Genomic DNA, 56,348 nt, shown 5'->3' on the forward strand with positions numbered 1-56,348 from the left:
TGCGTGGTCACGCTCCGCTGCCGCCTCCGGGCCTGACCGTTCATGCCACGAACTCCACGTTGGACACCGACAGCCCCGAATCGCCGCGCGACACGGTGACCCGGAACCGGTAGTACCTGGTCTGCGGCTCGGCCTGGCCCGCGTTGGTCAGCGTCTGCTTGGCGGCGACCAGCACCCGTCCGGAGCGATCGTCGTCGCTTTCCAGCGCGGCCTCGACGATCTCGCCGCTGGAGACCACTTTGGCCTGCTGCACGATGCTGGTGAACGGGTCGACCCGGCCGTCGAACTCGGTCTTGAACTCCCCCGAGGCCAGCGAGAGGATCCGGTCGATGTCCTGCTTGGCCGTATCGGCGCGGATGGTGGTCAGGTTGACGATCGCCTGCCTGGCGGTTTCCACGTATTCGGCTCGGCGCTGGTCACGTTCGTGCGTCGCGTGCGCCGCGACAACCGACACGACCGCACCGGCCACGAGCGCCACGACCAGCAAGGCCGCGGCGGCCGCGGCGAGGACACGCGGGACTCCGCGCCGTTTGTTCCCTTCGGGCTCGGCCGGTGTTGCCTCGGAGTCGGGTTCGGCGTCGGTTTTCGTCACGGATACCTTCGCCGCATCGACGCTCGAGTCGTCCGTGACCGGCGCCGAAGCGGATGAGACCTCCGGCTCGGCCGCAACCGAACTCGTACCGCCGTCCGCGACGCCGGTTTCGGTCGCGGTGGCAGGGTCCTTCGCGACCACGGTCCGCACGCCACCGGTCGCGTTCTCCTCGACCGGCGGCCCGGCCGAGCGCACCGCACGCCGTCGCGCGCGGTGACCTTCTCCGTTGCTCTCACTCATCGTTGCTGCTCCTCGAGCATCGCCTGCCAGCTCGACGGTACCGCGCCCGAACCGCCCGGTCCGATATCGCCCTGTCGGTAGGTACGGCCGTCGGTGCCGATGTACACGCCGGTGGCCGGGTCGTACGACCGTGCGGCGGCTGGTGTGCCGCCACCGTAACTCGCGGGTGCGACGACCGGGGGCTCGCTCGCGGGCGCGGCGGCGGGCGCCACCGGACGCGGCGGCCCGAACGGCGGGTTGTCACCGATCGGAACGTACCCCGTGCGGCACAGTTCCGGCGTCGGGGCGCGCACACCGGGCACCTCGGCGCACGGCGTGTTGCGGATGCCGCGCACCGCTTCGGGTGCGTCCTGTGGAACCTTGCAGTACAGGCCCGGCGGTGTGTCCGGGGTGTCGAGCTCGCTCGGCGAGCGCCGCTGGTCGGGCGGGAGGAAGCCGGTCGTGCACGCGGGCGGGTCGTTGACCAGCGCCATGAAGTCGACCAGCGCGCCGTATTCCAGCGGACCGCGGACGGCGGTCAGCAGCGCGGCGACCAGCGGCGGATACACCACCAGGATCTGCTCCAGCCCCGCGTGATACGTGACGGCGACCTGACCGACGCTGACCAGATTCGACAGCAGCAGCGGCAGCGTCGGGCGCAGGTCCTCGAACAGGTTGGTCACCCGCTGCATCGACGACGGGCCCTCGCGCAGGATGCCACGCAGCGCGGGGTCGTGACCGCGTAACTGGTCGGTGACCGTCGCGAGATCGGCGGTCCAGGAACGGATCGCGGCGTCCGAGCGGGTCTGGGTGTCCAGCAGCGGCCCGATCCGGTCGAGCAGCTGTTTCGTCGGTTCCGCGTTGGCCTGCGCTTCCTGCACCAGCAACGACGCGGAATCGATGAACCGTTGCAGATCCGGTCCCGCGCCGTTGAACGCGAGGAACGCCTCGTCGATGACCTGTTTCAGCCGGGTGTCCGCGACGCTCGACAGCAGCCGGTCGGCCTGGTCGAGCAGCGCGCCGACGTCTTGCGGCAGCTTGGTGCGCTCCACCGGGATCACGCTGCCGTCGCGCAGGTTTCCGCCCGTGCGGTTCTGCGCGGGCACCAGGTCCACGTACTGCTCGCCGACCGCGGAGACGCTGCGCACCCACGCGTCGACATCCGAGGGAATCTTGTAGTCGCTGGCGATGGACAGCTTCGCGTCCACGCCGACCGGCGTCAGCCGGACCTCCTTCACCACACCGACGTTCGTGCCGCGATAGGCGACGTTGGCCGTCGGGTAGAGACCACCGGTCGCGGCCAGCTGCACGGTGACCTCGTAGCGCCCGATGCCGAACATCGCCGGCAGTTTGACGTAGGTGCCGCCCATGACCACCAGGCCGATCACCGTCAGCACGGAGAAGATGATCAGCTGGGTACGGACGAACCGGGTGAGTGTCACTGTCCCGGACCCCCTTGCGGCGCGGTGTTGCCCGGCATGGGCACGGTCAACCCGGGAATGGCGGGAATGCCGGGGATCGGCGGGAGTCCCGGGATCGTCGGGGCGGGCTGGCTCGCCGCGGGCGGCGGCGCCTGCAACGGGCCCGTGGCCGGGTCGCCGTTCTGCGCTGCCGTGCCGGGCGCGAAGCTGCCGAGCGCGCCTTCCACGCCGCCGAACCGTCCGCCCAGCGGCGTTCCGGTGAGGAAGTTCGAATCCAGCCGCTTGCCGGTGATGTCCACGGTCATGAACAGGTTGAGGTAGTCACCCTTGATCGCGTGGTCCAGGTTCTTCATCGGGAACGGGAAGGTGGCCAGGATCTTCAGCGCCTCGGTCAGATCGCTGCCGGTGTCCGACAGCGACTTCAGCACCGGCACGAGGCTGTGCAGGTTGGCCTTCAAGTCGTCGCCGCTCGCCGCGACGATGCGCCGCACGACGTCGCTCAGCTCGCCCAGCGCGGTGATCGCCCTGGTGATGTTCGCGCGGCGATCGGCCAGCACGGTCAACGCCGGATGGATCTGCTCGATCGCCTCCGCCACCACGTCGCGCTGCTCGGCGAGCTGACCGCCGAGCCGGTCCAGTCCGCTCATCGCGGCGATGATGTCGCCGGTCTGGCGGTCCAGGTTCGTGGTCAGCTCGTTCAGCTGCGGCAGCAGGTCCCTGATGGCGTCCTCCCGCCCGGTGAGCGCGGAATTCAGCTCGTGGGTGATGGTTTCCAATTGCGCGACGCCACCGCCGTTGAGCACCACCGACAGCGACGACAGCACCTGCTCGGTGGTCGGATAGGTTCCGGCACGCGCGAGCGGGATGACGTCGCCGGCCTTCAACTGGCCTTCGGGGGGCTGATCGGTCGGCTCGGAGAGCTCGAGATGGTTGGAGCCGAGCAGACTGGTCTGCCCGATCTTGGCGACGGCGTTCGCGGGCAGGTGCACGTCCGGGTTCAGCGAGACGGTGACCAGCGCGTGCCAGTCCTCCACCTCGATCTTCGAGACGGTGCCGACCGCGACGTCATGCACCCGCACCGGCGAATTCCTGGTCAGCGTGGTGACGTTCGGCATCTGGACGCGCACCTCGTAGGAGCCGGGCGCGGTCCCCTCGGTGCCGGGCATGGGCAGCGAATTCAGTCCGTCCCACTGACAGCCCGTGACGCCGAGCGCCACCGCCAGCCCCGCCGCGACGGCGGCGGTGCGGCGCATCCGCCGCCTCGGCATCATCGCCCTCCTCCTGTCAGGCCCGGGATGGCCAGCCCGGCGAGGCCGTCCGGGATGCTCACCGGAGCGGGCTGCGGCTGCGCCGGATTCTGGCTCGCCACCCGCCCGGCCAGGCTGGGATCGGAGTACACCAGCTGGTCGGGAAACGCGGTCACGCCGCTGGCCGGGTTCGTCATGATCGGCACGTAGTTCATGCTCAGGCTGTTGATCACGGGCGCGAGGTATTGCGCGCACAGGTCGGCGCTGCGATCGGAGTCGTTGGTCTCCAGCGCGCGGACCGAGCCGCACAGGAAGCCGAGCGGGTCGGCCGGGTTGTTCAGCGCGATCGCGCCGGTCAGGGTGCCTTGGGCCGGTTTGTAGATCTGGTAGAAGTTCACCAGCGCGGTCGGGCCGGAGTGCAGGACGCGTTCCAATTCCGGTCGCTTGTCGACCAGCACTTGGGTGGCGTCGGCCAGCCGCTGAACGCCCTCGGTGAGTTCCGCTCCGCTGCCCGCGATGAACCGGCGCACGTCGACGATCGCCGCGTCCAGGTTGTCCAGGCCCGCGCCGAGATCCGAGGAGACCCCGGCCAGCACCGAGGACACCGACGCGAGCCTGCCTTCGAACTGCACGATCTGCTCGTTGCTCGCCGACAGCACGTCGACGAACTTCTGCAGGTTGCGCACGGTGCCGAACAGGTCGGTGCGGCCGTCCGACAGCGTGTTCAAGGTGGCCGACAGCTCCCGCAGGGTGTCGCGGAACCGCTGTCCGTTGCCGTCGAGGTTGTTCGCGGCGGTGTCGACGAAGCGGCCGAACGACCCCTGTTTGTCGTCGCCGACCGGGCCGAGCGCGGTGGCCAGCTTGGACAGCTCGGCCTTGATGTCGTCCCATTCGACCGGCACCGCGGTGTGCTCGATCGGGATCACGCTGTTGTCCTTCAATTTCGGACCGCCGGTGTAGGCGGGCGCGATTTGGATGAAACGCGCCGAGACCAGCGAAGGCGAGATGATCACCGCTTTCGGGTCGGCGGGGACGTCGACTCCGCGATTCAGGGTCATGGACACCTTCACCCGATCCGCGCCGGGCTCTATCGCGTCGATGCGGCCGACCTTGACGCCGAGCACCCGCACGTCGTCGCCCGCGTACAGGCCGGATGTGGAGGTGAAATAGGCGGTGACCTTAGTGGTCCCGATCCGGGTTATGCCGTTCCACGCGACAGCGACCACGAGCGCCGCGACGACCACTCCGGCCAGCACCAACGCCCAGCGAGGTAGTTTCCGTACGATATTCACCGCGGCGGCTCCTGTATCGCGGGTTCGATCGATGGGGACGGCGTGAGGTAGCTCTGCAGATCACTCGGCAGGTGCTGCGGCCACACCAGCGCGTCCACCAGCGGTTGCAGCGTCTTGCTCGCCGCGTTGATCACGTAGGCCTGGAAGTAGGGACCGCTGCCGACCTGCTCACCCAGGGCCGCGGCGAACGGTCCGAGCCCGTCCAGCGCGTCCGCGAGATTCTGCTTGTTGCGCTGCAACAGCGCCAGCACCGAATTCAATTTGTCCAGGGCGGGTTTCAGCTGCGCCTCGTTGTCGGCGACCAGGCCGGAGAGCTGCTGGGCGAGTCCGTTGACGTAGACGATCAGCTGCCCGAGGGCGGTGCGCCGCCGGTCCAGTTCGCCGAGCAGTTCGTTGCCGTCCAGCAGCAGCGCGCTGATCTGGTTGCCCCGGTCGGCGAGGATCTTCGTCACGTTCTGCGCCCGCTTCAGCAAGTCCGTCAGCGCTTGATCGCGCGCGTTGATGCTGCGGGAGAGCGCGGTGACGCCGTCCAGCGCCGAGCGCAACGGCGCGGGCGTGTCGGCGAAGGTCGCCGAGAGCGCGTCGAGGGTCTGGTCGACCCGGTCCAGGTCCAGGTCGTGCACCGTGCCCGCCAGGTCGCTCAGCGCCTCGTTGAGCGAATACGGCGATGTGGTGCGCTCGAGCGGGATGGTGTCGTCGACGCGCAGCGCGCCGGTGCCCGACGGCGTCAGCTCCAGCGACTTGCGGCCGAGCACCGTGTTGGTCTTGATCGCCGCCGAAGTCTTCTCACCGAGCACGATCGACTCCGCGAGAGTGAACCGGACGAGCACTTTCGCGCCGTCCAGGCTGACGTCCTCCACGCGACCGGATCGAACGCCCGCCACTTGGACCGGGTCGCCGGGCAGCAGGCCGCCCGCGTCGGCGAAGTAGGCGGTGAACGTCGCGCCGGAACGGATGAACGGCAGCCGGTCGAATTGCAGGGCCGACAGCGCCACCGCCACGGCGAGCACGAGGCCGACGATGCCGATGGTGATGGCGGGTGATCGCTGCTCTTTCATCGGTTGTCCGCACACCTTCCGGTCGTCTGCGCCCCGGGCATGTTGATCTTCATCGTCTGGCCGTTCGGGCCGTCCACCAGGAAGTTCGTCGAGCAGACGTAGAGCTGGAGGAAGGAGCCGTATGAGCCGATGCGGATCAGCTGGCGATAGGTCGACGGCAGCCGGTCCAGCACCCACTGGACCGTGTCCGACCCGGCGTCGAGATTCGTGGCCAGGCGCCCGGTCTGCTCGATGGTGCCCCGCAGATCGGGGCGGGCTTGGGAGAGCAGATCGGTCAGATCGCCGGTGGCGCCTGCGATGCGCGGGATCGCGTCGCCGATCTGGTCCTTGTCGGCGGCCAATCCGCTGATCAAGCGTTGTAATTCGGCGATCGTGGTGGCGAACTGGTCGCCGCGCTCATCGATGGTCTGCAGGACCGCGTTGAGGTTGTTGATCACGCTGCCGATCAGGGCGTCCCGGTCGGCGAGCGTCTTGGCGAACGAGCCGCCGCTGTTGAGCAGCGACACCAGCGTGCCGCCTTGGCCCTGGAAGATCTGCAGCAGCGCGTTGGTCAGGTCGTTCACCTGGCCGGGGTCGAGTCCGCGCAGCAGCGGCCGGAAACCGCCGAGCAACATGTCCAGATCGAGGGCGGGCGCGGTCTGTTCCTTGGCGATGGTGCCGCCCGGCTGCAAGACGCGGTTGGAGCCGGGGCCCTCCGACAGCTCGAGATAGCGGTCGCCGACCAGGTTCTCGTATTTGATCGCCGCACGAGTGCTGGTGAGCAGCCGGTACTTGCGGTCGACATCGAACTCGACGTGCGCGAGATAGTCCTTGCCGACCTTCACCGACTTGACGGAGCCGACCGGCACGCCCGCGATGCGCACCTTCGCCCCGGGCAGCATGCCGGAGGAACTGGTGAACACGGCGTGGTAGCCGTTCTCCCGCGCGAAGCGCATCTGACTGAACACGACCGCCAGGCCTGCGAAGATCAGCGTCATCACCAGGGTGAAGATGGCCAGTTTGACGGTGGTCGCGGTGTTCTTCACGGGCGCGGCACCCCCGGTAGTCCGGCGAACAGGATCTGGAAGATCTTCGGCGGGTTGACACTCAGTGTCGTCGACGGTGTGTACACATGCCCCTCCGAGGTGTCGGTGACGACATAGTCCGAGTGGCTGCCCGGCACCCGGTCCAGGATGCCTCCGCACTGCGGGCCGCCGGTCGCGTTGACCTTGGGCAGATCCTCCGGGTAGGTGTACGGCTTCGCGCCGTACATGAAGCCGGTGTTCAGCGCGACGCCTTCCTGCAAGCCACCGAAGACCGCCTCACCCATCGGCAGCGCCTTGCCCAGGCCGCCGATCAAGCAGTACAGCGCGGGCGCGTACTCGTCGAGCAATCCGGTGGTCGGACGCAGCAGATCCAGCGCCGTGCCGAGCTGATTCTCGTTGTCGCGCAGAACCGATCCGGTGGTGTCGGCCAAGCCGGTGAGGTTCACCAGCACGTTGTCCAGGCTGTCCTGTTCCTGGGTCAGGGTCTTGCTGGTGACCGTGAAGTTGTCCACGGTGCGCAGCAGATCGTTCACCGAGTCCGCGTACAGGTCGGTGACCTGGCCGGTCTTCGCCAGATCCTGTTGCAGCGTCGGCAGATACGGGTTGATGTCGCGCAGGTAGGCGTCGCTCTGCTCGAGCAGTTCGCCCAGTTTCTCCCCGCGGCCCTGTAGCGCGGTGCCCAGCGCGGACAACGTCGCGTTCAGCTTCTCCGGCTCGATCTTGGCGAGCACGTCGGACAGGTGCTGGAACAGCGTGTTGAACTCGACGGTCACCCGCTGCGCGGTGACGACCGCGCCAGGTTGCAGCGAAGTGGTCGCAGGCTGCTGCGGGACGATGAAGTTGACGTACTTCGCGCCGAACACCGTGGTGGACCTGATGTCGACGTCCGCGTTGGACGGCACCAGCTTCAGCAGTTCCGGATCGAGGGCCAGCTTCAGCCTGGCGCCCTCGTCGGTGTGGTCGACCGAGGCCACCCGGCCGATCTCAACACCGCGCACCTTCACCTTGGCGTCCGGGTCCAGCACCAGGCCGCTGCGCGGCGCGTCCACCGTCACGGTGGCGGTGGGCGTGAACCCGCCGACGAACATGATCAGCGCGACCGCCATGATCGCGACCAGCGCCAGCACCATCGCCGCCCCGGCCAGTTTCAGGCCGAGCCCGCCGCGCAGCGCCCGCACCAGGCGGTTTTCCGTTTGCTTCGATTCCGCCATGTCGCTTATCCGGAGAGATGGAAGTTGCCGGAGGTGCCGTAGATGGCCAGCGAGATCAACAAGGTCACCGTGACCACCGCGACCAGCGAGGTGCGCACCGCGTTGCCCACCGCGACACCCACGCCGACCGGCCCGCCCGCGGCGTTGTAGCCGTAGTAGGTGTGGATCAGCATGACCGCCAGTGCCATGAAGATCGCCTGGGCGAAGGACCAGAGGATGTCGCTCGGGATGAGGAACGTGGAGAAGTAGTGGTCGTAGACGCCCGCCGACTGCCCGTAGATCACCACGGTGGCGAACCGGCTGGCCAGGAACGAGGCGATTACCGCCAGCGCGTAGAGCGGGACGATCGCGATCATCCCGGCCAATACGCGGGTGCCCACCAGGTAGGGCACCGGCCGGATCGCCATCGACTCCAGCGCGTCGATCTCCTCGGCGACCCGCATCGCGCCCAATTGCGCGGTCGAACCGGCCCCGATGGTGGCCGCCAGGCCGATGCCGGAGATCACCGGCGCCGCGATCCTGACATTGATGAACGCCGCGAAGAAGCCGGTCAGCGCCTCGACGCCGATATTGCCCAGCGAACTGTAGCCCTGCACGGCGATGGTGCCGCCCGCGAAGAGGGTCAGGAACCCGACGATCACCACCGTGCCGCCGATCACCGCCAGCGCGCCCGTGCCCATGCTGATCTCGGCGATCAGCCGGATGGTCTCGGTCCGGTAGTGCACCAGCGCCCGTGGAATGGCGCCGAGCGCCTGGGCATAGAAAACGGCATGCTTGCCCACCGAATCGAGCGAGTCCGACATCCGGCGCACCCGTCGAACGGTACGGGGAAAGCGGGATTCGATTACGAAGGCCATCGGATCACCGCGCCGTGAACTTGATGCCGACGGCGGTGACCACCACGTTCACGACGAACAAGGCCATAAAAGCGAAGACTACGGTCTGATTCACCGCATCACCGACACTCTTGGGTCCGCCTTTGACATTAAGGCCCAGATAGCAGGCGACCAGTCCGGCGATCAGCCCGAACAATCCGGCTTTCACCTCCGAAATGATCAGCTCGGGCAGATGGGTGAGCAGCGTGATGCCATTGACGAACGCGCCGGGGTTCACGTCCTGCAGAAACACCGAGAACAGAAATCCGCCGACGATGCCGATGGTGCACACCAGGCTGTTGAGCATCAGTGCGACGAACATCGATGCGAGCACTCGGGGCACCACCAAGCGGTGCACCGGATCGATGCCCAGCACCCGCATGGCGTCGATTTCCTCGCGGATGGTGCGTGCGCCGAGGTCGGCGCAGATCGCGGTCGCGCCAGCCCCCGCGACAATGAGCACGGTGACGATTGGCCCCACCTGGGTGACCGCACCGAACGCCGCACCCGCTCCGCTGAGGTCGGCCGCGCCGATCTCCCGCAACAGAATGTTCAGCGTGAAGCTCACCAGAACGGTGAACGGAATGGCCACCAGCAATGTCGGCACGATCGATACCCGCGCGATGAACCACGACTGATCGATGAACTCGCGCCATTGAAAGGGTCTGCGCACGCTGGCGCGTGCGACATCGGCGGTGAGTTCGAAGAATCCGCCGACGGCCCGCAACGGCACGGCAAGGACCTCGTTCATCCGCGATCCTCCTTGCTCACCGGCGACACAGCACACGGCGCGAATCTCACCGTGGCCGCACCGCCGGAACGATTAGAACATGTTCACCGTGTTGCCGGTAGCAGTTTTCACACATTTGAAGTGCAATTTTTCGAAAGATCGGCATATAAATTTGGAACCGGTGTCAGCGAGTGATGATCCCACCTTTGTGAGGTGAGACATAACCCGTCCCTATGTCTACCAAGCACCGATCCCATGATCAACAGTTGGACAGCTGATCAGTTGCGCGCTCGCGGCGAGCCGCCGCGGCTCACCCCAACTCGGTCAGCGAAGAGGCCGAGAAGGTCCGCCCATCGGGGCGATCGGCAAAATAGCCGCCCAGCGTGTCGGCCAGATCTTGCGGCGACCACTCCCCCGCGGCCGCGTCGAACCGGCGCTCGACGACGGGCGCCGCCATGAGCGCCACCATCCCCCCGTAGACGACGAACAGTTGCCCATTGACCGTATCGGCCGCGGGCGAGGCCAGATAGGCCACGAGCCGGGCCACGTGATCGGGCGACAGCGGATCGGGCTCCCCCTCCGGCGCGGGACTGAACACCGCCTCGGTCATCGCCGTGCGCGCCCGCGGCGCGATCGCGTTGGCGCGCACGCCGTAGCGCGCCAGCGCCCGCGCTGCCGAAAGGGTCAGCGCGGTGATGCCCGCCTTCGCGGCGCCGTAGTTGGCCTGCCCCTCCGGGCCCAGCAAGCCGGCCTCCGAGGAGGTGTTGACCAACCTGCCGTAGACCGGCGCGCCCGCCTGCTTCGACTTGCCGCGCCAGTAGGCGGCGGCATTGCGCGACAGCAGGAAATGGCCGCGCAGGTGCACCGCGAGCACCGCGTCGAAGTCCTCGTCGGACATGTTGAACAGCATCCGGTCGCGGGTGATGCCCGCGTTGTTGACCACGATGTCGACCGAGCCGAACGACTCCTCCGCGGCGCGGATCAGCGCGTCGGCGGTGGCGCGCTCGGCGATGCTGCCCGCGACGAACTCCGCCTTGGCGCCGAGCGCCCGGATCGCGCCGAGCGTGTCGGCGACCGCGTCGGACTCGGCGAGGTCGTTGACCACCACGGACGCGCCGGCTTCGGCCAGCGCGAGCGCTTCGGCCCGCCCAAGTCCGGCGCCGCCGCCGGTCACGATCGCTACTCGGCCCGCCAGGCTCAGATCATTGCTCACGCGGCCGACTCTAGAACGTGTTCCAACTTACGGCAAGAGTCCTTCACTGCAGCCGCAGCGCCGCCTTGGGGCACTGCGCGACGGCATCCTGGACATCGGCGAGCCGATCGGCGGGCACATCGGCGTTCGCGATGTGCAGCACGTCCTCGTCATCGAGTTCGAACACGTCGGGGGCGATTCCGACACATATTCCATTAGCTTCGCACTGGTCTGGATCGACACTGATCTTCATGGCAACTCCTTTACCACCACTCTGGCCGAAGCCTAACAAGCCGATCCGCTCCACCGGGGCGTCATCGGGAGGATTCAGTATCAATACTGGAACATGTTTCAGTCCATATGCAATGATCGGGGGAACCCGATCCAACGAAGCATGAGGTATAGCCATGCGCATTGCGTACACGCCGCAACAGGAGCAGCTGCGCGCGGAACTGCGCGACTACTTCGCGCGGCTCATCACCCCCGAGCGCCGGGAGGCCCTGAGCGCGCAGACCGGCGAGTACGGGCAGGGCAACGTCTACCGCGAGGTGGTCCAGCAGATGGGCCACGACGGCTGGCTGGCGCTGGGCTGGCCCAAGGAGTACGGCGGCCAGGATCGCCCCACCATGGATCAGCTGATCTTCACCGACGAGGCCGCGATCGCGGGCGCGCCGGTGCCGTTCCTGACCATCAACTCGGTGGCGCCCACGATCATGCACTACGGCAGTGCGGAACAGAAGAAGTTCTTCCTGCCCAAGATCGCGGCCGGTGAACTGCACTTCTCCATCGGCTACTCGGAGCCGGGCGCGGGCACCGATCTGGCCAGCCTGCGCACCACCGCGGTGCGCGACGGCGACGACTACGTGATCAACGGCCAGAAGATGTGGACCAGCCTGATCGCCTACGCCGACTACGTCTGGCTGGCGGTGCGCACCGACCCGACCGCCAAGAAGCACAAGGGCATCAGCATGCTCATCGTGCCGACCACCGCCGAGGGCTTCTCCTGGACGCCCGTGCACACCATGGCCGGGCCGGACACCAGCGCCACCTACTACCAGGACGTGCGGGTGCCCGCGAGCGCGCTGGTCGGCCAGGAGAACGGCGGCTGGGCGCTGATCACCAATCAGCTCAACCACGAGCGCGTCGCGCTCACCTCGGCCGCACCGCTCGCGCTGGCCCTGCGCCAGACCGTCGAGTGGGCGAGCAACACCAAGGCCGGTGACGGCTCCCGCGTGATCGATCGCGAATGGGTGCAGCTCAACCTGGCCAAGGTGCACGCCAAGGTCGAGTACCTCAAGCTGCTGAACTGGGAGATCGCCAGCCGGGCCGACGCGGGCGGCGACGCGGCTCCGCGCCCGTGGGACGCCTCCACCTGCAAGGTGTACGGCACCGAGCTGGCCACCGAGGCGTACCGGTTGCTCATGGAGGTGCTCGGGCCGCAGGCCTACCTGCGCCAGGACTCCCCCGGCGCGGAACTGCGCGGCCGTCTGGAGCGCATGCACCGCGCCGCGCTCATCCTGACCTTCGGCGGCGGCACCAACGAGGTGCAGCGCGACATCATCGCCATGACCGCCCTCAAGCAGCCTGCCGCGGCGCGCTGATCGAAAGCAGGTAGAACGCCATGGATTTCACCCCCACCGAAGCCCAACTCGATCTCGGCCGGCTGACCGGCGAGGTGTGCGGCAAGCTCGTCACCGCCGACCGGCTGCGCGAACTCGACACCGCAGACGAGCGATTCGATCAGCAGCTGTGGAACTCGCTCGCCGAGACCGGCGTGCTCGCGGCCGCGCTGCCCGAGGCGGTCGGCGGCAGCGACCTCGGCTCGCTCGAGCAGACCGCGATCCTGCGCGAGCTGGGCAAGCACCTCGCGGCCGTGCCGTACCTGTGGTCGATCGCGCTCGGCGCGGGCGCGCTGGCGCGGTTCGGTTCCGCGGCGCAACAGGAGCTGGCCACGCGGGCGGGCGCGGGCAGCGTCATCCTGACGGTCGCGCTGGCCGAGGAGCGCAACTGGGAACCCGCCGCACCCACCACCACCGCGGTGGAGACCGAGGACGGCTGGCGGCTGACCGGCGCGAAGACCACCGTGCCCTTCGCGAACCGGGCCGAGCGAATTCTGGTGCCCGCCACCGTCTCGGGGACCACCGCGGTGTTCCTGGTCGATCCCGCGGCGGCGACCGTGACCGCGCAGCAGGTGGTCGACCGTAGCCCTGAATTCGCGGTCGAACTCACCGATACCCCCGCCGAACTCGTCGGCACGGTGGACAGTGGCGCGGAGATCCTGGACTGGATCCTCACTCGCGCCTGGCTCGGTCTGAGCGCCCTACAGCTCGGCACTCTGGAACGGGCGCTCGAGCTGGTCGCCGACTACGCCAGGGAGCGTGAGCAGTTCGGCAAGGCGGTCGGCAGCTTCCAGGCCGTGGCGCAGCGGCTCGCCGACGCCTACATCGACGTCCAAGGCCTGCGCCTGGCGGTCACCCAAGCGGCATGGCTGCTGTCGGAGGACCTGCCCGCCGCCGAAGCGGTGCACACCGCCAAGTTCTGGGCCGCCGACGCGGGCCACCGCGTCGCGCACACCGTCGTCCACGTGCACGGCGGCGTCGGCATCGACCGCGAGCACATCGCGCACAACTACTTCACCGCCGCCAAACACAACGAGTTCGCCCTCGGCGCCGGCACCGACCACCTCCGCGCCCTCGGCGCGTTGCTGGCAGGCTGAGCGCGGCACGGCAGACCGATCGGCCCGCACGACAGCACGTCGTGCGGGCCGATTTCGTTGCGCGCTGATTTCACTCAGTCGGGATGGACGTCAGGTAGCGCTGGAGGGTGGGCGCGACCTCGGCGATGATCTGGTCGCGGGTCAAGGCTACGACCGGGGGCAGGCACAGGACATAGCGGCACAGGGCGAGGCCGAGCATCTGCGTGACGATCAGACCTCCCCTGCGTGGAGCGTCGGCGGGAGCCCCGAAACGCAGGACGGCGGGCAGTATCTGCTGGGTGAAGATGGCGCGGACGCGTTCGGCCACGGCCTCGTCGGTGATCGACGAGCGCAGCAGCGTCAGCAGCACCTCCCTGTTCGGCTGCTCTTCCCAGATCTCGAAGAAGCGGCGCACCAACTGCTCGCCCAGGGTGTCCGGGTCCGCGGAGCCGAGGTCGGGCAGATCGAGCCGGACGTCGACCGCCGCCGCGAAGAGGCCGTCTTTGCTGCCGAAGTACCGCATGACCATGGACGGGTCGATGTCCGCGTCCGCGGCGATGGCGCGGATGGTCGCCTTGCGGAAACCTTCGGCGGCGAATCGGGAACGGGCCGCTTCCAGAATCGCCGCACGCGTCGCGTCCGAGCGCCGAGCGGGGGCTTGATCAGGCTCTACGGTCATGCCAACAAGTGTAGGCCAACAACTGTTGACTTCCTAGCGCGGCCCGCGCTACGGTTATGTCAACAAACGTTGGCCTACAAACGTTGACCTGAGGAGTTCCGATGACCGCCACCCCGAACCCGCTGCCCGCCACCACCTCCGTCGTGATCGTCGGCGCGGGTCCCGCCGGACTGACCGCCGCCATCACCCTGGCCGACGCGGGGGTGGATTTCGTCCTGCTGGACCGGCTGAGCGAAGGCGCGAACACCTCGCGCGCCGCGGTCGTGCACGCCAGGACGCTGGAAGTGCTCGAGCAGATCGGCATCGCGGACGAACTGGTGGCGACCGGCGACATCGTCGCGCGCTTCACGGTCCACGACGGCGGGCGCACCCTGGCGACCATCGGGTTCGACGGGCTGCCGACCCGCTACCCCTACACCTTGATGACACCGCAGGACACCACCGAGGCGGTGCTGCTGAAGCGACTGCGGCAGGCGGGCGGGGAGGTCCAGCGCCCGTACCAGGTCACCCGGGTGGCGGAGGAGAACGACGGCGTCACGGTCGAATACACCGACGAGGCGGGCGCGCCGGGCAGCATCCGCGCGGACTACGTCATCGGAACCGACGGCATGCACAGCATCGTCCGCGAGCAGGCGGGCATCGGATTCACCGGCGCGACCTACCCGGAATCCTTCGTCCTCGCCGACGTGCGGATGGACTGGCCGATCGCGCGCGACGAAGTGGCCCTGCACCTTTCACCGGAGGGCGTCATGGTGGTCGCGCCGCTGCCCGACGAGAAGGAGCCGAACCGCTTCCGCGTGGTCGCCACCCTGGAAACGGCGCCCGAGCACTCGACCGCGGAGGACATCCAGAAGCTTCTGGACACCCGCGGCCCCGGCGGCACGGTGCGCGTGCACGAGGTGCTGTGGAGCTCGCGCTTCCGCGTGCACCACCGCGTCGCCGACCACTACCGCAGCGGCCGCATCCTGCTCGCGGGCGACGCCGCCCACGTGCACAGCCCGGCGGGCGGCCAGGGCATGAACACCGGAATCCAAGATGCCGCCACCCTCGGCCCGCTGCTGGTTCGCGTGCTGGCCGGCGAGCCGGACACCTTGCTGGATGACTACGAAACCACCCGCCGCCCTGTCGCCCTCGGCGTCGTCTCGTTCACCGACCGCATGACCAAGATGGCCACCCTGCGCGCACGCCCCGCCCGCACCGCCCGCAACCTGGTCCTCAGCACCCTGTCCCGTATCCCGGCCTTTCGCCACCGCCTCGCCTACCAACTGTCGGAACTCGCCAACCACTGAACTACTTCAGAAGTCGCGTAGGCTAGGAACATGACCGCGAGAAGTTTTCCCTTCAGCGACTTGATTCGTAAACAGACGTCGGTGTTTCCCGCCTTGGACGACGCCGACGTCATCCTGGAGCGCCGCGACGCGGAGAATCTCGTGCTGTCTCGCTCGGAGCGGTTCGAGGCCAAGGAGGCCGCGACGCGGCTGCTCGCCCGCACCCTCGCCATCATCGCCCGATCGAATCGGTCTTTGGCGGAAGACGTTTTCGCCGAAGAGCTGCCCTGGCTGAAATGGCTACCCGAGACCGGACGCACCGAAGCGGTGAGCGAACTGCTGGACCAGCTCATCGCCGGTGCGGACACCGGATTGTTCATTCCGTTCGCCCGCGATCTGGCCGCTTGGCGGAGCACCGCCGAGATCTACGCGCAACCAGAACTCGCCCGCCGACTGACCGGGCCGTTCGACCCGGCGGACTTCTCCGAGGTCACACGGCCGGGAACGGCGGAATGAAGCTGCACCGAGGTGATGGGGTACCGCGCCCCAATCCGTGGCGCGTTGTCGTGCACAGCTCGAATGCCGCGCGTGGTTGGGCCGAACTGTTGGCCCAGGCCCCGGGAAACCTCGATCGAGCATGGGTCGACATCACCAGCGATCCTCGAAGCATGGCGAATTCTCGCGGCAGCATCGACTGAAGTATGAGCTCAAATCGGTCAAACTCGGCGGCGCGGAATTGGAGCAATGGCAATACGAGATCACCGGAGGCGGCCGGATCTGGTACGCAATCGATGACGCCAACCGCACCCTCTACCTGACACTCGCCGGTACGGGGCATCCACGGCAGACCGATCGGCGGTGCTGATGCCGTAGTGGCCGGCCACCCCGCGAGGCGCGGTGGCCGGCCGTGCGGTCAGACTGCTACTTCGCGCTCGCCACGGCATTGTCGTCGGCGGGGCGGGATTGCGTTTGTTCCTTGGCCCAGCGGTAGTCGGGCTTGCCCGCGGGTGAGCGCTTGATCTCGTCGACGAACCACAGGCTGCGGGGGAGTTTGTAGGGCGCGATCTCCTGGGTGAGCATGGGGCGCAGCTCCTCGAGGGTGGGGCGGGACTCGCCGCGGCACTGCACGACCGCGACCACGCGCTGGCCCCAGCGCTCGTCCTCGATGCCGACCACGAGCGCGTCGAAGATCTCCGGGTGGGTCTTGAGCGCGCCCTCGACCTCCTCGGGGTAGATCTTCTCGCCGCCGCTGTTGATGCTGACCGAGCCGCGGCCGAGCATGGTGACCGTGCCGTCCTCCTCGACGCGAGCGAAGTCGCCGGGGATGGCGTAGCGGACGCCGTTGAACTCCTTGAAGGTCGCCGCGGTCTTGACCTCGTCCTTGTAGTAGCCGAGCGGGATGTGCCCGCGCCGGGCCAGGATGCCGACCGCACCGGAGCCGGGCTGCACGGGATTGCCGTCCTCGTCGAGCACCTCGGTGGACGCGTCGATCTTCACGCGCGGCCCTCCGGTGTGCGTCGCGCCCTTGGCGACGATGGCGATACCGCCGAAACCGGTCTCCGAGGAGCCGATGGAATCGGAGATCATCCGGTTGGGCAACAGCTCGAGGAACTGGTCCTTGAGCGCGGGCGAGAACAGCGCCGCACTGCTGGCCATCACGTACAGGCTCGAAAGATCGTAGGGCTGACCGGTTTCCGGATTGCCCTCGATCAGCGCGTCGAGCATCGGGCGGGCCATGGCGTCACCGGTGATGAAGATCAGATTGATCTTGTGCTGATCGATGGCCTGCCACACGCCGTGCCCCGAGAACTCCGGAAGCATCACGGCTTTGCCGCCGCCGAACAGGCTGTGGAACGTGGCCCACTGCGCTCCGCCGTGGATCATCGGCGGGATCGGGAACCGCACCATCGGCGGGCTGCCAGCACCGACCTTGGCCAGCTCCCACTCGTCCTGGACGTATTCGCCGGTGATGAAGTTGATGCCCGCGCCGAGTACGCGCCACACGTCCTCCTGGCGCCACATCACGCCCTTGGGCATGCCGGTGGTGCCGCCCGTGTAGACCATGTACAGGTCGTCCGGGGAACGCTCGCCGAAGTCGCGCTCGCCCGAGGACTGCGCGATCACCGCCTCGTATTCCACCGAATCCGCTGCGGTGGCGATCGTGCCGGTCGTATCGTCGTCGACGACGATGACGGTGCGCAGCTGCGGGGTCTTGGAACGAACGGCGGCGACCCGGTCGCTGTAGCGCCGCTCGTGAATCAGCGCGACCATGTCCGAGTTGTCGAAGATGTACTGCAACTCGTTCTCGACGTATCGGAAGTTCACGTTGATCATCACGGCCCGCGCCTTGAAGACCGCGACCATGGCCTCGACGGCCTCGATCGTGTTGCGTGAGTAGATACCCACCTTGTCGCCCGGCTGGACTCCCTGTTCTTGCAGGTAGTGAGCGAGACTGTTGGCCCGCTCCTCCAACTGGGCGTAGGTGACCTCGCGGCCGTCGTCGGCCAGCGCGACGCGGTCGGGCATCAGGTCGATGGCATGTTCGACAAGGTCCGCTATGTTGTAGCTCACAGCCATAAAAATAGAACGTGTTACTGTTTCTGACAAGGCTCGAAGTCAGGAGAATCAGCGATGCCGCACTGCCTCGTCGAGAAGCGCGACCACGTCCTCATCGTCACCATGAACCGGCCCGAGGCGCGCAACGCGCTGTCCGGCGAGATGATGGCGATCATGAAAGACGCCTGGAACCAGGTGGACGACGATCCGGACATCCGGGTCGCGATCCTGACCGGCGCGGGTGGCGCGTTCTGCGCGGGCGCCGATCTCAAGGGCATGACCTCCGAGCACCCCGGCGACACCATCGACGGCGGCGGCTGGAATCCGGCCAAGCTCGAGGCGCTGCTCAAGGGACGCAGGCTGACCAAGCCGCTGATCGCGGCGGTCGAGGGCCCCGCCATCGCGGGCGGCACCGAGATCCTGCAAGGCACCGACATCCGCGTGGCCGGGGAGAGCGCGAAATTCGGCGTGTCCGAGGCGCGTTGGGGCCTGTTCCCGCTGGGCGGCTCGGCAGTGCGGCTGGTCCGCCAGATCCCTTACACCGTCGCCGCCGAGATTCTGCTCACCGGACGGCACCTGACCGCCGCCGAGGCCAAGGAGATCGGCCTGATCGGGCACGTGGTGCCGGACGGCACGGCGCTGGACAAAGCGCTGGAGATCGCGGGGCAGATCGCCGCCAACGGCCCGCTGGCCGTGCAGGCCATCCTGCGCACCATCCGCGAGACAGAGGCCATGCCGGAGGAGGACGCCTTCCAGATCGACGCCAAGCTCGGCATGTCCGTATTCCGCTCGGCCGATGCCAAGGAAGGGCCGCGCGCGTTCGCGGAGAAGCGCAAGCCCTCTTTCACCGGAAACTGAGTTCCCGGATCGAGCCCTACGCCCCCGATGCGCGGCCAGTGCACGCGCATCGGGGGCGACCCCTCGCCGGGCTCAGTTCGCGCCCGGGTAATCCATCCAGAACGGCTCCCACTGGTGACCGTCCGGGTCGATGAAGGTGCGGCCGTGCATGCCGACCTGCGCCTCCTGCGCTCGCTTGTCCTCGTTCACCTCTTCGGTCGCGCCCGCGGCGAGCGCCGCGTCGGTCAGGCTGTCGACCTCCTCGGCGCTGCCGAGCGCGAGCGCGTACGCGGCATTGATCGCCGCTTTCGTGTCGGCCACCGGACGCTTGCTGAAGGTGGTGAAGAAATCCCTGATGAGCAGCATCAGGCAGATGTTGTCGTCCACCACGATGCAGGCGGCGTTGTCGTCGGTGAACTCCTGGTTGACCTTCCAGCCCAGCGCCTCGTAGAACGCCATCGATCGGTGCAGATCGGCGACCGGGAGATTGATGAAGATCATCTTGCTGCTCATGGCCTCTTCCTCTCGAGCAAATTCTTTTCGTGTCACCGGATATGACGGTCCGCGAGCGGTCGATTCATCGCCGCGACGACCGTGACACGTCCCACAGGCCGCACAGGTTTAATGATCTTGATCAGCGCGGTACTCGAGTTGAAGAGCCTGTTTCTTGTCGGTGGCCTGTGGCAGGGTGACACCCATGAACGACTCGCCAGCCTCCCCCGCGGGCCTCGCTCCCGATCTGCTCGCCGCGTTCGAGACCCATCGCAGGGAGCTGTGCGCGTACGCCTACCGCATGCTCGGCTCTTCCTTCGAAGCGGAGGACGCGGTGCAGGAGACCCTCACCCGGGCGTGGAAGTCCTACGACTCGTTCGAGGGCCGCGCCAGCCTCCGCTCCTGGCTGTACAAGATCACCACGAACGTCTGCCTGGACATGCTCGACGGTCCGCAGCGCCGCGCCAGGCCGATGGATCTGTCCGGTCCGTCGCGGCCGGATTCGCCGTTGCCCGCGCCCCAACCGGATTACGTCTGGATCGAGCCGATCCCGAACGCCCTGGCCTTCGGCGCCGATCCGGCCGAGCACGCCAGCGCCAAGGACACGCTGCGCCTGGCCTTCGTCGCCGCCTGCCAGCACCTGCCCGCCACCCAGCGCGCGATCCTGATCATGCGCGAGGTGCTGCGTTTCTCCGCCAACGAGACCGCCGAGGCGCTCACCATGTCGCCCGCGTCGGTCAACAGCGCGCTGCAACGAGCGCGCGCCACCATGTCGAAGGTCCAGCCCGCGGCCAACGACACCTACGACGAGACCGACGAGGACCAGCGCAAACTGGTCGACGGTTTCGTCAAGGCGTTCGAGGCCTACGACATGGACACACTCACCTCGCTGCTGAAAGCGGATGTGGCACTGTCCATGCCGCCGATCGAGCTGTGGATCTCCGGTCCGGAGAACGTGGCCGCGTTCATGCTCGGCCACGGAAGCGCCTGCCGCGATTCGCGACTGGTCCGGCTGGAAGGCGCCAACGGCCTGCCCGCCTTCGGCCACTACAAGCCGAGCGACGAGCCGGGCGTGTGGGTGCCGTGGTCGATCACGGTGCTGGAACTCGACGGCGACACCATCGCCGGACTGAACTTCTTCCTGGACACCGAGAAGCTGTTCCCGCTCTTCGGCCTCGCGCCTGAACTGCGCGAGAGCATCTGACCCGAGGCGCCCTTCGCGGCATAAGCGCCGTGGATGCGTCGTGTGAACAGCACCGCTTCGAGCCCTGCTGTTCGGGCGCGAGTAGGCGCCGCCGTCCTCTTGCACCGTGCGCGAAGATCGACGCGGAGAAGGTTCCCGAACCGCTGACCAGCGAATCCCCCTGCACGGTCACGGTCACGGTCGGGGCGTACGGGCGTCCAGCGCCTTACGGATCAGCTCCCGTGCTGCTTCGCCGGTCACGGACTGACCGGCCAGGACATCGAACGTCCGGTGATACACCGCTATCTCTCGCGGCTGAGTGATCGACAGCTCTGCTGTGATGTTTTCGACCAGGACACGGCTCGAATCGAACATCAGAAACGACGTGGTAGCCGTCTCGAACGGTGCCAGCATCGGCACGATACCGAGCGTCACACGTGGCATACCTTGGACAGCTAAGAGCCGGTCGAGCTGGCCGACCATCGTCTGAGCGTCGCCAACGGTGGTATACAACGCTTGTTCACCAAGGACGAAGTGGAACAAGTGATCCCGCTGATACAAGACTTGTTGCCGCTGCAACCGCTTGGATACACCCGCGTCCAGATCGTTCGGAATCTGCTGGAACTCGATCACCTTCCGCAGGATGCCCGCCGCGTAGTCGGCGGTCTGTAGAAGACCGGGAACCAAGACCGGTTCAAACGATCGGATGATCCGAGCTTCGGATTCCCACTTGATCGACGCTTGCTGTCTGCGCTTGGTTCCGGTACCGAGAATCTTCCGCCACTCGAGGTACGCGGTATCGATGCTCTGCCGCGCCGCGTGGAGGTCTGCTAGTTGGTCACCCGCGTTGCAGTGTCGGCAGTACACCGAGATGTCCTCTAGAGACGGGCGTATCCGGCCGTATTCGATCTTTGAGACCTTGCTTGGGTCCCATCCGCTACGGCGTGCCAACTCCGCACCGGACAACCCGGCGGCAACACGAATACCCCGGAGTTGCGCCCCGAGATACTCGCGCTGCTGGTCAACTGAACCGGTCACTGTGTGACGTACTCCGGAAACGGAGTGGCAAGAGGCCAGAACCGGGCTCGGAGCCCGCGACAGTACGCGGCAATGTGCGGGTCGGTAGTTGCCGCACCGGACCAACCTCCGGACTCCCCGAACGCTGAGAAGACCACTGTTTCGTCATCAAGTAGCCAGTAGTCATCCGAAGGGACTTCCCCGGCATGATGCCGGGGAAGATATCGAATGTCTTCGCCGGCCCGTACATTGAGCGCTGCCACGGCAAGCGCGAACCGGGTGTAGTCGGTGTGCGGTTCGGTGACGATTCGTACCCGTGTGACCGCTACACCCCGGCTGGTCGTCTCCTGTATCAGCTCGGTCCACGGCTGGAACCATGCGTAGTCATCCGGCTCGTCTGCCAGGAATCGCCGGAACGGTTCATGCTCGTTCGGTTCGGCGTAAGTGTCGAGCACTTCGAGATGAAACGCTTCCCGCTTGCAGGTCCGGAGTAGGTCCGGGAACCCTTCATCGGGCACTAGCAGCACCGTAGAATGTCCTTTCTAGCTTCGGAACCTCTATAGCGGTTTCGTCGTCCGCGATGTCGAGCTGGGCGAGTAGTTCCGGTTCAGTGACCGGCCGACCGGTGAGCCGGAATGTTCCCCGGCCGGTGTCGGTCAACGTCGCACCGATGAACGTATCCGGTTCCAAGAACCCGAGTAGCAGGTGTGGCAACCCGAACCGATTCGACCATCCCCCCACCGTTCCGGGGCGGTGGACACTCCTACGCGGTGTCGGCTGCGTGCTACGCCGGGAAGTGGCGTGTCAGCGTCGGTATACGCGGCAAGATTCAGGGGCACCAGTTCACCTACAACAACGCATCCAGCGCGGTGGAGGTCCCGACCTCCAAGTGCCCTAACCGGTTCTGACCAGAGGAGCGGTATGTCTACCACGGAACCCCCCGGCGCACTCGACGAGGAAACCTCGGTGCGGCTACGAGACCAGCTCCAACAGATCACAGAGGAAGCGGGCCGGTACCTCGGTCCGGAGCACCGGGCCATAGCTGCACTGATCCAAGCTGCGCGGGAGTTGGCATTAGCCACCTTCCCTAAGTCGTCGGGGCGGTACGCCGAGTACACGCCGGACGAGTGAGCCGGAGCGGAATCGAGACGACGGAGCTCCCAGAGTCCGACTGGGGGCACCGGTACATAGCCCGACTAAGGGTGTGCTCCTAAGCAGAGCAGGGCTTAGACCACGTCTCATGTCCGTTGGAAACGCGGACTCGCGCATTGTCACTGACGGAACTTCGCGAACTGGCGCGCTCCATCGTTCCCGGACCTGCGCGCGGTGCTCACGGCCCGGCTGAGCCCGCCACGGTCACCTTCGATTTCTCGGGGCCGCACGCAGAGGAGTTTCGGCAGGCGATATACGAGCACTCTTGATAGACATGTTCGATCCATACCGTGCTCGCAGATCCCAAATGCGGGGACGCGAATGCGCCCTTCACGGTAATCGTGAAGGGCGCATTCGGTTTTCGACGTCGTCGCGCGGCCGGGTCACAGCCCCAGCGGCCCGGCTGCCCGACGCGCCTCGCCTCCGCCGGACCCGAGCCGGGCAGTGCCCGACGCCGTCCGTCCGGCGGGGTGCCTCAGGAAGCGGGGATATACCGCTCCCGCAGCTTGCGCTTGTACAGCTTGCCGTTCGGATCGCGCGGCAGTTCGGGCAGATAGTCGATCGACTTGGGCATCTTGTACTTCGCCAATTGGGTGGCGGCGAAGGCGAGCAGTTCCTCGGTGAGCGCGTCGTCGCCCTCGGTTCCGTCGGCCGGCTGCACGACCGCCTTCACCTCCTGGCCCCAATCCGGGTGCGGGATGCCGAAGACCGCGACGTCGGCGACCTTCGGATGCGTGATCAGGACGTTCTCGACCTCCGCCGGGTAGATGTTCACCCCGCCGGACAGGATCAGATCCGAGCGCCGGTCGTGCAGGTAGAGGTAACCGTCCTCGTCGAGGTGGCCGATGTCGCCGACGGTGAACAGATCGCCGACGCGCGAGTCCTCGGTCTTTGCCTTGTCGTGGTGGTACTCGAAACTCGACGCGCCCATGCGCATGTAGACCAGGCCGGGCTCGCCGACCGGCACCTCGGAGCCATCCTCTTCGCTCAGCACCTTGATCACCGACCACGGCCACGCCTTGCCGACCGAGCCCGGCTTGCGCAGCCAGTCGGCGCCGTTGATCACCGTGCCGCCACCTTCGGTGGCCGCGTAGTACTCGGTGACCGTCGGGCCCCACCATTCGAGCATCTGCCGCTTGGTCTCCTGCGGGCAGGGCGCTGCGCCGTGCACCATGCTGCGCAGCGAGGACACGTCGTACTTGGCGCGCACCTCCTCCGGCAAGGCCAGCAGCCGGTGGAACTGGGTGGGCACCATGTGGCTGTGCGTCACCCGGTGCTTGTCGATCAGCCGCAGCATCTCCTCGGCGTCCCAGCGATCCATCAGAACCAGCTTGTGCCCCAGATTGATCGAGATGGTGGCGAAGTTCAGCACCGCCGTGTGGTACAGCGGCGAGCCGCAGATGTGCACGTGGTCGTCGTAGGGCGTGAGTTCGAACAGGCCGAAGAACGCGGTGGTGTGCGCCGGGACCACATCGGGGTCCGCGCCGGTGAGCGGCCGCCGGACGCCCTTGGGCCGTCCCGTGGTTCCCGAGGTGTAGAGCATCGGCGCGCCGGTGCTGCGGTCGGACGGACGGCCGGTGTCGGCGGCGCCGAGCCAGGCCACCGACTTGAAGCCCTCGATCTCGCCCACCGCGAAGCGCGCCGTCGCGGGCAACCCCGCCTCGTCGGCGGCGGCCTTGGCCGCGGCGGCGAAACGATCGCTGGCGATGAACGCCTTCGCCTCGCTGTCGGCCAGGATGTAGGCGACCTCCGGACCGGTGAGATGCCAGTTCACCGCGACGATGTACAACCCCGACTGGTAGGCCGCGAAGTACGCCGCGATCGCCTCCACGCAGTTGTGCACCATGCTCACCAGCACGTCACCGGTTTTCAGGCCGAGCCCGCGCAGGCCGGTGGCGTAACGATTGGCGAGCGTGGCCAATTCGCGATACGTCACCTCCCGGCCCCAGGGATCGACCATCGCGATCCGATCGGGTTCGGCTTCGGCGATGTTCCACAGACCGAGAATTTTCACTGGCTCCGGTGCGGGGGGATTGTGCGGAGCCGACGGGGCGGGTGAGGCAGTCACCCCATTGAATCTAGAACGTGTTCTACTGTTCGACAAGGGGTGCGAGCCGATGCAATTGCGCGACATCGGGAACCGACACCAGCATCATCGTGACGCCCGCGGCCTCCCAGACCCGCAGCTGTTTGCGGACATGCTCCTCGTCTCCGATGATCGCGGTGTCCAGAATCAGCTCGTCCGGCACCGCCGCCGCGGCCTCCGCCTTCTTGCCCGACTGGAACAACTTGCCGATCTCGTCGACCTCGCGGTCGTACCCCATGCGCCGGTACACCTGGGCGTGGAAGTTCAACTCCGGCGCGCCCATGCCGCCGATGTAGAGCGCCATGATCCAGCGCATCCGCTCCAGCTCGCCCGCCGGGTCGTCGGTGATCACCACCTGACAACTCGCGGCGATCTCGAAGTCCTCCCTACTGCGCCGCGCACCCGCCCGCGCGAAGCCCTCGTCGAGCCACTCGTCGTACATACCGGCCAGCCGGGGCGCGTAGTAGATGGCCAGCCAGCCATCGGCGATCTCGGCGGTGAGCGCCACGTTCTTCGGCCCCTCCGCGCCCAGCCAGATCGGCAAATCCGCACGTAGTGGATGGACGATCGGCTTCAGCGGCTTGCCGAGCCCGATCGAACCCGGCCCGGTGTAGGGCAGCGGGTAGTGCGGGCCGTCGCTGGTGACCGGCGCCTGCCTGGCCAGCACCTGGCGCACGATCCCGACGTACTCACGGGTGCGCTGCAACGGCTTGGCGAACGGCTGGCCATACCAGCCCTCCACCACCTGCGGACCCGAGACGCCCAAGCCGAGAATGGCGCGGCCACCGCTGAGATGGTCGAGGGTGAGCGCGTGCATGGCGGTCGCCGCAGGCGTGCGCGCCGACATCTGCACCACCGACGTACCCAGGCGCACCCGCCGTGTGGCCGAACCCCACCAGGTGAGCGGACCGAAGGCATCCGACCCCCATGACTCGGCGGCGAAGACGGCGTCGAACCCGGCTTCCTCGGCCGCCACCACCAGCTCCCCCGCGTTCGCGGGCGGCTGGGCCATCCAGTACCCGAGTTGCAATCCGAACTTCACGCCGGACCCCTTTCCGATCAACTGCTTGCCACCAGAGTTAGAACCTGTTCTACTCGATATCGTGACTCAGGGGAATACTGCATCCACGGCAATCGCTGGTGGTAGCGGCACGGCATTGAACACGGGCGCCGTGCCCGAGGTACTCAGCGCGCCCCTGCGGGTGCGTTTCGATTACACCCGCTCCGTCGGCACCACCATCGGAACCTTTCTGACCCGATTGCGCGACCACAAGATCGTCGGCGCGCGCGGGTCGGACGGCCGGGTGATCGTGCCGCCGCCGGAATACGATCCGATCACCGCCGAACCGCTGACCGAGTTCGTCGACGTCGCCGACACCGGCACCGTCGAATCCTGGACCTGGGTGCGCGAGCCGCTGCCGGGCCAGCCGTTCGACCGCCCGTTCGCCTGGGCGCTGATCCGGCTGGACGGCGCGGACACGACGCTGCTGCACGCCGTCGACGTCGCCGCACCCGAGGACATCCGCAAAGGCTTACGGGTGACCGCCCGCTGGGCCGAGCAGACCGAGGGCAGCATTCGCGACATCCTCTGCTTCGAGCCGGGCGAGCAGGCTTCGGCGCCGGTGGAGTCCGCCTCGGCCGATCCGGTCACCATGATCACGACGCCGGTCGACCTTTCCTACAAGCACACCGCCTCGCCGCAGGAGACCGTGTACCTGCGCGGACTCGCCGAAGGCAAGCTGATCGGCGCGCGCACCGACGCCGCGGGCAAGGTGTACTTCCCGCCGCGCGGCGCGAATCCGACCGACGGCAGGCCGACCGACGAGTTCATCGAACTGTCCGATCACGGCACCGTGACCACCTTCTGCATCGTCAATGTGCCGTTCATGGGCCAGCGGATCAAGCCGCCCTACGTCGCGGCCTACGTGCTGCTGGACGGCGCGGACATCCCGGTGCTGCACCTGGTGCTCGGCTGCGACGCGAGCGAGGTGCGGATGGGCATGCGGGTGCAGGCGGTGTGGAAGCCGCGCGAGGAGTGGGGCTACGGGCTGGAGAACGTGGACCACTTCCGCCCCTCCGGCGAGCCGGACGCCGACTACGAGACCTATAAGCACCACCTCTGAGAGAGGCGCACGTTGACTGACAACGCCACCGACATCGCGGTCGTGGGCTTCGCCCACGCGCCGCACGTGCCGGAGACCTTCGGCACCACCAACGGTGTCGAGATGCTGGTGCCCTGCTTCCAGCAGCTCTACGACCGACTCGGCATCACCAAGTCCGATATCGACTTCTGGTGCTCCGGCTCGTCCGATTACCTTGCCGGACGCGCCTTCTCGTTCATCTCGGCGATCGACGCCATCGGCGCGGTGCCGCCGATCAACGAATCGCACGTGGAGATGGACGCCGCATGGGCGCTGTACGAGGCGTGGGTGAAACTGCGCTCCGGGCAGGCGACGACGGCACTGGTGTACGGCTTCGGCAAGTCCTCCGCGGGCACGCAGCGCCAGGTGCTCACCATGCAGCTGGACCCCTACCTGGTCGCGCCGCTGTGGCCGGACGCCTGGTCCATCGCCGGCCTGCAGGCGCGCGCCGGTCTGGACGCGGGCCGCTGGACCGAGCGGGACATGGCGGCCGTCGTGGCAGGCGACGGTGACGCCGACAGCCTGCTCGACCAGCCCTACGTCGCGGATCCGCTGCGCGCGCACGACATCGCGCCGATCACCGACGGCGCGGCCGCCATCGTGCTCGCCGTGGGCGACCGCGCCCGCGAACTGTGCGAACGCCCCGCGTGGATCACCGGCATGGCGCATCGAATCGATACTCCCGTGCTCGGTGCGCGTGACCTCACCGTCTCGCCTTCGACGGCCGCCGCCGCCCACGCGGTCACCGGCGGCGACGTCAGCGGCTTCGACATCGCCGAGCTGCACGCGCCGTTCAGTCATCAGCAGCTGATCCTCGCCGAGGCGATCGGGCTGAAGAACGGCACGAAGGTGAATCCGTCCGGCGGCGCGCTCGCGGCCAACCCGATGTTCGCCGCGGGCCTGGAGCGCATCGGCTTCGCGGCCGAGGCGATCATCGCGGGCTCGGCGAATCGCGCCCTGGCCCACGCCACCAGCGGACCCGCGCTCCAGCAGAACCTTGTGACCGTCTTGGGATCGGAGAACCGATGAGCTTGCCAGCTGCGGTGCTCGGCACCGGACAGACCCATCACGTGACGAAACGGACCGACGTCTCCATGTCGGGGATGTGCCGCGAGGCCATCGATCGCGCCCTCGCCGACGCCGGTCTCACCATCGCCGATATTGACGCGGTCGTGGTCGGCAAGGCGCCCGACGGGTTCGAGGGCGTCATGATGCCCGAGCTGTTCATGGCGGACGCGCTCGGCGCCACCGGCAAGCCGCTGCTGCGGGTGCACACCGCCGGTTCCGTCGGCGGCTCCACCGGCATCGTCGCGACCAATCTGGTGCAGGCGGGTGTGCACAAGCGCGTGCTCGCGGTGGCGTGGGAGAAGCAGTCGGAGTCGAACGCCATGTGGGCGTTGTCGATTCCGGTGCCGTTCACCATGCCGGTCGGCGCGGGCGCGGGCGGCTACTTCGCACCGCACGTACGTTCCTACATCCGGCGCTCCAACGCCCCGGGTCACATCGGCGCCATGGTGGCGGTGAAGGATCGCCGCAACGGCGCCAAGAACCCGCTGGCCCACCTGAAGCAGCCCGACATCACGCTGGAATCGGTGCTCGCCTCGCAGATGCTGTGGGACCCGATCCGCTTCGACGAGACCTGCCCCTCTTCCGACGGCGCGTGCGCGATCGTGCTGGGCGACGCGGACGCCGCCGAGGCGGTCGAGGCCACCGGCCGCAAGGTCGCCTGGGTGCACGGCACCGCGATGCGTACCGAACCGACCACATTCTCCGGGCGCGACCAGGTCAACCCGCAGGCGGGCCGCGACGCGGCGGCGGCGCTGTGGCAGGCGGCCGGGATCACCAACCCGCTCGAGGAGATCGACGTAGCCGAGATCTACGTCCCGTTCTCCTGGTTCGAACCGATGTGGCTGGAGAACCTGGGCTTCGTGCCGCAGGGCGACGGGTGGAAACTCACCGACAAGGGCGAGACCGAGATCGGCGGCACTCTTCCGGTCAATCCGTCCGGCGGCGTGCTGTCGTCCAACCCGATCGGCGCCTCCGGGCTCATCCGGTTCGCCGAGGCCGCCAAGCAGGTCATGCAGCGGGCCGGGGACTACCAGGTCGAGGGCGCGCGCAAGGCGCTGGGACACGCGTACGGCGGCGGTTCGCAGTACTTCTCGATGTGGGTGGTCGGATCGGAGCGGCGGTGACCGCGCTGAAGTTCACCGTCGGCATCGCGCTGAGTCCGCTGGACCAGCTGACCGGACTCGCGAAAACCGCCGAAGAGTGCGGTTTCTCGTCGATCGCGCTGCCGGACTCGCTGTTCTACATGAAGTCGGCGGCGGCGAAGTACCCCTACACCGCCGACGGCAGCCGGTTCTGGGGGCCGGAGACCCCGTGGGTCGACCCGCTCATCGGCGCGACCGCCATGGCGGCCGTCACCAGCCGCATCCGCTTCTACACGAACGTGCTGAAGTTGGGTTCGCGCAATCCGCTGCTGCTGGCCCGGCAGGTCGGCTCGGTGGCCAACCTGTCGGGCAACCGCTTCGGTTTCGGCGTCGGAATCGGCTGGGCGCCGGAGGAATTCGAGTGGTGCGGCGTGCCCTTCGCGCGCCGCGGCGCGCGGGTGGACGAGATGATCGAAGTGATCAAGCTGGTGCTCGCTGGTGGCATGGTCGAGTACCACGGCGAGTTCTTCGATTTCGATCCGCTGCAGATCAGCCCGGCCCCGAGCGAGCCGGTGCCGTTCTATATCGGCGGGCACACCGACGCGGCATTGCGCCGCGCCGCACGGGTCGGCGACGGCTGGACCTCGGCCATGATGACCTACGACGAACTCCGGAGCACCATCGGCAAGCTCAGCACGCTGCGCGCCGAGTACGACCGGGCCGATGAGCCGTTCGAGATCCAGGCGGTGTGCATCGATCGCTTCGGACGGTCGGGCTATCAGGACCTCGCGGACGCGGGCGTCACCGACGCGATCGTGGTGCCCTGGCTGGCCGACGGCATCGGATTCGACGGTGAGCTCGCCGCCAAACAGGACTCGCTGCGCGAGTTCGCGCGACAGTACATAGCCGAACCCGTGCTCACCGCGCGGTGAGACCCATCAACCGGTCGAAGGAGGCCGTATGACCACCGCCGAGCATCCGGCCCGGGCCGCGGGCCTTGCGTCACAGGCCGCCGTGCGAGCACGGGACAAGCGGGCCTGGGTCGCGCTGTTCGCCGAGGACGGCATCGTGGAGGACCCCATCGGCCCGTCGGGCTTCGACCCGGAGGGCAAGGGCCACCGCGGCACGGAGGCCATCGCCGCGTTCTGGGACAAGGCGATCGCGAAGACCGATCTGATCGAGTTCCTGTTCGGCGACTCGTTCGCCTGCGGCAACGAGGTCGCCTTCACCGGCACGATCCGCAGCACCCTCGGCGGGCACCGGATCGACGCTGACGGCGTGTTCACCTACCGGGTGAACGAGGACGGCAAGATCGCCGCGCTGCGGGCGTTCTGGGAGGTCGATCGCGCCATGAAGACCGCGCGTCCGGTCGACTGACTCGGTACCGGACGAAAAGGCCCTCGCACCGAAGCGCGAGGGCCTTTTCCATGTCTCAGTGCGCGACCGGGCAAGTCTTGTAGTCGACCGGGAACTCCTTGATCCCGTTGAGCCAGCCCGAACGCAGCCGCTTGGCGTCGGCGACCTTGGTGATGTCGGGCAGGTGGTCGGCGATGGCGTTGAAGATCAGATCGATCTCCAGCCGGGCCAGGTTCGCCCCGATGCAGAAGTGCGCCCCGGTGCCGCCGAAGGCCAGGTGCGGGTTGTCCGCGCGCATGATGTCGAACTTCTCCGGCCGGTCGAAGACCTCTTCGTCGAAGTTGGCCGCGCGGTACAGCATGACCACCCGCTGGCCCTTCTTGATCTGCACGCCGCCGAGCTCCGTGTCCTCCAGCGCGGTCCGCTGGAACGAGGTGACCGGAGTGGCCCACCGGATGATCTCGTCGGCGGCCGTGGCGGGACGTTCCTTCTTGAACAGCTCCCACTGGTCCGGGTTCTCCAGGAACGCGATCATGCCGTGCGAGATGGCGTTGCGCGTGGTCTCGTTGCCCGCGACGGCGAGCATGATCACGAAGAAGCCGAACTCCTCTTCGGTGAGCTTGTCACCGTCGACATCGGCTTCGATCAGCGTCGTGACGATGTCGTCGGCCGGGCATTGCTTGCGCGCGGCCGCCATCTGGTAGGCGTAGCCCAGAATCTCGGCGGAAGCCGCGACCGGGTCGGCGGTGCTCTCCGGGTCGTCGTAGCCGGTCATGTCGTTGGACCAGGAGAAGACCTTCATCCGGTCTTCCTGCGGGACGCCGATCAGCTCGGCGATGGCCTGTAGCGGCAGTTCGCACGCGATCTGGGTGACGAAGTCGCCGGAACCCGACTCGGCCGCCGCCTTCACGATGGACTCCGCACGGGCCGACAGCTCCGCGCGCAGGCCGTTGATGGCGCGCGGGGTGAAGCCGCGCGAGATGATCTTGCGCAGCTTGGTGTGCTCCGGCGCGTCCATGTTCAGCAGGACGATCCGCTGCAGCTCGATCTGCTCCCGGGCGATGTCGTCGTTGAACCGCGGGATGGCGGTGTTCTCGTAACTGGAGAACACGTCGCTGCGCCGCGAGACCTCTTTGACGTCGGCGTGCTTGCTCACCACCCAGAAGCCGTCGTCGTGGAAGCCGCTGACGTCCGGGGACTGCGGGTTCCACCAGATCGGCGCCGTCCGGCGCAGTTCGGCGAACTCCTCGACCGGAACGCGCTCGGCGTAGATGTCCGGGTCCGTGACGTCGAACCCGTCCGGAAGATTCGGCCGGGCATTCCGAGTGTCTACCACCAGATGTCTCCTTCGACAAACTGAAACACGTTCTATAATCATTGAAGCACAGGCGGGAGAACGAGGAAAGAAACCGGATAGATCCGCCCCTGACAAGTGCTATGAACGCGTTTCAGTTTTCTGTCCCATAAAGAGAGGTTGGACATGGGCACACCCGTGATCGTCGAGGCCGCACGGACCCCGATCGGCAAGCGCGGCGGCTGGCTGTCGGGCCTGCACGCGGCCGAACTGCTCGGCGCGGCCCAGCGCGGGCTGCTCGAGCGCGCACACCTGGACCCCGCGCAGGTCGAACAGGTCATCGGCGGCTGCGTCACCCAGGCGGGCGAGCAGTCCAACAACGTCACCCGGGTCGCGTGGCTGCACGCGGGCCTGCCGTGGCAGGTCGGCGCCACCACGATCGACACCCAGTGCGGCTCCGCTCAGCAGGCCAATCATCTGATCGCGGGACTGATCGCGGCCGGCGCCATCGACATCGGCATGGCCTGTGGCGTGGAGGCGATGAGCCGGGTTCCGCTGGGCGCCAATGTCGGCGAGAACGCGGGGCCGCGCAGGCCCGCGTCGTGGAACATCGACCTGCCCAACCAGTTCGAGGCGGCCGAGCGAATCGCCAAGCGGCGCGGCATCACCCGCGCGGACGTGGACGCGTTCGGCGCACGCTCGCAGCGCCTGGCCGCGCAGGCGTGGGCAGAGGGCCGGTTCGATCGCGAGGTGCTGACCGTCACCGCCCCCGCAGCCGACAAAGAGGGCAACCTCACCGGCGAAAAGCTCGATGTGTCACGGGATCAGGGCCTGCGCGAGACCACTGTCGAAGGCCTGGCGAAGCTGAAGCCGGTCCTGGAGGGCGGCGTGCACACCGCCGGATCCTCCTCACAGATCTCCGACGGCGCCGCCGCGGTGCTGCTGATGGACGAGAAGGCCGCGCAGCGAGCGGGTTTGCGTCCGCGGGCGCGGATCGTCACACAGGCGGTGGTCGGCGCGGAGCCGGAGTTCCACCTCGACGGCCCTGTGCAGGCGTGCACCAGGCTGCTGGAGCGGTCCGGCATGAATATCGGCGACATCGACCTTTTCGAGATCAACGAAGCGTTCGCGTCGGTCGCACTTTCCTGGGCTTCTGTACACCAGCCGGACATGGATCGGGTTAATGTCAACGGCGGCGCCATCGCTCTCGGGCATCCGGTCGGATCCACCGGATCCCGCCTGATCACAACGGCTTTGCACGAACTGGAGCGCTCCGACCGCAGCACCGCAATGGTTCTCATGTGCGCCGGTGGCGCACTCGCGACAGGAACGATCATCGAACGTTTGTGAGTTCAACCATTTCATGCGCGTTTGTTGAACGTTCATCCCCTAGGCGCGCAAACGTGTCGTACGCCACACAAACCCATGTACCGCCGAGTCCATGAGATGTCAGCTATCTTGCGGCTATCAAGACCCCTTGCGTAGAGACCGCAGCGACGGGCCGGAACCGGTTCGTACCGCGGCTTCTCGAGAGGCCTTGGCGTGACCCGCAAACGCGACCGTCCCAGTGCCTTCGCCGCCTTCCGACCTAGAAGCTTCAAGGAAATCCGGAATCAGGCGTAGGTTTTCAGTTACTGAGCCGCTAATATCAATGATACGTATCCGAGATAACGACTGTTAGTACAGCGAAGGGAATTGGGCGGCTCACAATGGCTGATTTCGCGGCGCGGCTGAACAAGCTGTTCGAAACCGTGCATCCCCCGGGGCGTAAGCCGCACACCAACGCGGAGGTCGCGGCGGCGCTGACGGCCTCCGGACATCCGATCTCGAAACCGTACCTGTCGCAGTTGCGGTCGGGACAACGGACGAACCCGTCCGATGAGACGGTGGCCGCCCTGGCGAAGTTCTTCAAAGTCAAGCCGGACTACTTCTTCAACGACATCTATGCCGCCAAGATCGATCACGATCTGGAGCTGCTGTCCCAGCTGCAGGGCTATGGACTGCGACGGCTGTCGAGTAGAGCGTTCGACTTGTCCGAAGAATCACAGAACCTCCTCACATCCATGGCGGAGAAGTTGCGGGCAAGCGAGGGCTTGCCCGAAATTCCTCCGGATGGAACCGAATAGGTTCTTCTGCACGGCAGCACAGTGCGACCCATCGGGTCGCACTGTGCTGTGTTTTGCGCACGCGTAAGCGGGCGAAGCACGCAACCGGCGTGCGGTCGTGCCCAGAGAAATTGGGGCCGCGACCGCAGGCCGGTTAGTGCCGCCCTCCCTATGATGTGCTTACATATGCACTTTCGGCGTGGTTCGCCGACAGTCGTTCATGTCGAAGAGGATTCCCGGCCCAACCGGTCTGTCCGAATAGTCCGCGTTCGGCTATTGCGCCGGATTGATCGTATTTGCGCGAGGTCGATCAATTTCGAGCGCAGCCGGGCGCGGTGGTCCGATAGGCGCGCGAGACGTGCCTGCACGCTCCGCCCGGACTAAAGCCTTCGGACAGAGCAATCCACCGCGCTCACCCGGTCGGTCCGGACCACCACCGAGGCGGTCGGTGCGCGTTCCGCCAGCACGAGGCCGCCGCCGGGCGGCGAGTCAGCATGTCGCCGATCTGCGATGAGCAGGCTCGCGACCTTCCACGCGGGCCGAGCCAAGGCCGGACTGCCGGTTGCGACCCGGGCCGCGCGCCGGATCCGATCCACGGCCGGTACCGCGAGCACCACGATGCCCGCCGGGTAGAGCGCGATTGCACGGCCGACCCGCTACCGAGCACACGCCCAGACCGGACGACCCGGCGGCCGCCGAACCCACTGCGGCCGAATCCGTTCCAGCGGTCGGCCGGGCAGGGGCCGCATCGACCTCCGACCGCTGCCCCGGCACGGCCAGCGGAAGCCAGGGATCGCCGCTGTCGTAGGGCGGCGGCTCGGGATCCACCGCGCACGATGGGCGGGAAAGTGGCACGTGGGCGGAAACCCTGCCGCCGCGCAGAGCGGGGCCCGCGACGGCGCCGGACGCTGCCTGCACACGGAACGCGCGACCTACTCTCATGCGCCGAGCCTTCCCCTCATCAGTCGAAGCGCAGTTCTGTGCCCGGTCGCCACTCTCACACGGGACTTTCCGAACGGACGGGTGCCCATACTAGACCCCGGTCCGCGAACGCGCCCGTCGACGGGCCGAGGCCGCTCAGGCGCCGTATACCGGCTCCGGCGGAGTCGCTTTGGCGATCAGGTCGGCCACGACCGGTCCGAGCTCGGCCGGATCCCAGCGTGCGCCGCGGTCGGCGGGCTCACCGTGCCGCCAGCCGTCGGCCAGCGCCACCTTGCCGCCTTCCACCTCGAAGACCCGCCCCGTCACCGCCGCCGACTGCGCACTGCCCAGCCATACGACCAGCGGAGACACGTTCTCCGGCGCCATCGCGTCGAAGCCGCTTTCCGGCGCCGCCATCATGTCCGCGAACACCGTCTCGGTCATCCTGGTGCGCGCGGACGGGGCGATCGCGTTCACCGTCACGCCGTAGCGGGCGAATTCGGCGGCGGCGGTCAGCGTCAGGCCCGCGATACCGGCCTTGGCCGCACCGTAATTGCTCTGTCCGACGCTGCCCTGCAGTCCGGCGCCGGAGCTGGTGTTGATGATCCGTCCGTCGACCGGACGACCCGCCTTGGCCTCCGCACGCCAGTATTCGATCGCGTGCCGCATGGTCGCGAAGTGGCCTTTCAGGTGCACGCGGACCACTGCGTCCCACTCGTCCTCGCTGAGATTGACCAACATCCGGTCGCGCACGAACCCGGCGTTGTTGACCAGCACGTCCAGCTTGCCGAAGGCGTCGACGGCCTGGCGGACGAGCCTGCGGGCGCCTTCCCAGTCGGCGACGTCGTCGCCGTTGGCCACCGCCCGGCCGCCCAGCGCCTCGATCTCGGCGACCACCTGCGCGGCGGGCGTTTCCGCGGTGGCCGCGCCGTCGAGGGTCGAACCGATGTCGTTGACCACCACGCTGGCGCCCGCCGCGGCGAAAGCGAGGGCGTGCGCGCGGCCGATGCCCCGGCCCGCGCCGGTGACGATGACGACGCGCCCGGCGCAGATCTGCTCGGTGTCCATATGTGTCCTTCTTCGTGTGCGGTCTTGTTCAGGACTGCTGGTCGGCATTGGAAGCGGCCAGGAAGGCGGGCCGTTCGCCGCCGCCGTGCACCAGCAGGGTCGCGCCGCTGACGTATGCGGCCAGCGGCGAGGCCAGGAAGACGGCGCAGCGGCCGACGTCGTCGGGTCGGGCCATGCGACCCAGAGGAATGGTCCGGCCCACCGCGTCGACGCCGTCCTGATCGCCGTAGTGCAGTCGGCTCAGCTCGGTGTCGACCGGCCCCACCACCAGCGAGTTCACCCGAACCCTCGGCGCCCACTCGACGGCGAGCGAGCCGGTGAGACTGTCCACGCCCGCTTTCGCCGCGCCGTAGGCGGCGGTGCCCGGCGAGGGACGGTGCCCGCTGACGCTGGAGATGTTCACGATCGAGCCGCCCTCGTCCTGCCGCTGCATCACCGCGTTGGCGGCCTGCGCCAACAGCAGCGGAGCGAGCAGGTTCAGCTCGACGATCTTGGTGTGGAACTTCTTGCTCGCCTCGGCGGCGAGTGCGAACGGAGCGCCGCCCGCGTTGTTCACCAGATGGTCGAGGCGGCCGTGGCGCTCGGTGATCGTGTCGATCAGGGCGCGCACCGCGTCCTCGTCCCGCACATCGCACGGCACGTAGTCGATCGAGCGGCCGTCGACTTCGACGGGCGCGTCCGCCGGTCGCCGCGCACAGGCCACGACGGTGGCGCCGGCGGCAAGGAACGCCTTGCTCACGCCCGCGCCCACACCGCGCACACCGCCCGTCACCAGAACGACGCGGCCGGACAGATCGATTTCGAGTGGCACCGTGCTAACCTACCAAGCAACTGCTTGCTTTGCCAATGCGTTCACACACGATGGGACTTGCCATGGGGATCAACCGCCACTCCGAATCGACCGGAATCAGCGTGGTCACGGTCGACTATCCGCCGGTCAACGCCATCCCCACGGACGGTTGGTTCGCCATCGCCGACGAAGTGCGCGCGGCGGGCCGCGACCCGGACACCAAGGTGGTGGTGCTGCGCGCGGAGAACCGCGGTTTCAACGCGGGTGTGGACATCAAGGAGATCCAGAGCAAGCCCGGCCATCAGGCGCTCATCGACGCCAATCACGGCTGCTTCGAGGCGTTCGCGGCGGTGTACGAGTGCCAGGTGCCGGTGATCGCGGTGGTGCAGGGTTTCTGCCTCGGCGGCGGCATCGGCCTGGTGGGCAACGCGGATGTCGTGATCGCCTCCGACGACGCGACCTTCGGGCTGCCCGAGGTCGATCGCGGCGCGCTCGGCGCGGCCACCCACTTGGCACGGCTGGTGCCGCAGCACCTGATGCGCGCGCTGTTCTACACCGCGAGCACCATCACCGCCCAGCAGCTGCACCACTACGGCTCGGTGTACCAGGTGGTGCCGCGCGCCGAACTCGACGCCGCCGCCTTGGAGCTGGCCAAGAACATCGCGGCCAAGGACGGCCGGGTGATCCGGGCGGCCAAGCGGGCGCTGAACGGCATCGACGTGCAGGACGTGCACCGCAGCTACCGGTACGAGCAGGGATTCACCTTCGAACTCAACCTCGCCGGCGTCGCCGACGAGATCCGCGCCCGGTTCGACGACGACCTCGCGGCGCGCAAGAGCGGGCAGTGAGAGAGGAATTACCCATGCGAGACAAGCGGATGTCGCTCGACGAGGTCGTCGGCGAGCTGCGCAGCGGGATGACCATCGGCATCGGTGGCTGGGGGTCACGGCGCAAGCCGATGGCGCTGGTTCGAGCCATTCTGCGTTCGGACCTCACGGACCTGACCGTGGTCGGTTACGGCGGGCCAGATCTCGGGCTGTTGTGTTCGGCGGGGAAGGTGCGCAAGGCGTACTACGGCTTCGTGTCGCTGGATTCGGCGCCGTTCTACGACCCGTGGTTCGCCAAGGCGCGCACCTCGGGTGCGCTGGCCGCCCGCGAGATGGATGAAGGCATGCTCAAGTGCGGGCTGGAGGCCGCGGCGGCGCGACTGCCGTTCCTGCCGATCCGCGCCGGGCTCGGCTCGGACGTCCCGAACTTCTGGGAGGGCGAGTTGAAGACGGTCGAATCGCCCTACCCCGTCGACGGCACGCCGGAGACCCTGATCGCCATGCCCGCCCTGAATCTCGACGCGGCACTGGTACACCTGAATCTCGGCGACGCGCATGGCAACGCCGCCTACACCGGCGTCGACCCCTACTTCGACGATCTGTTCTGCCTGGCGGCGCAGCGCCGCTACGTCTCGGTCGAGCGCGTCGTAGAGACCGACGAACTGGTGAAAACCGTTCCGCTGCAATCGCTGCTGCTCAACCGCATGATGGTGGACGGCGTGGTCGAGGCCCCCGGCGGCGCGCACTTCACCCTGGCGGCCGACGACTACGGCCGGGACGAGAAGTTCCAAAAGCACTACGTCGAGTCCGCGAAGACGCCGGAGTCGTGGCAGCGGTTCGTCGACACCTATCTGGCCGGCTCCGAGGAGCAGTACCAGGCCGCCGTCCGCCGATTCGCCGAGGAGGCGTGATGACCAGCACCGAAACCGTCACCCGCGCCGAGATCTGCGCCATCGCCTGCGCGGAGATCTTCAGCGGCGCGGGCGAGATCATGGCCAGCCCCATGTCGCCCATGTCCATAATCGGCGCGCGGCTGGCCAAGCTCACCACCGAACCGGATCTGCTGCTGTCCGACGGCGAGGCGCTGCTGTTCGCCGAGACTCCCCCACTGGGCGGCAAAGCGCCGATCGAAGGCTGGATCCCGTTCCGGAGAGTCTTCGACGTGGTGGCGTCCGGACGCAGGCACGTGGTGATGGGCGCCAATCAGATCGACCGGTTCGGCAACCAGAACCTTTCGGCGTTCGGCTCCTTGCAGCAGCCGACCCGGCAGATGTTCGGTGTGCGTGGCGCGCCGGGAAACACGATCAATCACGCCACCAGCTACTGGGTCGCGCGGCACACCAAGCGCGTGTTCACCGAGAAGGTCGACATCGTCTCCGGGGTGGGATACGACAAGGTCGACGCGGCCGACCCGGCATACCGCTTCCACCACCTGCACCGCGTGGTGACCAATCTGGGCGTCTTCGACTTCGAAGGCCCAGGCCACACCATGCGCGCACGCAGCCTGCACCCCGGCGTCACCGCCGACGAGGTCGCGGAGAACACCTCGTTCGAGATCGCCGGGCTCGCCGAAGCGGGCGAGACGCGGCAGCCGACGGCCGAGGAGCTGCGGTTGATCCGTGAGGTGCTCGACCCCAAGAAGATTCGCGAAACCGAGGTCCCGTCATGAGCCCGCGCTTGCGTACCCCGCTGACCGATCTGGTCGGCATCGAACATCCGATCGTGCAGACCGGCATGGGCTGGGTCGCGGGCCCGAGCCTGGTGTCGGCCACCGCCGAAGCGGGCGGACTCGGCATCCTCGCCTCCGCCACCATGACCTTCGCCGAGCTCGAGGCGGCTATCGCGAAGACCAAAGCGCACACCGCGAAACCGTTCGGCGTGAACATCCGCGCCGACGCCGCGGACGCGTCAGAGCGGATCGATCTGCTGATCCGGGAGAAGGTGGCGGTCGCGTCATTCGCGCTCGCGCCGAAGCAGGACCTGATCGCGAAGCTGAAAGACGCCGGGGTGGTGGTCATTCCGTCGATCGGCGCGGCGAAGCACGCGGTCAAAGTCGCATCGTGGGGGGCGGACGCCGTGATCGTGCAGGGCGGCGAGGGCGGCGGACACACCGGCCCGGTGGCCACCACCCTGCTGCTGCCCTCGGTGCTGGACGCGGTGGACATTCCCGTGGTCGCCGCGGGCGGATTCTTCGACGGGCGTGGTCTGGCCGCCGCCCTGGCGTACGGCGCGGCGGGTGTCGCGATGGGCACGCGGTTCCTGCTCACCCAGGAGAGCACCGTCCCCGATGCGGTCAAGCAGGAGTACCTGCGGCGACAGCTCCAGGACACGGTGGTGTCGCTCAAGGTCGACGGCATGCCGCACCGCGTGCTGAACACCGAACTGGTTCAGCGGCTCGAGCATTCGGGCCGTTGGCGCGGCCTCACCGCAGCGGTGGGCAACGCGGCCCGGTTCAAGAGCATGACCGGCATGAAGTGGTCCACGATGGTCCGCGACGGCTTGGCCATGCGAAAGACCAAGGACCTCAGCTGGTCTCAGGTCGTCATGGCCGCGAACACGCCGATGCTCCTGCGCGCCGGATTGGTCGAGGGCAACACCCAGGCGGGCGTGCTCGCGGCGGGACAGGTCACGGGGATCATCGACGACCTGCCCACGTGCAAGGAACTGATCGATCGGATCGTCACCGACGCGGTGGAGCGGATCGAGACGATCGCGGCGCTGGCCGGAGACAAGCAGTCGGCGGGAACAGGGTCGGACTGAGGGATTGCGGCCGCCGGTTCGCCCTGGTGCCGCCCTGCCCGTGTCCAACTCGAAAGGGACCGACATCGGGCGACCCCCGCATAGCCGGCCGGGCGAAGCGAGCCATGACCTCGAAGCCGACCTCGCGGGTGGCCGGTCGCCTACAGGCAGTGATAACGGCTGATTTGCCCATAATCTGGATGGTCCCGCAACGGCGTCTTACGCTGGACTGACAACGACATAACAGGGTTCGCCTGTCGATCGCCACATTGCGCCAGCCCGCCGTGCGACAGGCGAACCGTCGGACTCGATCACCATCCCTCGACTCGAGCGGAGGCCGCGATGCCCGCGACGAACGAGATCTCCGTGCGCAGTACCGCTTTCGACCATGGCGACCCGATTCCGGTGGTCTACACCTGCAAGGGCAGGAACGAGCCGCCGCCGCTGAACTGGACGATGCCCCCGGAAGCCGCCACATCGGCGCTGATCGTCGACGACCCGGACGCCCCGAGCGGCCTGTTCACCCATTGGGTGGTCAGCAATATCCCGACGACCACCACGTCCAGCGCGGAGGGGCAGACACCCGCGGGCGGGGTGGTCAGCCTCAACAGCGCGAAGCGCGCCGAATACTTCGGACCGTGCCCACCCGCAGGCACCGGCGTCCACCATTACCGATTCATCGTCTACGCGCTCTCGCGTCCCGTGAAGGTGGACGCGCGGACGTCGGCGAACGACGCGAGGTCCGCGATCGTCGACGCGAGCATCGGAGACGGCCAGCTCATCGGCACCTATACCGTCGACTAGCTAGATCACTCGCCAGGCGAGGGTGTGCCCCCGCCAGGCGCCTCGTCGAGTGGCACAAGACGGAGGGTCTACTCGCAATTCGCCTCAGCCATGTGCCACTCGACTGACGGGTGCCTACCTTGCGGCGATCTCCGACTTCGATCGGCGCGAGAGGCCCACAGCGGAGGCTTGCATGCCTGGCGCGGAGGGCCTCAGGTGCCGCTCTGGAGAGCTCGGAATTCGGTCGCTCACCCGGTCACTATCGGCGCAGGTTCGGATAGTGCGCGGGGGCCAGATCGACATCAGAAGGGGTAGCCGGCTGCCCGTTGGGGCAGATAGCTGCCGGTCGGCGACAACCAGTGGAACATGTGAACTTTCCCGTCGGGTCGAACGTCGGCAGGAATCCGTGCGTTACTGCGGCGGCGGGCAGGGCGGCTGGTCGGGGCCCTGCGGCTGGCCCGGCGGGGGGCAATGCGGATCCTGCGGTTGCGCGGGAGCGGGCGGCCGCTGATCCGGGGCCGGATCGGCGCTCGCCATACCCGCGCCGATGCCTACCAGGCCGACCACAACGCCGGCGGCGACAACGGTCCTGGCCAGCGTCGACTTGATGCTCAATTCGTATCCTCTCTTCGGTGGATGCCGGTCCGGACTCGCGGCTTCCGGACCGGCGAGAGAATCCTCGAAGAGAAACTTGTGTGTGCGCTGGGCCGTGTCTATGTGTGCGCTGTGAACCGGAGCATCAGATCCGGGTACTCGGCTACGAGTTGTTCACCGCCGTGCCGTGAGCGAACTCGTGCGTCACCCACGGTGGGGCGCCGCGCTGTAGGCGGGCTGGGTGACGTTCACAGGCCGAAGGTTTCGCGTGCGCGGTTTTTCCATTCCTCGATCAGCCGGCGTGCTTGCCGGTCGAATTCTTCCCGGTCGGCCGCGGGCCAAGTATCGGGGTCGGTGTCGAGGCCACGTTCGGTGACGAACCGCATGAAATGGGTGGAGGTGGCTTTGCCGCGGGCCTCGATGAACTCACGTTCTTCCGGGGTGGGAGTCACAGTTTCTTCATCCCGTGCCATGACGATCCTTTCATCAGTTCCTCGCCGAGTTTCAGCTTGTCACCGGTGAGCATGACCAGTTCCTGGGGTGAGGGGAATCCCACCGGCGGTCCGTCGAATCGTGTGCGCATGTCCTGAAGTAGCGCTGTGTCGGCGGGGCTCAGCGTGCCTATTTCCCCGTCGAGCAGTGAGTCGATCCTCGATCTCATGCTGTTGACGGACTTCGCCAGTTTCACCGGATCCGGGTTCCAGTCGTAGCCGGCCTTGGCCCAGGCGACCGCGCCGTCGAGTGAGTCGTCTTGCCGCAGTCTCGTGGCGGTCAACTCTATTCTGTCCACACCCGATCGACGGAAGTAGTCCTCTGTGGATGCGGCGAAGGCAGTGGAGAATCCCTTGCCCGTGAAGCCTTCGTTCAGTTCGGTGAGGTCATGGGTGACTACGAGCCTCCCGTCGTTGTCGCGCGTGAAGCTGTAGAGCAGCGAGCCGGCGTCTTCTCCGCCGGGACCGCATATCTTCGCGGTGAACCCCACGTTGTCGGGGTGCATGCTTCCGTCCTCGCGTTCCCAAGCCCGTTCGTACCAGGCGCCGAGATCCTCGAGGTGATAGGGACCGTACTTGCGCTGTAGTCCTCCCAGCTCCCGGGTCAGGTCGTAGTCGTCGAGATCGCCGCGCCGAGCGCCGTCGAAGAGGTCACCCAGCGGCCGCATATGCGACAGATCGGTGAGCGGTGTCCGCCCGGAGCGTGCGGCGACAGGAGCCGAACCGCCCGCGGCCTCGCTCGGTTCTCGGGTGCCCGCGATCCGGTCGTATCCGTCCTGGTCGCTTCTTCGGATGACGCGGTCGGATTCTCTGACGCCTTCGGCTTTGCCGTGTATCCAGGCATTGTGACCCTCGGCTTGGCGGCGCAGCATTCCGCGCAGATCGTCACGGACCCGCCTGAACAACTCCCTGACAGCATTGGCCCCCGGACCCCTCATCGAATCAGCGCTCCACTGCCACCGATCGGATGCAAGGCAGCACCATCGAGCCAAAGCAGTACGAGCTCAACGATGTTCGCCACACCCGAACTGTACAGAGAAAGATGGTCACTAATAATTGAACAGTCGAACGTTACGAACATTTCGAATACGTAGAACTTCGAATTCGGCGTCATCGACCGCTCGGAAGCGCGAGCGTGTCAGGATTCCGCTCACCTGCGCCACTGTGCTCCGGTTTCCGCCGCGCTTGGCCTCGCCCGTCGGCGACTGTTGCGACCCCATGAACCGCCCAGTAGCGTCGATCCCAGCGTGCGGGGGGCGGAGGAGCCGGTCCGGCCCCCGTCGATGCGTTACGGCACCGGCGGTGAGGAACCGATGACGAGCTGGGGGAAGCTGTTACGCGGTGCCGTGCTCGCGACCGGTGCGGTGGTGGTGCTGGCTGGGTGTGGTGACACCACCGGGAGCACACCGACCTCCACAACGGCGGCGGCCACGGCGACTACCACCGCCACGAAGTCCGCCGACCCGGACGCGGCACTCTGGAACCCATGCGACCTGCCGGAAGCTGCGATATCGGGGACCGGGCTGGATACCGCCAGCAAGAACAAGGACGCGGCTGGCGTGGACTTCACCGGATGGAAGGTATGCGGGTGGCGAGCCGTCTCTCGCTGGTACGACTTGACGATCTTCTCCGGTACGCCCACTCTTCAGGACGTTCAGAAGCGTCGTGATTTCGAGTCCTTCACACCGCATCCGGTCGGTGCCCACAACGCCGTCGAGTTCCTCGATGTGGGTGACGCCAAGCAACTCAAGTGCAGCATCGCCGTCGAAGCGGCACAGGGCACGGTCTTGTTTCGGATCGTAACTCGCTACTCCGTTGGCAAACAAGGCGATCCATGCGCAGAGGTCCGTCGCCATGCCTCCGATCTAGCGCAGTACCTGCCGAAAAACTAAGGAGGGGTTGTGTCTGTCGGAGTCGACGCAACGGAGTGGCGGAGAGTTCTCGACCTGGCCAATTCCGGTGAGATAGTGCTACATCCCGAGATCGGCAAGGGGTTGGACAAAGCCTGCGACGACTACTTGGACCGGCTGGACGCCATCCTGCAAATGGCGGACCGGGTCAAGATTATCGACGGTTTCGGCCCCTTTCCATCAGGTCAGGTTCTCCGGGAGAAATTCGCCAGCAAGGCTGCTGGCACCGAGCAATCCTTGGATGCCGTACTCATGCAGCACATCGACGCGGTAAAGATCGCGAAAGAGGTTGTCGCCAAAGCAATCGCGAACTTCGTGGAGCTGGACCGGTCGAGGGCCGACCAGTTCACCGGCTTGGACGCGCAACCATGATCTACGAGGAGTACCGCGCCCGGATCATCGCCGCACAGGAGCAGTGGAATCGGGAGCGCGACACGATCTACGACTTCACCAGCCGGTTGGGCACATCGTTTCAAGGGGAGTACGAACCGCCGCGAATTCCGGGACCGGACAACTACGACAGTATGACGTTGGCGCAGATGGTCGACGCCGTGAACGCGATGCGGCCGGGTACGGTGCGCGAGGCGTCGGAGGCCTGGTTGAACATCGGGATGAATCTGACCGGTGCGATTCAGGCGTTCAACGAGCAGTTCGGCCGCACCGTGACCGGGGACGGCACGAATCCGGGCTGGACCGGGCAATCCGGGAAAGCGGCCGCGGACGCGGTGACGAACTACCGGAATCAGTCGGGGAATCTCGCGGATGCCGCGTGTCTGGTGAGTTTCAAGCTGTCGGAGATGCATACCGGCCTCGAGCAGACGCAGGCGTTGATGCCGCAGGCCACCGAACGCCCGGACCTGAGGGATAAGACGTTGCCCCAGGACGGTGTCATGAAGGCGGGCGATTACACCGAAGAGGAGGCCACGCAGGAAGCGCGGAGGATTCTGCGGACGGTGTACGGCCAAGTCGCGAATCAGACCGACCACGGTGTGCCCGTCCTGCCCACGGCCCCACAGATCGTGGCAGATCCCGGGCAGCAGCCAGGTATCTCGTCACCTGGCGCTCCGAATACCTCCGCACCGCAGACGACGACTACCGAGTCGAACCAGCCCGAAGCCGCGCAACCGGAGACCACCGACCAATCCGACGGCGGCCCACGACAATCGCCCGAGACCAACCCCGCCACCACTCCACAGGCAGTCACCCCGGCGGGTGTGGACCAGTCGACCGGCGTACAACCGACGACATCGACCACGCCGTCGACGACACCGAGCAGCACCACTACGCCGAGCCCGAACTTCACCACCGCTCCGGCGACACCTGGTCGGCCCGGGACGACGAGCCCGAATACACCCGGGCGTCCCGGCACCCCCGTCGTATCCGGTGCACCGAACATCACCGGAACTCCCGCACCGGGCCGCAACGTCCCGGCCGGCCCGCAGCAGCCGCACGCGCATCCGGCCGCCACGGCGACCGGAGCCCAGGCGGCGCGAACCGGCACGACCGGAACGAGCGGCATCGCCCCGGGGATGGGGTCTCGCGGCAAGCACGACGAACGCGAGACATCGGGCGTCAAGGACTATCTGATCAACCAGCACAACGGTGAGGAACTCACCGGTTCGGATTCCTTGCCGAAGGCCGTTCCCCCGGTCATCGGAGACAACCCGCATGGCTGACTGGCGCTTCACCGGGCAGGAATTCGAAATCCTTTGGTCCGCCTATGGTCGCGACCGTCTGCCGTACCCGCTGCAATATCGTCCGGAAGAGATGGATTTCGCCGATCTGAAGCGTCAACGCGAGGAAGCGGTCGACGCGCTGCTCGGGCGATACGCCGTCGAGCTGGAACAGGCGCTGGACGTATTGCTGGAGCCGGAGGTACGGGTCGAGTCCAAAGGCATGGGCGGCCCGGACATGTCGATCGTGTTCCGTTTCCACGGCGCGGTACGCGGGCAGGCCGGGGCCACCCTGGTCCAACTCCCCGGCCACGCACCGGACACCGGCGCTGACGTGATCGTGAGTTATTGCGCCGCAGGGCGGGTCGCCGCCAAAGCGGTGGCCGCGCTGCCGAAGATGCCCGCGGGCACGCATCCGCCGATCGAAGTGCGCCGCGACGAAGTGACCGCCGATCGGGAACGGCCGGTGCGCAAGCCGTACGAGGTCGGCACCGTGGCGCGGCTGGACCAGATCTTCAAGCGGGAACGCCTCGGGCTGGGCGAGGTCACGGTGTTCGCCGGCCCAGCCGTCGACGCCCGCCCGAGTTTCGGGCGCGGTTTCTGGTGGATGGACTACACGGATGGCCGCTACTACGTGAGAACGGGCGACCCCATCGTCGCCAAACCGCTCGCCCCCGCCGCTATGGCGGCCGAGATCAACCGTCTCACCGTGCTGACCCAGCGTTACTACCGCGAGGACCGCGAACACGACGAGTACCTGCGCTCACAGCGATAAGGACCGCGCGAACGGCCAGTCCACCAGAGCCGTGGCGCCATCAATGATGGGCCGTCTCAGGGGCAGTCGGATCACGAGGTGCAATCCGACTGACCACGACCCGTCGCCATCCACGACACGCGAGCGGCACGTCGAACTTCTCGGCGTGCCGCTCGCTCGCGCGGATCAGCGCGGCAGGCGCTCGATGATGGTGGCGTTGGCGGTGCCGCCGCCCTCGCAGATGGTGAGCAGGCCGTAGCGGCCCTCGATCCGTTCGAGCTCGTTGAGCAGCGTCGCGAAAAGCTTCGCGCCGGTCGCGCCGAGCGGGTGACCGAGGGCGATGGCGCCGCCGTTGACGTTGACCTTCTCGGGATTCGCGCCGGTCTCCTTCAGCCAGGACAGCACCACGGGCGCGAACGCCTCGTTGATCTCGATCACGTCGATGTCATCGATGGTGAGACCGGACTTCTCCAGCGCCCACTTGGTCGCCGGGATCGGCGCGGTGAGCATGTAGATCGGGTCCGCGCCGCGCGCGCTCACGTGGTGGATGCGCGCTCGCGGCGTCAAGCCGTACTCCCGCACCGCCCAGTCCGAAGCGAGCAGGGTGGCGCTGGCGCCGTCGGAGATCTGGCTGGCCACCGCGGCGGTCAGCGGGCTGCCCTCGGCCAGCGCGGGCAGCGAAGCCATCTTCTCCAGACTGGTCTCGCGCGGGCCCTGGTCGATCCAGAAATCGCCGACCGGCACGATCTCGTTGTCGAAGCGGCCGTTCTTGATCGCGTCGCGGGCCCGCTCGTGGCTGCGCAGCGCCCATCGTTCCATTTCCGCCCGGCTGATGTCCCACTTCTCGGCGATCAGCTGGGCCGCCCGGAACTGGGTCACCTCGGCGGTGCCGTAGCGGTGATCCCAGCCCTGCGATCCGACGAACGGCGAGTCGAAGCCGTACTCCTTGCCCGCGAACATGGCCGCGGAGATCGGGATCGCGCTCATGTTCTGCACGCCGCCCGCGACGATCACCTCGGCCGTGCCGCTCATGATGGCTTGGGCGCCGAAATTGATGGCCTGCTGGCTGGATCCGCACTGCCGGTCCACCGTGACGCCGGGCACCTCTTCGGGATAGCCCGCGGCCAGCCACATGGTGCGGCCGATGTTGCCCGCCTGGGGGCCGACGTTGTCGACGCAGCCGACGATGACGTCGTCCACATTCCCCGGGTCGATCGGGTTGCGGTCCAGCAGGCCGCGCAGCGCGGCCGCGCCCAGATCGGCCGGGTGCACGCCCGCCAGTGCGCCGCCGCGCTTGCCGACCGGGGTACGTACCGCATCGATCACGTAGGCGTCCCGCAGCGGGGCATACGGACGACGGGACGCGGAAGGTGCTGACATGTAAGGACTCCTACGTGGTGCGCTCGCCGGCGGTGAGCCCGTCGAGCACGATGGTCAGGTACTGCTTCGCGAGGTTCTCGACGGTGACCGAGCCGCCGGGGCGGTACCACCGCACCGCGACCCACACCGTGTCACGCAGGAACCGGTAGGCCAGTTCGACATCCAGCTCCGGCCGGAAGCTGCCGTCCTGGACGCCGTTGGTCAGCACCCGGTGCCACAGCTCGCGGAATTCGCGGTTGTACGCGGCGATGTAGTTGAACCGCTCCGAGTCGCGCAGCCGCTTCGCCTCGGCCTGGTAGATCGCCACCGCGGCGTGCCAGCGGTCGAACGACTCGTAGGACGCGAGCACCAAGGCTTCCAAGGTGTCTCGCGAACTCAGACCGGAGGCGACGATCTCGCGGTAGCGGCCGAACAGTTCGTCCAAGAACCCGCGCAGGATCTCGTCCACCATCGACTCCTTGGAATCGAAGTGGTGATAGAGGCTCCCCGATAGGATCCCGGCCGCGTCGGCGATGTCGCGCACTGTGGTCGCGCGCAATCCCCGCTCGGCGAACAATTCGGCCGCCAAGGCGAGCAACTCGCTGCGCCGTGCTGATTTAGAGGCGTCTGGTGCGGGCACACGGCCATCATACAACCAAGCATTTGCTTGGTACAGCGGCCCCGTTCAACGGGCCGAATAGCGCAGCGGCGAGGACACCGAGAGATCGGCGAGCAGGCGATCGCAGATGATCACCGGCGAGACGCCCGCGCGCGCCATCCGGGCGACGAGCGCGAGACGACGTTCGCAGCTGTCCCACTCCACGGTGAGCTGACCGCGATCGGGACCGGCGTCCACCGTGGCCATCACCCGTGGCGGGCCGCCGCGCACCGGCTCCTCGCTCAGCTTGAGCACCATGCCGCGCTGCCAGGCGTGGTAGGTGTCCATGTCGGCCCCGATCACCAGTTTGTCGGTGGCAGCGCACAGGCCCTGCGCGATCTCGTCCGAGAAGGTCACCTGGTCGAAGCGGAATTTCCGGCATTTCGCGACCACCGCGAGCAGGTCGGCGCGCACCTCGCACAGCAAGTCCGTCTGGCGCTGCCTGCGCTGCTCCTGCTCGCTCTCCGTGCTGTCGGCGCTGAGGCCGATGCGCCGGGCACGCTCGCGATCGCGCGCCAGATCGGCCCGCAGCGCGCCGCGCGGATCGCGGGCGACCTCCCCCTCGTCGACGGCGTGCTGCTCGAGAATCCGCGCGGCGGCCGTGGCGACCGCGCTTTCGGAGGTGTGCTCGATGAGCTCGGCGCCGAGGGTGAGGGCCGAGAGGACGAGGCTGTCGAGCCGTCGCCTGGCCAGCACGACTTCGCGCACCACATCGAGTTCCAGTTGTTCGCGGGCAGGTGGGCGATCGCGACCCATAGCCATCGCCCCCTTGAAGAGCGCTGATCCGATCTCATCCAGCATGGCACACCGCGCCGCGCTCCGGCTCGTCCTTTTCCACCTGATCAGCTGCCCATTTCACGCGGCAGCCGTGATGCGAGAAGGCGATCGCAATACGGCGTGGAAGATCTCTCCGGGCGTGGCGGACGAACGGCTGCTCGATGGTCGCCGGGGTGTGCTCGTCCGCCCCATGCAGAGCGGACGAGCCCGAAAAGCCCGTGGCTCAGGCGCGTTGGCTGCTGATCGAAACCACCTCGCCGGTCAGGTAGGTGGTGTAGTCACTGGCCAGCATCGCGATCGTGGCGGCGACCTCCCAGGGCTCGGCCGCGCGGCCGAACGCCTCGCGCTCCGACAGCCGGTCGAGCAGCTCGGTCGAGCTGACCTTGTCCAGGAAGGCGTGCCTGGCGATGCTCGGGGCCACCGCGTTGATCCGGACGCCGAGTTCGGCAGCCTCGATTGCGCTGCACCTGGTCAACGCCATGACGCCCGCCTTGGCCGCCGCGTAGTGCGCCTGGCCGTACTGCGCGCGCCAGCCGAGCACGCTGGCGTTGTTCACGATCACGCCGCCGTGGCCCGCGTCGCGGAAGTAACCGAGGGCGGCCCTGGTGCAGCGGAAGGTGCCGTTGAGGGTGATGTCGAGGACGCGGTCCCACTGCTCGTCGGTCATGTCGACCACGGGCGTCTCCCCGCCCAGCCCGGCGTTGTTGACCATGATGTCGATGCGGCCGACGGCCTCGGCGGCGCCGCGGATCAGCGCGTTCACCTGTTCGGTGCTCTGCACGTCGCACGGGATCGAGGCGACCCGCCGGTCCGGGAACTCGGCGGCCAGCTCGGTCGCGGTCTCGGCCAGACGCCGCTCGTGCCAGTCGGAGACCACCACGTCCGCGCCCTCGGCCAGCAACCTGCGCGCGGTGGCCGAGCCGATGCCGGTGCCCGCCGCCGCGGTGATCACGGCCGAACGTCCGGTCAGCAGGCCGTGCCCAGGAACGGGCGCGGGGGCGACCGACAGCGGCCCGGTCACGGGCGGGCCTCGCGCGGCAGGCCGAGCACCCGCTCGGCGATGATGTTGCGCTGCACTTCGTTCGAACCTCCGTAGATGGTGTCGGCGCGGGTGAACAGATACAGCCGCTGCCATTCGTTGAGATCGTTCTCGCCCGCCACCAGGCCGCGGGCGCCGAGCACGGCCATCGCCAGCTCCCCCAGCCCGCGATGCCAGTTGGCCCACAGCAGTTTCGCCACCGAGGCCTGGCCCGCCCCGTCGTCCACGCCCGCGCCCTCCATCGTGCGCATGGCGTGCGCGCGCAGCACGCGCAACCCGACCCAGGCGCGGTCGATCCGGTCGGCGATCAGCGGGTCGTCGGCCGCGCCGGTGCGGCTGGCCAGAGCCTCGATGTCGGCCAGTTCGCGGGCGAACCGGATCTGCTGGCCCAAGGTGGAGATGCCGCGCTCGAAGGTGAGCGTGCCCATGGCGATCCGCCAGCCGTCGCCCGGCTCGCCGACCACCAGGTCGGCCGCGGTGCGGGCGTTGTCGAAGAAGACCTCGTTGAATTCCGAGGTCCCGGTCAGCTGGATGATCGGACGCACGTCGATCCCCGGCTGCCGCATCGGGACCAGCAGGTAGGACAGACCCTTGTGCCTGGTGGACCCGCGCTCGGTGCGGGCGACGACGAAGCACCAGTCGGCCACGTGAGCCAGCGACGTCCAGATCTTCTGCCCGTTGATCGACCACTCGTCGCCGTCCAGGTGCGCCGAGGTGGTGATGGCGGCCAGGTCGGAGCCGGCGCCGGGCTCCGAATAACCCTGGCACCACAGTTCGCTGACGTTGCGGATGCCGGGCAGGAAGCGGTCCTTCTGCGCCTGGGTGCCGAACGCGAGCAAGGTCGGGCCGAGCAGTTCCTCGCCGACGTGCGACACCCGCGCGGGGGCGTTCGCCTTGGCGTACTCCTCGTGGAAGATGACCTGCTGGCGCACCGTGGCCTCGCGGCCGCCGTACTCCTTCGGCCAGCCCAGGCAGGTCCACCCGGCCGCGGCCAGGTGCCGGTCCCAGGCCAGGCGTTCGTCGAACGCCTCGTGTTCGCGGCCGGGACCGCCGAGGCCGCGCAGCGCGCGGAATTCGCCGTTGAGGTTCTCCTCCAGCCACTCGCGCACTTCGGCGGCGAATCGCTCGTCCTGCACGGCGGAAAACCGCCCGTCCGGAGCGGCGGTGTCGGATTCTGAGGTCTGGATCGCACCCACGCCGGTAGGATAACCTACCAAGCACTTGCTTTGTAGAGTGCACGCATAACTCGCTCGCGGACGGTAAGGACAACCGTGACAACCCCTGCACAGACGACACCGATGGCACTGCACCACGCCGCTCGGACCTTCGGCGACGCCCCGGCGATCGCCGACGGCGAGGTGCGGTTGAACTGGGCCCAGTTGCTCGAGGCGGTCCAGGAAGTGGCACGGGCGCTCATCGCACGCGGGGTGCGGACGGGCGACCGGGTGGCCATGTGGGCGCCCAATACCCACCACTGGGTGATCGCCGCGCTCGCCGCGCACTACGCGGGCGCGGCGCTGGTGCCGCTGAACACCCGCTACGTGGCCGAGGAGGCCGCCGACGTGCTCGGACGGGTGGACGCGAAGGCCCTGTTCATCGCGGGGCCCTTCCTCGGCCGCGACCGCTTGGCCGAACTGCGCACGTCCGACCTGGCCATCGACACGGTGGTGGTGATCCCGGTCGAACCCGGCACGGAGAACACCGACATCGCCGCGCTGGACTGGTCGGAACTCGCGACCGTCGCCGCGCCGGTCACCGTGGCCGAAGCCGAGGAACGCGCCGAGTCGGTCCGCCCCGACGACATCTCCGACATCTTGTTCACCTCCGGCACCACCGGCCGCAGCAAGGGCACGCTGGTCGCGCACCGGCAGGCGCTGTCGGTGGTGCGGGCCTGGGCGGAGTGCGCCACCTTGCGGGGCGACGACCGGTATCTGGTGGTGAACCCGTTCTTCCACAACTTCGGATACAAGGCGGGCATCCTCGCCTGCCTGGTCACGGGAGCCACGATCATCCCGCAGGTCACCTTCGACGTACCGGAGACGATGCGGCGGATCGGCGCGGAGCGGATCACCGTGCTGCCCGGCCCGCCGACGATCTACCAGACGATCCTGGATTTCCCGCGCCGCGCCGAATTCGACTTGAGCTCCCTGCGCGTGGCCGTCACCGGAGCGGCGACGGTGCCGGTGGTGCTGATCGAGCGGATGCGCTCGGAACTGGCCTTCGACGTCGTCATCACCGCCTACGGCCTGTCCGAGAGCGCGGGTTTCGGCACCATGTGCCGCGTCGACGACGACGCCGAGACCATCGCGAACACCTGCGGCAGGCCGATCGCGGATTTCGAGTTGCGCCTCGGCGAGGCGGGCGAGGTCCTGCTGCGCGGGCCGAACGTGATGCTCGGATACCTGGACGACCCGGAAAGCACCGCGGAGACGATCGACGAGGACGGCTGGCTGCACACCGGCGACATCGGCACGGTCGACGACCGCGGATACCTGACGATCACCGACCGGCTCAAGGACATGTACATCTCCGGCGGCTTCAACGTCTACCCCGCCGAAGTGGAACAGGCGCTGGCCCGGCTGGACGGCGTGGCGGAGTCGGCGGTCATCGGCGTGCCCGACACCAGGATGGGCGAGGTGGGCAAGGCGTACGTGGTGCGCAAGCCCGGCTCGGGCCTGACCGAGGACCAGGTGCTCGCCCACGCCACCACCGTGCTGGCCAATTTCAAGGTGCCGCGGTTCGTCGAGTTCCGCGACCAGCTGCCCTACAGCGCCGCCGGGAAAGTGCTCAAGCGTCAACTACGTGAGGAGAAGTCGTAATGTCGGAACCGGCAACCCCGGACGAGGGTCCGGCGATCCCGGACGAAGGTGAGGTCGTCACCTACGAGCGGCGCGGACGCGTCGCGATCGTCACGCTGAACCGGCCGGACTACCGCAACGCGCAGAACTCGGTGATGACCTACGCCCTCGACGCCGCGTTCGAGCGCGCTGTGGAGGACCCCGAGGTCGGAGTGATCGTGCTCGCGGGCAACGGCAAACACTTCAGCGCCGGGCACGACATCGGCACGCCCGGCCGCGACCACCACGTGCGGTACCAGAACAAGGCCGCGCTGTGGTGGGACCATGTGGACCGGGCCGGCGGCGACCAGCGCTTCGCCCGCGAGCTCGAGGTCTACCTCGGCATGTGCAGGCGCTGGCGGGAGATCCCCAAGCCGACCATCGCCATGGTGCAGGGCGCCTGCATCGCGGGCGGGCTCATGCTGGCTTGGGTGTGCGATCTGATCATCGCCTCCGACGACGCGTTCTTCTCCGATCCCGTCGTCCGCATGGGCATTCCGGGCGTCGAGTACTTCGCGCATCCGTGGGTGATGGGTCCGCGCGCGGCCAAGGAGTTCCTGTTCACCGGCGACCGGTTCGGAGCCGCGCAGGCCAAGGAGTGGGGCATGGTCAACCGGGTGGTGCCGCGCGCCGAACTGGAGGCCGAAACCCTCGCGCTGGCCGAGAAGATCGCCACCATGCCGCAATTCGGTCTCGCGCTGACCAAGAAAGCGGTCAATCAGGCCGAGGACCTGATGGGCATGCGCTCGGGCATGGATTCGGTCTTCGGCCTGCACCACTTCGCGCACGCGCACAACGCCGAGGTCGGCGCCGACTCGCTGGGCGGCATGAACGCCAAGACGATGAAGGCCTCCGCGAGCACCGCAGAACAGAACGGAACGACCTAGTGGATCTGGATCTCGATCAGACGACCCAGGAATTCCAGCGGGAGGTCCGCGAATTCCTGGCCGCGAACAAACCCGCGAAACCGCTGCCCTCCATGGACACCAAGGCGGGATTCGAGGCGCACCGCGCGTGGGAGCGCACCCTCGCCGACGCCCGGCTCTCGGTGGTGGCCTGGCCGGAGGAGTTCGGCGGGCGCGACGCCTCGCTGCTGGAGTGGGTGCTGTTCGAGCAGGAGTACTACGCGGCGGGCGCGCCGGGGCGGGTCAGTCAGAACGGCATATTCCTGCTGGCGCCAACGCTTTTCGAACACGGCACCACGGAACAGCTGGAACGGATCATGCCGCGGATGGCGCGCGGCGACGACATCTGGGCGCAGGCGTGGTCGGAGCCCGAAGCGGGCAGCGACCTGGCCGGTATCCGCTCGACCGCCCGGCGCACCAACGGCGGCTGGCTGCTGAGCGGCCAGAAGACGTGGAGTTCGCGCGCCGCCTTCGCGGACTGGGCGTTCGGGCTGTTCCGCAGCGATCCCGAGGCCGAGCGGCACAAGGGCCTCACCTACGTGATGTTCCCGCTGACCGCCGACGGGGTCTCGGTGCGCCCGATCCCGCAGCTGGACGGCGAACCCGGCTTCGCGGAGATCTTCCTCGACGACGTGTTCGTGCCCGACCGCGACGTCATCGGCGCGCCCGGCGAGGGCTGGCGCGTGGCGATGAGCACCTCCAGCAACGAACGCGGCCTCTCGCTGCGCAGCCCCGGGCGGTTCAGCGCCACCGCGCGACGGCTGATCGATCTGTGGCGCGAGTCCGGCGACGAAAGCAACACCGCGCAGCGCGACGCGGTGGTGGACGCCTGGATCGGCAGCGAGGCCTACCGGCTGCACACGTTCGGCACGGTAACCCGGCTCAACGAAGGCGGCAGGCTCGGCGCGGAATCCTCGATCACGAAGGTGTTCTGGTCCGAGCTGGACATCGCCATGCACGAGACCGCGCTCGAGGTGCTCGGTCCGGCGGCGGAACGTTCCGGGCCGTGGACGGACGGATACCTGTTCGCGCTGTCGGGACCGATCTACGCGGGCACCAACGAGATCCAGCGCAACATCATCGCCGAGCGGCTGCTCGGACTACCGAGAGGAAGCAGCCGATGAGATTCGCGCTCAGCCCCGAACAACTCGATTTCGCCGCCAGCCTGCGCAAACTGCTGGAGGCGGGCCGCGCGCCCTCCGCCGTGCGCGCGTGGGCGTCCGGCGACAGCGGGCCCGGTCGCGCGTTGATCCGGCAACTGGCCGAGGCCGGTGTGCTGGGTCTGGCCGTGGCGGAGGAGCACGGCGGCATCGGCGCCGAACCGATCGATCTGGTCGTGGCGTTCCAGGAGATCGGCCGGGCAGCCGTGCCGGGACCGGTGCTGGAGACCGCCGCCGCGATTCCGGCTCTGCTGCAAGCGCTTCCGGACCGTGATCCGGCTGAGCGCTGGCTGCCCGGCTTCGCGGAGGGCACGGCGCTGGGCACCGTCGCCTTCGCGAGCGGTGTCGCGCTGGACGCCGACACCGCCGAGGTGGTCCTGCTGGCCGGCGAGCAGCTGTCCATCGGGCACCGCGGCGGCCTGGTGCGATCGGTCGATCCCGCCCGCCGCCTGTTCGCGGTCGCCGCGGCCGAGCCCGTCGCCGAGGGTGAGCAGGTCGCCGCGGCCGTGGCCGCCGGTTTCGACACCGGCGCGCTGGCCTGCGCGGCCCAGCTGCTCGGCGCGGGAAAGGCCCTGCTGCACGCGTCCACCGAATATGCCAAGCAGCGCAAGCAATTCGGTAAGCCGATCGGCGAGTTCCAGGCCGTGAAGCAGAAGCTGGCCGACGTGCTCATCGCGCTGGACCTGGCCGAGCCGCTGCTCTACCGGGCCGCGCTGACCATGACCGGACCAACTCGGGGTCGCGACGTCTCGGCCGCCGTGATCGCCTGCGGCGACGCCGCCTACCGCGCGGCCCGCACCGCGCTCCAGGTGCACGGCGCGATCGGTTACACCGCCGAGTACGACCTGTCGCTGTGGCTGACCAAGGTGACCGCGCTGCGTTCGGCCTGGGGCACACCGGACCTGCATCGCGCCCGGATCGCACGGGCGCTGCGGGAGGACACCGACCAGGAACGCGCCGAGCGAGGCATCGCATGACCGCCGAACACCAGGAATTCCTCGCCTCGGTGCGTGCGCTGCTGACCAAGCACGCCGGGTCCGCGGCGGTGCGCGCCGCGATGGACACCGAACTCGGCTACGACCCGGCGCTGTGGCGGCTGCTGTGCGAGCAGATCGGCGTCGCGGCGCTGGCGATTCCCGAGGAATACGGCGGCTTCGGTGCGAGCCTGGTCGAATCCCTGCTGGTGGTAG

The 56,348-nt window shown here is 67.7% G+C and carries 57 protein-coding genes (1 of these 57 running past the window's edge); 28 read left to right on the top strand and 29 right to left on the bottom strand.

All coding sequences use genetic code 11. The features are described 5' to 3' along the window. Window positions 1-40: 40 nt before the first annotated feature. From ACIHAX_RS01095 to ACIHAX_RS01145, 11 genes are all read right to left on the bottom strand, one after another. Entirely contained in the window at window positions 41-832 is a 792-nt protein-coding gene (locus ACIHAX_RS01095; protein WP_397275136.1) for a hypothetical protein, read from the bottom strand. After that, on the bottom strand, window positions 829-2,253 hold the full coding sequence (locus ACIHAX_RS01100) for an MCE family protein (protein ID WP_397275138.1): 1,425 nt from the start codon (window positions 2,251-2,253) through the stop codon (window positions 829-831). Before ACIHAX_RS01100 ends, ACIHAX_RS01095 begins: the two co-directional genes overlap by 4 nt. Next, a complete protein-coding gene (locus ACIHAX_RS01105; protein ID WP_355076909.1) occupies window positions 2,250-3,503 on the bottom strand; it encodes an MCE family protein in 1,254 nt (417 codons plus the stop codon). Before ACIHAX_RS01105 ends, ACIHAX_RS01100 begins: the two co-directional genes overlap by 4 nt. Beyond that, window positions 3,500-4,771, bottom strand: a complete 1,272-nt coding sequence (locus tag ACIHAX_RS01110; RefSeq protein WP_397275140.1) for an MCE family protein — start codon at window positions 4,769-4,771, stop codon at window positions 3,500-3,502. Before ACIHAX_RS01110 ends, ACIHAX_RS01105 begins: the two co-directional genes overlap by 4 nt. After that, window positions 4,768-5,829: an MCE family protein gene (locus tag ACIHAX_RS01115; protein WP_355076906.1), complete on the bottom strand. Its 1,062-nt coding sequence runs from the start codon at window positions 5,827-5,829 to the stop codon at window positions 4,768-4,770. The genes ACIHAX_RS01110 and ACIHAX_RS01115 overlap by 4 nt, the downstream gene beginning before the upstream one ends. Next, window positions 5,826-6,854, bottom strand: a complete 1,029-nt coding sequence (locus tag ACIHAX_RS01120; protein ID WP_355076905.1) for an MCE family protein — start codon at window positions 6,852-6,854, stop codon at window positions 5,826-5,828. Before ACIHAX_RS01120 ends, ACIHAX_RS01115 begins: the two co-directional genes overlap by 4 nt. Continuing rightward, window positions 6,851-8,065, bottom strand: a complete 1,215-nt coding sequence (locus tag ACIHAX_RS01125) for an MCE family protein (protein WP_355076903.1) — start codon at window positions 8,063-8,065, stop codon at window positions 6,851-6,853. Before ACIHAX_RS01125 ends, ACIHAX_RS01120 begins: the two co-directional genes overlap by 4 nt. A gap of 5 nt (window positions 8,066-8,070) precedes the next feature. After that, window positions 8,071-8,922, bottom strand: coding sequence for an ABC transporter permease (locus tag ACIHAX_RS01130; protein WP_355076901.1), 852 nt, complete (start codon window positions 8,920-8,922; stop codon window positions 8,071-8,073). Between the two features lie 4 nt (window positions 8,923-8,926). Further along, window positions 8,927-9,691 (bottom strand): ABC transporter permease, encoded by a 765-nt coding sequence (locus tag ACIHAX_RS01135; protein ID WP_355076899.1) that lies wholly within the window; start codon window positions 9,689-9,691, stop codon window positions 8,927-8,929. Between the two features lie 289 nt (window positions 9,692-9,980). After that, window positions 9,981-10,883 (bottom strand): 3-oxoacyl-ACP reductase, encoded by a 903-nt coding sequence (locus ACIHAX_RS01140; protein ID WP_364425110.1) that lies wholly within the window; start codon window positions 10,881-10,883, stop codon window positions 9,981-9,983. A 43-nt stretch (window positions 10,884-10,926) separates the two neighbouring features. Continuing rightward, complete coding sequence (locus tag ACIHAX_RS01145; RefSeq protein ID WP_355076896.1) at window positions 10,927-11,115, bottom strand: ferredoxin; 189 nt, start codon at window positions 11,113-11,115, stop codon at window positions 10,927-10,929. Window positions 11,116-11,269: 154 nt separating this feature from the next. Here ACIHAX_RS01145 and ACIHAX_RS01150 point away from each other — a divergent pair, with 154 nt between their 5' ends. Further along, complete coding sequence (locus ACIHAX_RS01150) at window positions 11,270-12,463, top strand: acyl-CoA dehydrogenase family protein (protein ID WP_364425112.1); 1,194 nt, start codon at window positions 11,270-11,272, stop codon at window positions 12,461-12,463. Window positions 12,464-12,483: 20 nt separating this feature from the next. Beyond that, window positions 12,484-13,578: an acyl-CoA dehydrogenase family protein gene (locus tag ACIHAX_RS01155; protein WP_397275143.1), complete on the top strand. Its 1,095-nt coding sequence runs from the start codon at window positions 12,484-12,486 to the stop codon at window positions 13,576-13,578. A gap of 70 nt (window positions 13,579-13,648) precedes the next feature. Here ACIHAX_RS01155 and ACIHAX_RS01160 read toward each other — a convergent pair whose 3' ends face one another. Further along, the gene (locus ACIHAX_RS01160; RefSeq protein WP_397275145.1) at window positions 13,649-14,236 is read right to left on the bottom strand and encodes a TetR family transcriptional regulator; all 588 of its coding nucleotides are present in this window, start codon (window positions 14,234-14,236) and stop codon (window positions 13,649-13,651) included. Between the two features lie 101 nt (window positions 14,237-14,337). On the opposite strand from ACIHAX_RS01160, the gene ACIHAX_RS01165 reads away from it, so the two are divergent. Continuing rightward, window positions 14,338-15,525, top strand: a complete 1,188-nt coding sequence (locus ACIHAX_RS01165) for an FAD-dependent monooxygenase (RefSeq protein WP_397275148.1) — start codon at window positions 14,338-14,340, stop codon at window positions 15,523-15,525. Between the two features lie 30 nt (window positions 15,526-15,555). Further along, window positions 15,556-16,020 carry a hypothetical protein gene (locus ACIHAX_RS01170; protein ID WP_397275150.1) on the top strand — a complete coding sequence of 155 codons (465 nt, stop codon included), beginning with the start codon at window positions 15,556-15,558 and terminating at the stop codon, window positions 16,018-16,020. 405 nt (window positions 16,021-16,425) lie between these two features. Here the strand turns inward: ACIHAX_RS01170 and ACIHAX_RS01175 are convergent, their stop codons facing one another. Then, window positions 16,426-18,075 carry an acyl-CoA synthetase gene (locus ACIHAX_RS01175; protein ID WP_397275333.1) on the bottom strand — a complete coding sequence of 550 codons (1,650 nt, stop codon included), beginning with the start codon at window positions 18,073-18,075 and terminating at the stop codon, window positions 16,426-16,428. Between the two features lie 60 nt (window positions 18,076-18,135). On the opposite strand from ACIHAX_RS01175, the gene ACIHAX_RS01180 reads away from it, so the two are divergent. After that, window positions 18,136-18,918 carry a crotonase/enoyl-CoA hydratase family protein gene (locus tag ACIHAX_RS01180; protein WP_355076882.1) on the top strand — a complete coding sequence of 261 codons (783 nt, stop codon included), beginning with the start codon at window positions 18,136-18,138 and terminating at the stop codon, window positions 18,916-18,918. Window positions 18,919-18,990: 72 nt separating this feature from the next. Here ACIHAX_RS01180 and ACIHAX_RS01185 read toward each other — a convergent pair whose 3' ends face one another. Continuing rightward, window positions 18,991-19,410 carry a VOC family protein gene (locus ACIHAX_RS01185; protein ID WP_397275152.1) on the bottom strand — a complete coding sequence of 140 codons (420 nt, stop codon included), beginning with the start codon at window positions 19,408-19,410 and terminating at the stop codon, window positions 18,991-18,993. A gap of 184 nt (window positions 19,411-19,594) precedes the next feature. On the opposite strand from ACIHAX_RS01185, the gene ACIHAX_RS01190 reads away from it, so the two are divergent. Next, on the top strand, window positions 19,595-20,593 hold the full coding sequence (locus ACIHAX_RS01190) for a sigma-70 family RNA polymerase sigma factor (protein WP_397275154.1): 999 nt from the start codon (window positions 19,595-19,597) through the stop codon (window positions 20,591-20,593). Window positions 20,594-20,767: 174 nt separating this feature from the next. Here the strand turns inward: ACIHAX_RS01190 and ACIHAX_RS01195 are convergent, their stop codons facing one another. Then, a complete protein-coding gene (locus ACIHAX_RS01195) occupies window positions 20,768-21,610 on the bottom strand; it encodes a helix-turn-helix transcriptional regulator (RefSeq protein WP_356963628.1) in 843 nt (280 codons plus the stop codon). Further along, a complete protein-coding gene (locus ACIHAX_RS01200; protein WP_357110235.1) occupies window positions 21,607-22,107 on the bottom strand; it encodes a DUF6879 family protein in 501 nt (166 codons plus the stop codon). Before ACIHAX_RS01200 ends, ACIHAX_RS01195 begins: the two co-directional genes overlap by 4 nt. Before the next feature lie 403 nt (window positions 22,108-22,510). Here ACIHAX_RS01200 and ACIHAX_RS01205 point away from each other — a divergent pair, with 403 nt between their 5' ends. Beyond that, window positions 22,511-22,720, top strand: coding sequence for a hypothetical protein (locus ACIHAX_RS01205; RefSeq protein WP_364425132.1), 210 nt, complete (start codon window positions 22,511-22,513; stop codon window positions 22,718-22,720). A 496-nt stretch (window positions 22,721-23,216) separates the two neighbouring features. On the opposite strand, the gene ACIHAX_RS01210 is transcribed toward ACIHAX_RS01205, so the two are convergent. Both ACIHAX_RS01210 and ACIHAX_RS01215 read right to left on the bottom strand, forming a co-directional pair. After that, entirely contained in the window at window positions 23,217-24,809 is a 1,593-nt protein-coding gene (locus ACIHAX_RS01210) for an acyl-CoA synthetase (RefSeq protein ID WP_355076866.1), read from the bottom strand. A 22-nt stretch (window positions 24,810-24,831) separates the two neighbouring features. After that, a complete protein-coding gene (locus ACIHAX_RS01215) occupies window positions 24,832-25,869 on the bottom strand; it encodes an LLM class F420-dependent oxidoreductase (protein ID WP_355076864.1) in 1,038 nt (345 codons plus the stop codon). Window positions 25,870-25,999: 130 nt separating this feature from the next. On the opposite strand from ACIHAX_RS01215, the gene ACIHAX_RS01220 reads away from it, so the two are divergent. From ACIHAX_RS01220 to ACIHAX_RS01240, 5 genes are read left to right on the top strand one after another with little or no spacing between them, the layout of a single operon-like run. Further along, window positions 26,000-26,950 (top strand): Zn-ribbon domain-containing OB-fold protein, encoded by a 951-nt coding sequence (locus tag ACIHAX_RS01220; protein WP_397275157.1) that lies wholly within the window; start codon window positions 26,000-26,002, stop codon window positions 26,948-26,950. 12 nt (window positions 26,951-26,962) lie between these two features. Continuing rightward, window positions 26,963-27,997 carry a thiolase domain-containing protein gene (locus ACIHAX_RS01225; protein ID WP_355076860.1) on the top strand — a complete coding sequence of 345 codons (1,035 nt, stop codon included), beginning with the start codon at window positions 26,963-26,965 and terminating at the stop codon, window positions 27,995-27,997. Next, complete coding sequence (locus ACIHAX_RS01230) at window positions 27,994-29,160, top strand: thiolase domain-containing protein (protein ID WP_355076859.1); 1,167 nt, start codon at window positions 27,994-27,996, stop codon at window positions 29,158-29,160. The genes ACIHAX_RS01225 and ACIHAX_RS01230 overlap by 4 nt, the downstream gene beginning before the upstream one ends. Before the next feature lie 5 nt (window positions 29,161-29,165). Further along, entirely contained in the window at window positions 29,166-30,050 is an 885-nt protein-coding gene (locus tag ACIHAX_RS01235) for a TIGR03619 family F420-dependent LLM class oxidoreductase (RefSeq protein WP_397275335.1), read from the top strand. Between the two features lie 28 nt (window positions 30,051-30,078). Next, the gene (locus ACIHAX_RS01240) at window positions 30,079-30,495 is read left to right on the top strand and encodes a nuclear transport factor 2 family protein (protein ID WP_355076857.1); all 417 of its coding nucleotides are present in this window, start codon (window positions 30,079-30,081) and stop codon (window positions 30,493-30,495) included. Between the two features lie 55 nt (window positions 30,496-30,550). Here the strand turns inward: ACIHAX_RS01240 and ACIHAX_RS01245 are convergent, their stop codons facing one another. Further along, complete coding sequence (locus ACIHAX_RS01245; RefSeq protein WP_364425143.1) at window positions 30,551-31,852, bottom strand: cytochrome P450; 1,302 nt, start codon at window positions 31,850-31,852, stop codon at window positions 30,551-30,553. Between the two features lie 102 nt (window positions 31,853-31,954). Between ACIHAX_RS01245 and ACIHAX_RS01250 the strand changes: the two genes are divergently transcribed. Beyond that, window positions 31,955-33,118 carry a steroid 3-ketoacyl-CoA thiolase gene (locus ACIHAX_RS01250; protein ID WP_356963622.1) on the top strand — a complete coding sequence of 388 codons (1,164 nt, stop codon included), beginning with the start codon at window positions 31,955-31,957 and terminating at the stop codon, window positions 33,116-33,118. Between the two features lie 359 nt (window positions 33,119-33,477). After that, a complete protein-coding gene (locus ACIHAX_RS01255; RefSeq protein ID WP_011207048.1) occupies window positions 33,478-33,894 on the top strand; it encodes a helix-turn-helix domain-containing protein in 417 nt (138 codons plus the stop codon). Window positions 33,895-34,950: 1,056 nt separating this feature from the next. On the opposite strand, the gene ACIHAX_RS01260 is transcribed toward ACIHAX_RS01255, so the two are convergent. Beyond that, complete coding sequence (locus ACIHAX_RS01260; protein ID WP_364425146.1) at window positions 34,951-35,862, bottom strand: SDR family oxidoreductase; 912 nt, start codon at window positions 35,860-35,862, stop codon at window positions 34,951-34,953. A 28-nt stretch (window positions 35,863-35,890) separates the two neighbouring features. Then, window positions 35,891-36,673, bottom strand: a complete 783-nt coding sequence (locus ACIHAX_RS01265) for an SDR family oxidoreductase (protein ID WP_364425148.1) — start codon at window positions 36,671-36,673, stop codon at window positions 35,891-35,893. Between the two features lie 62 nt (window positions 36,674-36,735). On the opposite strand from ACIHAX_RS01265, the gene ACIHAX_RS01270 reads away from it, so the two are divergent. The 5 genes from ACIHAX_RS01270 to ACIHAX_RS01290 all read left to right on the top strand — a co-directional run bounded on the left by ACIHAX_RS01270 (window position 36,736) and on the right by ACIHAX_RS01290 (window position 41,022). Then, entirely contained in the window at window positions 36,736-37,500 is a 765-nt protein-coding gene (locus ACIHAX_RS01270) for an enoyl-CoA hydratase family protein (RefSeq protein WP_039794869.1), read from the top strand. 14 nt (window positions 37,501-37,514) lie between these two features. Continuing rightward, window positions 37,515-38,390 carry a CoA-transferase gene (locus tag ACIHAX_RS01275; RefSeq protein ID WP_355076850.1) on the top strand — a complete coding sequence of 292 codons (876 nt, stop codon included), beginning with the start codon at window positions 37,515-37,517 and terminating at the stop codon, window positions 38,388-38,390. Then, window positions 38,390-39,148 carry a CoA-transferase gene (locus ACIHAX_RS01280; protein ID WP_355076848.1) on the top strand — a complete coding sequence of 253 codons (759 nt, stop codon included), beginning with the start codon at window positions 38,390-38,392 and terminating at the stop codon, window positions 39,146-39,148. The genes ACIHAX_RS01275 and ACIHAX_RS01280 overlap by 1 nt, the downstream gene beginning before the upstream one ends. After that, window positions 39,145-40,239 (top strand): nitronate monooxygenase, encoded by a 1,095-nt coding sequence (locus ACIHAX_RS01285; RefSeq protein ID WP_355076847.1) that lies wholly within the window; start codon window positions 39,145-39,147, stop codon window positions 40,237-40,239. The genes ACIHAX_RS01280 and ACIHAX_RS01285 overlap by 4 nt, the downstream gene beginning before the upstream one ends. Window positions 40,240-40,560: 321 nt before the next feature. Next, on the top strand, window positions 40,561-41,022 hold the full coding sequence (locus ACIHAX_RS01290) for a YbhB/YbcL family Raf kinase inhibitor-like protein (protein ID WP_355076845.1): 462 nt from the start codon (window positions 40,561-40,563) through the stop codon (window positions 41,020-41,022). Between the two features lie 390 nt (window positions 41,023-41,412). Here ACIHAX_RS01290 and ACIHAX_RS01295 read toward each other — a convergent pair whose 3' ends face one another. The 3 genes from ACIHAX_RS01295 to ACIHAX_RS01305 form a co-directional block, all read right to left on the bottom strand. Further along, window positions 41,413-41,616: a hypothetical protein gene (locus ACIHAX_RS01295; protein ID WP_364425155.1), complete on the bottom strand. Its 204-nt coding sequence runs from the start codon at window positions 41,614-41,616 to the stop codon at window positions 41,413-41,415. 227 nt (window positions 41,617-41,843) lie between these two features. Beyond that, window positions 41,844-42,068, bottom strand: a complete 225-nt coding sequence (locus ACIHAX_RS01300; RefSeq protein WP_157106555.1) for a hypothetical protein — start codon at window positions 42,066-42,068, stop codon at window positions 41,844-41,846. Then, a complete protein-coding gene (locus tag ACIHAX_RS01305) occupies window positions 42,044-42,991 on the bottom strand; it encodes a hypothetical protein (RefSeq protein WP_397275163.1) in 948 nt (315 codons plus the stop codon). The genes ACIHAX_RS01300 and ACIHAX_RS01305 overlap by 25 nt, the downstream gene beginning before the upstream one ends. Window positions 42,992-43,369: 378 nt before the next feature. Here ACIHAX_RS01305 and ACIHAX_RS01310 point away from each other — a divergent pair, with 378 nt between their 5' ends. The 4 genes from ACIHAX_RS01310 to ACIHAX_RS01325 are packed head-to-tail and all read left to right on the top strand — an operon-like array spanning window position 43,370 to window position 46,444. Continuing rightward, the gene (locus tag ACIHAX_RS01310; RefSeq protein ID WP_397275165.1) at window positions 43,370-43,978 is read left to right on the top strand and encodes a DUF3558 domain-containing protein; all 609 of its coding nucleotides are present in this window, start codon (window positions 43,370-43,372) and stop codon (window positions 43,976-43,978) included. A gap of 9 nt (window positions 43,979-43,987) precedes the next feature. Beyond that, a complete protein-coding gene (locus tag ACIHAX_RS01315; protein ID WP_397275167.1) occupies window positions 43,988-44,368 on the top strand; it encodes a hypothetical protein in 381 nt (126 codons plus the stop codon). Next, the gene (locus ACIHAX_RS01320) at window positions 44,365-45,672 is read left to right on the top strand and encodes a hypothetical protein (protein WP_397275169.1); all 1,308 of its coding nucleotides are present in this window, start codon (window positions 44,365-44,367) and stop codon (window positions 45,670-45,672) included. The genes ACIHAX_RS01315 and ACIHAX_RS01320 overlap by 4 nt, the downstream gene beginning before the upstream one ends. Further along, on the top strand, window positions 45,665-46,444 hold the full coding sequence (locus ACIHAX_RS01325; RefSeq protein ID WP_364425161.1) for an ESX secretion-associated protein EspG: 780 nt from the start codon (window positions 45,665-45,667) through the stop codon (window positions 46,442-46,444). Before ACIHAX_RS01320 ends, ACIHAX_RS01325 begins: the two co-directional genes overlap by 8 nt. 165 nt (window positions 46,445-46,609) lie before the next feature. Here the strand turns inward: ACIHAX_RS01325 and ACIHAX_RS01330 are convergent, their stop codons facing one another. From ACIHAX_RS01330 to ACIHAX_RS01350, 5 genes are all read right to left on the bottom strand, one after another. Further along, complete coding sequence (locus ACIHAX_RS01330) at window positions 46,610-47,803, bottom strand: acetyl-CoA C-acetyltransferase (RefSeq protein WP_397074318.1); 1,194 nt, start codon at window positions 47,801-47,803, stop codon at window positions 46,610-46,612. Window positions 47,804-47,813: 10 nt separating this feature from the next. Then, on the bottom strand, window positions 47,814-48,422 hold the full coding sequence (locus ACIHAX_RS01335) for a TetR/AcrR family transcriptional regulator (protein ID WP_397275172.1): 609 nt from the start codon (window positions 48,420-48,422) through the stop codon (window positions 47,814-47,816). Window positions 48,423-48,467: 45 nt separating this feature from the next. Continuing rightward, on the bottom strand, window positions 48,468-49,241 hold the full coding sequence (locus ACIHAX_RS01340) for a hypothetical protein (RefSeq protein ID WP_355076833.1): 774 nt from the start codon (window positions 49,239-49,241) through the stop codon (window positions 48,468-48,470). A 199-nt stretch (window positions 49,242-49,440) separates the two neighbouring features. Then, entirely contained in the window at window positions 49,441-50,238 is a 798-nt protein-coding gene (locus ACIHAX_RS01345; RefSeq protein ID WP_355076832.1) for an SDR family oxidoreductase, read from the bottom strand. Further along, on the bottom strand, window positions 50,235-51,452 hold the full coding sequence (locus ACIHAX_RS01350; RefSeq protein ID WP_397275175.1) for an acyl-CoA dehydrogenase family protein: 1,218 nt from the start codon (window positions 51,450-51,452) through the stop codon (window positions 50,235-50,237). Before ACIHAX_RS01350 ends, ACIHAX_RS01345 begins: the two co-directional genes overlap by 4 nt. A gap of 75 nt (window positions 51,453-51,527) precedes the next feature. On the opposite strand from ACIHAX_RS01350, the gene ACIHAX_RS01355 reads away from it, so the two are divergent. The 5 genes in view from ACIHAX_RS01355 to ACIHAX_RS01375 are tightly spaced (each overlapping or abutting the next) and all read left to right on the top strand, a layout consistent with a single transcriptional unit that may run on beyond the window. Continuing rightward, complete coding sequence (locus ACIHAX_RS01355) at window positions 51,528-53,075, top strand: FadD3 family acyl-CoA ligase (RefSeq protein ID WP_397275177.1); 1,548 nt, start codon at window positions 51,528-51,530, stop codon at window positions 53,073-53,075. Beyond that, window positions 53,075-53,980, top strand: a complete 906-nt coding sequence (locus ACIHAX_RS01360; protein WP_355076828.1) for an enoyl-CoA hydratase — start codon at window positions 53,075-53,077, stop codon at window positions 53,978-53,980. Before ACIHAX_RS01355 ends, ACIHAX_RS01360 begins: the two co-directional genes overlap by 1 nt. After that, window positions 53,980-55,122 carry an acyl-CoA dehydrogenase family protein gene (locus ACIHAX_RS01365; RefSeq protein WP_364425169.1) on the top strand — a complete coding sequence of 381 codons (1,143 nt, stop codon included), beginning with the start codon at window positions 53,980-53,982 and terminating at the stop codon, window positions 55,120-55,122. The genes ACIHAX_RS01360 and ACIHAX_RS01365 overlap by 1 nt, the downstream gene beginning before the upstream one ends. Further along, window positions 55,119-56,135, top strand: coding sequence for an acyl-CoA dehydrogenase family protein (locus tag ACIHAX_RS01370; RefSeq protein ID WP_397275180.1), 1,017 nt, complete (start codon window positions 55,119-55,121; stop codon window positions 56,133-56,135). Before ACIHAX_RS01365 ends, ACIHAX_RS01370 begins: the two co-directional genes overlap by 4 nt. Next, window positions 56,132-56,348, top strand: the beginning of a protein-coding gene (locus ACIHAX_RS01375; RefSeq protein WP_397275182.1) for an acyl-CoA dehydrogenase family protein. The gene runs 836 nt beyond the window's last position; the window shows 217 of its 1,053 coding nt (coding positions 1-217); its start codon is at window positions 56,132-56,134; its stop codon lies beyond the right edge, outside the window. Before ACIHAX_RS01370 ends, ACIHAX_RS01375 begins: the two co-directional genes overlap by 4 nt.

This window comes from Nocardia sp. NPDC051929, from assembly GCF_044548645.1.
Taxonomy (GTDB): Bacteria; Actinomycetota; Actinomycetes; order Mycobacteriales; family Mycobacteriaceae; genus Nocardia; species Nocardia sichangensis.

Bases quoted from the DNA above. Each gene is read 5' to 3' on its own strand.
- ACIHAX_RS01095 (WP_397275136.1), bottom strand. From the start codon at position 832: ATGAGTGAGAGCAACGGAGAAGGTCACCGCGCGCGACGGCGTGCGGTG.
- ACIHAX_RS01105 (WP_355076909.1), bottom strand. From the start codon at position 3,503: ATGATGCCGAGGCGGCGGATGCGCCGCACCGCCGCCGTCGCGGCGGGG.
- ACIHAX_RS01115 (WP_355076906.1), bottom strand. From the start codon at position 5,829: ATGAAAGAGCAGCGATCACCCGCCATCACCATCGGCATCGTCGGCCTC.
- ACIHAX_RS01125 (WP_355076903.1), bottom strand. From the start codon at position 8,065: ATGGCGGAATCGAAGCAAACGGAAAACCGCCTGGTGCGGGCGCTGCGC.
- ACIHAX_RS01130 (WP_355076901.1), bottom strand. From the start codon at position 8,922: ATGGCCTTCGTAATCGAATCCCGCTTTCCCCGTACCGTTCGACGGGTG.
- ACIHAX_RS01135 (WP_355076899.1), bottom strand. From the start codon at position 9,691: ATGAACGAGGTCCTTGCCGTGCCGTTGCGGGCCGTCGGCGGATTCTTC.
- ACIHAX_RS01145 (WP_355076896.1), bottom strand. From the start codon at position 11,115: ATGAAGATCAGTGTCGATCCAGACCAGTGCGAAGCTAATGGAATATGT.
- ACIHAX_RS01150 (WP_364425112.1), top strand. From the start codon at position 11,270: ATGCGCATTGCGTACACGCCGCAACAGGAGCAGCTGCGCGCGGAACTG.
- ACIHAX_RS01155 (WP_397275143.1), top strand. From the start codon at position 12,484: ATGGATTTCACCCCCACCGAAGCCCAACTCGATCTCGGCCGGCTGACC.
- ACIHAX_RS01160 (WP_397275145.1), bottom strand. From the start codon at position 14,236: ATGACCGTAGAGCCTGATCAAGCCCCCGCTCGGCGCTCGGACGCGACG.
- ACIHAX_RS01165 (WP_397275148.1), top strand. From the start codon at position 14,338: ATGACCGCCACCCCGAACCCGCTGCCCGCCACCACCTCCGTCGTGATC.
- ACIHAX_RS01170 (WP_397275150.1), top strand. From the start codon at position 15,556: ATGACCGCGAGAAGTTTTCCCTTCAGCGACTTGATTCGTAAACAGACG.
- ACIHAX_RS01180 (WP_355076882.1), top strand. From the start codon at position 18,136: ATGCCGCACTGCCTCGTCGAGAAGCGCGACCACGTCCTCATCGTCACC.
- ACIHAX_RS01185 (WP_397275152.1), bottom strand. From the start codon at position 19,410: ATGAGCAGCAAGATGATCTTCATCAATCTCCCGGTCGCCGATCTGCAC.
- ACIHAX_RS01190 (WP_397275154.1), top strand. From the start codon at position 19,595: ATGAACGACTCGCCAGCCTCCCCCGCGGGCCTCGCTCCCGATCTGCTC.
- ACIHAX_RS01205 (WP_364425132.1), top strand. From the start codon at position 22,511: ATGTCTACCACGGAACCCCCCGGCGCACTCGACGAGGAAACCTCGGTG.
- ACIHAX_RS01230 (WP_355076859.1), top strand. From the start codon at position 27,994: ATGAGCTTGCCAGCTGCGGTGCTCGGCACCGGACAGACCCATCACGTG.
- ACIHAX_RS01240 (WP_355076857.1), top strand. From the start codon at position 30,079: ATGACCACCGCCGAGCATCCGGCCCGGGCCGCGGGCCTTGCGTCACAG.
- ACIHAX_RS01245 (WP_364425143.1), bottom strand. From the start codon at position 31,852: ATGATTATAGAACGTGTTTCAGTTTGTCGAAGGAGACATCTGGTGGTA.
- ACIHAX_RS01250 (WP_356963622.1), top strand. From the start codon at position 31,955: ATGGGCACACCCGTGATCGTCGAGGCCGCACGGACCCCGATCGGCAAG.
- ACIHAX_RS01255 (WP_011207048.1), top strand. From the start codon at position 33,478: ATGGCTGATTTCGCGGCGCGGCTGAACAAGCTGTTCGAAACCGTGCAT.
- ACIHAX_RS01260 (WP_364425146.1), bottom strand. From the start codon at position 35,862: ATGGACACCGAGCAGATCTGCGCCGGGCGCGTCGTCATCGTCACCGGC.
- ACIHAX_RS01270 (WP_039794869.1), top strand. From the start codon at position 36,736: ATGGGGATCAACCGCCACTCCGAATCGACCGGAATCAGCGTGGTCACG.
- ACIHAX_RS01275 (WP_355076850.1), top strand. From the start codon at position 37,515: ATGCGAGACAAGCGGATGTCGCTCGACGAGGTCGTCGGCGAGCTGCGC.
- ACIHAX_RS01280 (WP_355076848.1), top strand. From the start codon at position 38,390: ATGACCAGCACCGAAACCGTCACCCGCGCCGAGATCTGCGCCATCGCC.
- ACIHAX_RS01285 (WP_355076847.1), top strand. From the start codon at position 39,145: ATGAGCCCGCGCTTGCGTACCCCGCTGACCGATCTGGTCGGCATCGAA.
- ACIHAX_RS01290 (WP_355076845.1), top strand. From the start codon at position 40,561: ATGCCCGCGACGAACGAGATCTCCGTGCGCAGTACCGCTTTCGACCAT.
- ACIHAX_RS01300 (WP_157106555.1), bottom strand. From the start codon at position 42,068: ATGGCACGGGATGAAGAAACTGTGACTCCCACCCCGGAAGAACGTGAG.
- ACIHAX_RS01310 (WP_397275165.1), top strand. From the start codon at position 43,370: ATGCGTTACGGCACCGGCGGTGAGGAACCGATGACGAGCTGGGGGAAG.
- ACIHAX_RS01320 (WP_397275169.1), top strand. From the start codon at position 44,365: ATGATCTACGAGGAGTACCGCGCCCGGATCATCGCCGCACAGGAGCAG.
- ACIHAX_RS01325 (WP_364425161.1), top strand. From the start codon at position 45,665: ATGGCTGACTGGCGCTTCACCGGGCAGGAATTCGAAATCCTTTGGTCC.
- ACIHAX_RS01330 (WP_397074318.1), bottom strand. From the start codon at position 47,803: ATGTCAGCACCTTCCGCGTCCCGTCGTCCGTATGCCCCGCTGCGGGAC.
- ACIHAX_RS01340 (WP_355076833.1), bottom strand. From the start codon at position 49,241: ATGCTGGATGAGATCGGATCAGCGCTCTTCAAGGGGGCGATGGCTATG.
- ACIHAX_RS01360 (WP_355076828.1), top strand. From the start codon at position 53,075: ATGTCGGAACCGGCAACCCCGGACGAGGGTCCGGCGATCCCGGACGAA.
- ACIHAX_RS01370 (WP_397275180.1), top strand. From the start codon at position 55,119: ATGAGATTCGCGCTCAGCCCCGAACAACTCGATTTCGCCGCCAGCCTG.